The sequence below is a fragment of the Citrobacter sp. CRE-46 genome (genome assembly GCF_059615875.1).
Genome location: NZ_CM184341.1, coordinates 4,537,265 through 4,593,686, shown reverse-complemented (window position 1 = coordinate 4,593,686; position 56,422 = coordinate 4,537,265). Strand labels below are relative to the sequence as shown.

The window sequence follows — 56,422 nt, the reverse complement described above, 5'->3', positions numbered from 1 at the left end:
GATTTCGGCGGCTTGTTGCCCGCTTTTTCTTTCCTGGCGTTACGCACCAGAGAACGCAGTTGCTGACGGTCGGCGTCAGGCCACAGGTTCATCACTTCTTCGATGGCTTCATCGCTGCCGTCAACCATACGGTCACGCAGTTGCTCCAGCTTATGGAAGACAACAACCTGCTGGTTGTGACGGTTTTTCAGCTTGTCCAGCGCCTGACGGATAGGATCAACATCGCGCTGGCGCAACATTTTGCCAATCAGCTGCAGCTGGCGGCGGCGACCTTCCATCTTAATGCGCTGGGCCAGCTCAATGGCGGCACGTAAATCCGCGTCGAGCGGGATTTTATCCAGCGCGTTTTTCCCCAGTTCTACCAGTTCCACACCCAGGCGTTTTAACTCCTCGGCGTCACGTTTTATTTCACTTTTACTGACCCAGATAATTTCATCGTCTTCGTCTTCGATGTCATCACCGGGAACGTCGTCGAGCCAGTCTTCGGGCTGCTTAGTCATGTCAGGCTCCTTAAAAAAAGAGGCTAATGTTACCAGTTAAGATGCGCACTGAAAAACGGTTCTCTGTTAAACTTCAGAGAAACTCTCTCTACATTATGGCATTTGCGATGAAAGTAATCTCACAAGTTGAAGCGCAGCGTAAGATTCTGGAAGAAGCGGTCTCGACGGCTCTGGAATTAGCGTCAGGTAAGTCGGATGGCGCGGAAGTCGCTGTTAGCAAGACCACGGGTATTAGCGTCAGCACCCGTTATGGTGAAGTGGAGAACGTAGAATTCAATAGCGATGGCGCGCTGGGGATTACGGTTTATCACCAGAACCGTAAGGGCAGCGCATCCTCCACCGATTTAAGCCCGCAGGCGATTGCCCGTACCGTGCAGGCCGCGCTGGACATCGCTCGTTACACCTCGCCGGATCCGTGCGCGGGCGTGGCAGATAAAGAACTGCTGGCCTTTGATGCGCCCGATTTGGACCTGTTCCACCCCGCGGACGTTTCCCCTGACGAAGCCATCGAACTGGCTGCTCGTGCTGAACAGGCAGCGCTGCAGGCTGATAAGCGTATCACCAATACCGAAGGCGGCAGCTTTAACAGCCACTATGGCATCAAAGTGTTTGGTAACAGCCACGGCATGCTGCAGGGCTACTGCTCCACGCGTCATTCCCTTTCCAGCTGCGTGATCGCGGAAGAAAATGGCGATATGGAGCGTGATTACGCTTACACCATTGGCCGGGCGATGGGCGATTTACAAACGCCGGAATGGGTAGGGGCAGACTGTGCGCGCCGTACCTTATCGCGCCTGTCTCCGCGTAAGCTTTCCACCATGAAAGCGCCGGTTATTTTCGCCAATGAAGTGGCGACCGGACTGTTCGGACACCTGGTCGGCGCGATTGCTGGTGGCTCTGTATATCGCAAATCCACCTTCCTGCTGGACTCGCTGGGCAAACAAATTCTGCCGGAATGGTTGACCATTGAAGAGCATCCCCATCTGCTGAAAGGGCTGGCCTCCTCGCCATTTGACAGCGAAGGCGTACGCACAGAGCGCCGTGACATTATTAAAGACGGCATTTTGACCCAGTGGCTGCTGACCAACTACTCTGCCCGTAAGCTGGGGCTGAAGAGCACCGGTCATGCGGGCGGTATTCACAACTGGCGTATTCCTGGACAAGGTCTAAGCTTCGAGCAGATGCTCAAAGAGATGGGCACGGGCCTGGTGGTGACTGAGCTGATGGGGCAGGGCGTAAGCGGCATTACCGGCGATTACTCGCGCGGCGCGGCGGGCTTCTGGGTCGAAAACGGCGAAATTCAGTATCCGGTGAGTGAAATTACCATCGCCGGTAACTTAAAAGAGATGTGGCGTAATATCGTCACCGTTGGCAACGATATTGAAACGCGCAGTAATATTCAGTGTGGTTCAGTCCTGTTGCCGGAGATGAAGATCGCCGGGCAATAATACCCGTCATACTTCAAGCTGTGGCGTGAATTATTGAGGGTATCTGGCGTTTGTTTATTTTTGAATAATAAAAAAGGAAGTGAGCAATGCGTAAACACCTGTTAGCGATCGTCGCAGCTTCAACGCTGATTCTTGGTTCTTCTGCGTTTGCAGCCGATCTTGAAGACGATATGGGGATCCTCAACGACAACCTGAAAATCGTCGAAAAAACGGATAATGCGACTGAGCTGAAAGACGCGTTAACCAAAATGCGTGCAGCCGCGCTGGACGCGCAAAAGGGAACGCCGCCGAAGCTGGAAAACAAATCCCCGGACAGCCCGGAGATGAAGGATTTCCGCCACGGCTTTGACACGCTGATCGGTCAGATCGACGGCGCATTGAAGCTGGCGAACGAAGGTAAAGTCAAAGAGGCGAAAGCCGTTGCGGAAGACCTGAAAAAAACACGCAACGAAAACCACAAGAAGTTCCGTTAATCTGCTCTATCCGGCCTGCATAATCGTAGGCCGGATAAGACGCCAAAGGCTATCCCCGTCACATTTTTTCAACTTTAGAGTTAGAGAAGTCATTCGCCGAACTGGCTGTTTTCTGCTCATCTCTTGCGATACCCGTCACAGTTTCCCGCCACTAAAGCGCAAATATCGCCTTTTCTGCGGCATAGATCACTATCGCTGCGCCTCTTTCCACTTCGAAGTGGAAAACAACTCGCTACAAACTTTTAACCCCCGCCGCTAATTTACCCTCAGAGCCATTAGTGGGGTAAGACGAGTGAATAACGGAGCTGTAATGAATGACATGGGGGAATCGGTTGAACTGGCCGACCGCATGCTGGCGCAGGTGTATGCCTTGCTGCGTGAACGCCACATTATTCCTAACGCCGTACAGGAACAGATGCTGACGTCGCATGTTCGCGCCATGGCGCACCGCTCGGTAACGGGTGAACCCTTACCAGAAGTCGATGCCAGCTTGTTTGATGAAATATCTGCCGAATCAATGGCGCTTGCCCGCGACGTGGTCGCTGAGTTTGGCAATCTTCCTGAGGAAGAGGCCTGGCTGCTGTCGGTGCACTTCGAAGTCGCGAAAGACAACCTTTAAGGAGCAAAAGATGGATCAAATTACCGTAGTGATTGGCGATCGCCTGGGTAAAGGCCAGAAAGTGGCGGCAGGCGTTGAGAAAGCGGGTGGCCGCGCGGTCGTGGTGCCGGGTGTCGCGGCAGATATGAAGCTGGGCGATGTGATGAAAGCGGAAAACGCCACCTTTGGGATCTCGTTTTGCGGTAGCGGCGGGGCGGGCGCGATTACCGCGCAAACCAAATATGGCTACAAGGCGAAATATGGCATGCGCTCGGTCGATGAAGGGGTAACCGCCATCAATGAAGGCTGCAACGTACTGGGGTTCGGTTTTATGGACAAAGAAGAACTCGGCGAGCGCCTGGTACAGGCGTGGCAAAAGAAATACGGCGCTTAAGCATGAAAGAGCAATTCACCACCACGGTGAGAGTCACGGGTAAGGGGGAGGCTAAAGCGCGCGCCTTTGCCGACGCCCTGAACCACGTTCAGGCTGCGGTGATGAAAGCGTCCCCGCATATCTTACTGCGTATTGAGCCACAGGATGTGCAGGTTGTTCAAGCGCGTGAAACGGTGCGCAAAGAGGCGTTTTTGTTCCTCTTCCTGCGCCGGGAAAGACGCACCTTCAGCGTGGAGCTGGACGTGACCGTCAACGTGACTGCCATCAATCTCGACAAGGTGGATTTCGTTACGCAACGCTGATCTTTTATTAAAAGGCATAATTATGTTCCTGATAATATTAATAAAATCGCTCATCATCGGCGGCCTGGTTGGCGTCGGTGTCGGCGCTGGGGCTGCACGCATGTTTCATGCGCCGACCACTCAAGGGATGGGCGCGTTTCGTACTCTGGGAGAACTGAATTCCTGTGAAGGGGATCCGGCTTCTCACTTCTCATTCGGTCTGGGCTTTTTCTTTAACGCCTGGGCTTCTTCCGTTGCCGCAGGGGCGTTCACGCAGGACGTCGACCATCGCATCATCCCCAACTGGGGGGCCGCCGCGCTGATGATCAAAAATCGCAATGTTGGTGAAACGCTGCACGATCCTAAGCGCATGGCGATCGCCTGCGGTGTTATCGGCATGATTGTCGTGACCTTCCTGAACCTCACCGCGTCATCCGTACCGGAAGCGCTACAGGTTACTGCCGTTAAGGTGCTGGTGCCCGCGGCAAACCTGCTGGTCAACACCGTGATGCCAGTGATCTTCTGGCTGGCGGCGATTGATGCCGGCAAGAAATCCGGCTTCTGGGCTACCGTTTTTGGCGGCGCGGCGCAGTTAATTATGGGTAACGCCGTCCCGGGTCTGGTTCTGGGCATTTTGATCGGCAAAGGTGTTGAAGAGAGCGGCTGGAACCACGTGACGAAAGTGATGATGGTGGCTATCGTCGCGCTGTTCGTCCTGAGCGGCTTCTTCCGCGGCTTCGACATGAAGATGATCGAATCCTTCCATCTGACCGTGCCTGACTGGTTGGAACTTATCCATAACTCGCTCAGCGGTAAATAACGGAGGCCATCATGGAACAGAATAAAGGTTTTTGGTTCGCCGACTGGTCGTTCCCGATCTTCGTTGGCCTGCTCTCATCCGGCGTGTTTGCCGGAACGCACATGTACTACCTGTACGGTATCGGCGCATTCAACGAAGTGGCGTTCGTGGCGATGTTGAAAGCGGGAATGGACACCGGCTCCTACGGGGCGGTAGCGGCATTTGGCGCCAGCTTCCTGTTTGCCCGCATCATTGAAGGTTCGCTGGTAGGGATTCTGGATATCGGCGGGGCGATCCAGACCGGGGTCGGGTTAGGCGTTCCGGCGCTGCTGCTGGGCGCGGGCATTATCTTCCCGGTCGCCAACTTCGCTGCCTCGCTGGTCACCGGTCTGGTGATTGGTCTGGCGATTGGCTACATCATCATTCTGGCGCGTAAGTTCACCATCAATCAGAGCGACTCAACCTACGGAGCGGACGTGATGATGGGGGCCGGTAACGCTTCTGGCCGCTTCCTCGGTCCCTTGATTATCCTCAGTGCGATGACGGCTTCTATTCCGATTGGCGTGGGTTCGCTGCTGGGTGCGCTGCTGTTTTATATCTGGCAAAAACCGATCACCGGCGGGGCGATTCTCGGCGCGATGATCCTCGGTTCCATCTTCCCGATTGCGATTAGCTAACTGTTGATTTGTAGGCCGGATAAGGCGGTTACGCCGCCATCCGGCAAAGGAGAGAACGATGTTTGATTTACTCCTGCGCCATGCGCGTCTGGTCGATGACACGCTGACTAATATTGCCCTTCAGGATGGCAAAATCGCGGCGTTGGGTGACGTTGATGGTTCGGCGTTGAAAACCATTGACCTGCGCGGCGAATGTTACGTTAGCGCGGGTTGGATTGATTCTCACGTTCACTGCTACCCGAAATCGCCGATTTACCATGACGAACCGGACTGTGTGGGTATTGCCACTGGCGTTACCACCGTGGTGGATGCCGGGAGTACAGGCGCTGATGATATTGACGATTTTTACACGCTGACCCGTGACGCGGCCACTGAGGTTTATGCGCTGCTGAATGTTTCACGCGTTGGGCTTATTGCCCAAAACGAGCTGGCTGACATGGCCAACATTGACGCCGATGCGGTGCGGCAGGCGGTGAAACGTCACCCGGACTTTATCGTCGGCCTGAAGGCGCGCATGAGCAGCAGCGTGGTAGGGGTTAACGGCATCACGCCGCTGGATCGCGCCAAAGCGATGCAGGCGCAAAACGGCGACCTGCCGCTGATGGTGCACATCGGCAACAACCCGCCAGATCTGGATGAGATCGCCGAACGCCTCACCGCGGGCGACATTATTACCCACTGCTACAACGGTAAGCCGAACCGCATTCTGACGCCGCAAGGTGAGTTGCGGGCGTCAGTGACGCGGGCGATTTCACGCGGTGTGCGTCTGGATGTTGGGCATGGCACCGCCAGCCTGAGCTTTGCGGTGGCAAAACGCGCTATCGGCCTGGGTATTTTGCCGCACACCATCAGCTCCGATATTTACTGTCGCAACCGTATCAGCGGCCCGGTGCATTCCCTGGCGAATGTAATGTCGAAATTCCTCGCCATTGGCATGTCGCTTCCGCAGGTCATTGAATGCGTTACCGCCAATGCTGCCGATGGTCTGCGCCTGAAACAGAAGGGGCGACTGCAGGTCGGTCTGGATGCCGATTTAACCCTCTTTACGCTGAAACGCCAGCCAGCCGTGCTGGTAGATGCAGAAAACGACAGCCTACAGGCTGAACAACTGCTGGTGCCGCTTGCCGCAATACGTGCGGGCAAGGGCTATATGACCGAACAAGGGAGCGCGGAACATGCCTTCGATTTTTGAGAAATACAAATTAAAACAGGTGATTAACACATCAGGCCGCATGACGGCGCTCGGTGTCTCTACGCCGCGACCCGAAGTGGTTGAGGCCGCGATGGCGGGGATGAACCAATACTTTGAGATGAAAGACCTGGTGAATAAAACCGGTGACTACATCGCGAAATTGCTGGAAGTGGAAGGGGCAACCGTTGTTTCCTGCGCTTCGGCCGGGATCGCCCAGTCGGTCGCGGCTGTGCTGGTTAAAGACAGCGACTGGTTGCTGGAGAACCTGCACGTCACGCCCATCGACAACAACGAAATCGTGTTGCCCAGAGGCCACAACGTTAACTTTGGCGCGCCGGTGGGCACCATGGTAGCGCTTGGCGGCGGCAAGGTCGTAGAAGCCGGTTATGCCAATGAATGTTCCGCGGCGCAACTGGCAGCGGCCATCACACCGCGCACCGCGGCCATTCTGTATATCAAATCTCACCACTGCGTACAGAAAAGTATGCTCAGCGTGGAGCAGGCTGCGGTGGTGGCGCGCACGCATAATCTACCGCTGATTGTGGACGCGGCGGCGGAAGAAGATTTGCAGTGCTACTACCGCGTGGGCGCAGATCTCGTTATCTACAGCGGCGCGAAGGCGATTGAGGGGCCAACCAGCGGTCTGGTGATCGGTAAAACTCAATACGTTGAGTGGGTAAAACGTCAAACGGCGGGTATTGGTCGGGCAATGAAGGTGGGTAAAGAGGGAATACTTGGCCTGACCTGCGCTATTGAACTGTACCTCAACGCGCAGAAAGAGAGCGGTGCGGAAATGGTCGAGAAAATGACGCCGTTTATTAATAACTTGAATCAGCTTCACGGCGTGAGCGCCCGCGTGGTGTGGGACAGCGCAGGGCGCGACATCGCACGCACGGAAATTAAGTTTGACGAAGCGGTAACCGGGATCGCCACGGGCGAACTGGTCGACGCGCTGAAGCAAGGGGAGTACGCGATTTACTTCCGCGGTTACAAAGCCAACGAAGGCATTATCGAAGCCGATGTACGCAGCGTTGATCGCGCGCAACTGGAGATTGTGGCCCGTCGAATAGGTGAAGTGATTTCGCAGGAGAAAAAAGCATGAAACTGATCCCTAATTTTTATCGCGACCGCGTCTGCCTGAACGTACTGGCAGGCTCCAAAGAAAACGCCCGGGAGATTTACGCGGCGGCGGAAGGGCACGTGCTGGTTGGCGTACTGTCAAAAAATTACCCGGATGTCGCAAGCGCGGTAACGGATATGCGTGAATATGCGGCGCTTATCGACAATGCGCTCTCCGTGGGGCTGGGGGCGGGCGATCCTAACCAGTCGGCGATGGTCAGTGAAATTTCCCGTCAGGTGCAGCCACAGCATGTTAATCAGGTCTTTACCGGCGTGGCGACCAGTCGCGCGCTGCTGGGCCAGCAGGACACGGTGGTCAACGGTCTGGTTTCACCAACCGGTACGCCGGGACTGGTAAAGATATCCACCGGTCCGCTAAGCAGCAAAGCGCCGGACGGCATTGTGCCGGTAGAAACCGCCATTGCGCTGCTCAAAGATATGGGCGGTAGTTCAATTAAATACTTCCCAATGGGCGGCCTGCAATGCCGTGACGAGTACATCGCGGTCGCCCGGGCCTGCGCGCGTCATGACTTCTGGCTGGAGCCAACGGGCGGGATCGATCTGGATAATTTCAGTGAAATCCTGCAGATCGCCCTCGATGCCGGCGTGAGCAAAATCATTCCTCACATCTATAGTTCGATTATTGATAAGGTGAGTGGTAACACCCGTCCGGACGACGTACGCCAACTGATGGCGATGACCCGGGCCTGCGTAGGCTAATTGACAGATGAGGAAACTGACGTGCGATTCCCCAACCAACGTTTAGCGCAGCTATTTGGCATGTTGCAAAACGAAGCGCTTCCACAGGACGAGCTGGCGCAGCGGTTGTCGGTTTCCACACGCACCGTACGGGCGGACATCACCGCGCTAAACGCGCTGCTCTCCCAGTATGGCGCGCAGTTTGTCCTCAGCCGGGGTAACGGTTATCAGCTCAAAATTGACGATCCGGCAAGTTTTCATACCCTGCAGACGCAGCAGCCCGACTCGTTGCTGCGTATCCCACGGACCAGCCAGGAACGGGTTCACTGGCTGGTGGTTCGCTTTCTGACTTCGGCCTTTTCACTGAAGCTGGAAGATTTGGCTGATGAATGGTTTATCAGTCGCGCGACGCTGCAAAACGATATGGCAGAGGTGCGCGAGCATCTGCAACGTTATCATCTGACGCTGGAAACGCGCCCGCGACACGGCATGAAGCTGTTCGGCAGCGAGATGGCGATCCGCGCCTGTTTGACCGATCTGTTGTGGATGCTGGCACAGCAGGATCCGCAGCACCCATTGGTGACGGAAGAAGCATTGAATGCCGGGCTTCCTGAGCGGCTGCAACCCGTTTTGCAGGACATTTTCGCTCGTTTTCATATCCGCCTGACCGATGAGGGCGAGCTGTTTTTGCGCTTGTACTGCGCGGTGGCGGTACGGCGGATTAGCGAAGGGTATCCGCTACCGGAATTTGCCGCAGAAGAAGCCGAGCAATCTGTATGCCTGGCCACGCGGGAAATCGCGGCGGTATTGCATCGGTTGGCGGATAAACCGCTCTCCATTTCTGAAGAGAACTGGCTGCAGGTGCATATTGCTGCTCGCCAGGTTCAGGAGATCGCTCCCAGTGCCATCAATGCGGATGATGATGAAGCGCTGGTCAATTACATCCTGCGGTTTATCAACAGCCAGTACAACTACAACCTGTTGAATGACAAGCAGTTACATGCCGACCTGCTGACGCATATTAAAACGATGATCACCCGGGTGCGCTACCAGATAATGATCCCCAATCCGCTACTGGAAAATATTAAACAGCACTATCCGATGGCATGGGATATGACGCTGGCCGCCATCTCGGGATGGGGAAAATATACGCCGTACACCATCAGTGAAAATGAGATTGGTTTCCTTGTCCTGCATATCGGCGTTGGGCTGGAACGTAGTTACAACATTGGTTATCAAAGGCAACCGAAAGTTCTGCTGGTATGCGATGCCGGAAATGCGATGGCACGGATGATTGAAGCGGTGTTGGCACGTAAGTATCCGCAGATAGAAATCGTCGATACCGTGACGCTACGCGACTACGAACAGCGGGAAAGCATCAGCGAAGACTTCGTGATTTCAACCGCGCGGCTCGGAGAAAAAGATAAGCCTGTGGTGATGATTGCGCCGTTCCCTACCGATTATCAACTGGAGCAGATTGGCAAACTGGTGCTGGTCGACAGAACCCGTCCGTGGATGCTGAACAAATTTTTCGATGCCGCCCATTTCCGCGTTATCGATGGCCCAATGGATCAACAAACGTTGTTCAATACACTATGCCGTCAGCTGCAGGATGAAGGCTTTGTTGATGCGGAGTTTCTTGATTCGGTTGTCGAGCGTGAGGCCATCGTCAGCACTATGCTGGGTGACGGCATCGCCCTGCCGCACTCCCTCGGTCTGTTGGCAAAGAAAACGGTGGTCTACACCATTCTTGCCCCGCAGGGTATTGCCTGGGGCGATGAAACGGCGCACGTGATCTTCCTGCTCGCTATCAGTAAAAGCGAGTATGAAGAAGCAATGGCGATTTATGATATTTTCGTCACTTTCCTGCGCGAGCGGGCCATGACGCGACTCTGCGCGTGCCGGAATTTCACCGAGTTCAAAACGGTCGCCATGGAGTGCGTGAGTCGCTTTTAAAGACGCTGCGATTATCCTGCAGCGTCGTCTCCTGCAATCGTTCCCCCCTTAATTTCAAGGGCATCACATCACGGCACAACGGTCATTACCTGGCCGGGGAAGCTAATCTGGATCACGCCGCCCCACATGCAGATCAGCTTTGACTGGGCGGTGAGTGCGGGCATATTTCCCACTAATACCGTGGGTGAGCCCGGCGCCCAGGGGGCCGGTGTGGCGGGGATACACGGCATTGGCGTTAGCACGCCGAGCGCCGCCGCGGTTGCGGCTGCAACGGTCGGGTTAGCGATGCTGTTGCACATCCCGAACGGCAGAATGTTTACAAACGGTTTGTTATCCATAATATTCGCCATCGGCATGTTGTTGACGATGGTTCGGCTGGTGGGCAACACGTTCAGTGTAGCTGGCGCAATGCCAAACGAGCATTGCAGCATCGCGCCAGTACATACGGCAGGACAACTCATGGCAGTACCCCCAATTGTTTCCACAGTCGGCGAGCGGACTCATCGCCGCTAATCAGTTCATTGAGCAATTCAGGTAGCGGCGTATTCCCCCAGGCAAAGGCGCGATAGAGCAGATAAGGCACCGGGCTGTGTGGTTCAGTACGCGCCAGGTAATCCGCGACCTCTTTAATCATCCGATACGCTTCCCCGCGGTGGGCAAATGCAACGGGATTACCGGGCACTGGTGCCGCTTCTTGTACGACAGGCTGTGAGGGGGCTGGCAAGTTAGCCCCCAATGCTTGCAGGCAGGTTTTAATTTTTTGTTCCAGCGGATTGAAAGACGGTGCGGATGCTGCGGGCCAGCCCTGACAAACGGTATTAAGCCGCGTAAGCCATTCAAGACTTGCTGTTAGCGCCGTAACGATCGACTCTTCCGCCCCAGGTAGGGGAACGTCTGATAATTTTCCCTGCTGCCACTGTGATAAGGAGATATGCTCTCCATTCGCTATAAATAGCGGAGCTTCGGCGACCAGAACGGCGTAATGCTGCGCCATCCAGCAAAGTGGGGCGGCGCGATAATCATAGTCGCCCTCTTTGATTTTTGGGTGCAATTCCTCTGGATAACGCTCCAGCGCCAGCGTGGCCAATGCCAGCGCATCGGGCAAAGACGTTAAGCCTTGTGACCGAATCCATGCCTCACCCAGCCAGCTCATAATCACCAGATCCTTGCTGAGCGTTTTTGTCAGCGACGTGGCGATCTGTGCGACGGCGTCCCAGTCAGCGCGTCGCGGCGTGCTTTGCCAGACGCCCGTGGGCAGCGTTTCGTCATCCTGCTGGCGAGCGGCGACCAGTCGGTCGAACTCTGGTGAATAGCGGATCGCGTCTCCGCACGGTTTATCCGCCTGAATAGGCGTCAGTAATGCCTGAATATGTTCCATCATTTTCCTTGTGATAATCCCTGTTCGGTAAGCGGTACCCACGGTAGCGGCGCTTTGCCCTGTGCATCCAACAACGCGATTTGCCAAAAGACGGTGGTTTGTGACTGTTGCTGACCATCTCCCACAGGAAGCGAAAAGCGTAATGGTAGCGGTTGCGCCAGCGCGCCGCCGACGCGCTGTTGTTTGATCATCCTCAGCAGTGACCATGCCCCCTGCCAGCGCCAGCGACCAGTATCACCGCTTACCGTTACACCTGTCTGTGACAGACCTGGCATTGGTCGCCAGGCGGAGTTAGTTGCCCAGCGTAGGCTAAAGTTCAGGCTGTCTCCGCTACGCCAGTGCAGATTCGTCGTGCCGCCGGGGTAGCTTATTGCCTGTTGATTGCCGGTAAGCCGCCAGTCAGCAATTTGGTCAGCGCCGACCTCGCGGTGACGAGAGGTGCGCCAGATAACGCGTAACGTAACCCCTTCCGGACTGACCAGCGCGGAAAGTAATGGCTGCGCCGCCGCCAGTTGTTGAATCAATGGCGGCTGCGCAGAGAGCGTTTCTGGAGGGAGCTGCGCGAGTAAAGTCGTGAGTTCGCGAACCCGATCGACATCGGCATCCGGTGCCTGTGGCGCGGCGGTAAAGGGGAAATGCCCCGCCAGCCAGACGTTGTACAGTGTGAAGATTTGCCCCACCGCGCCAATGCTCGCCTGCTGGCGTAGCTGCTGGCATGTTTGCTGCGATGCGTTTACCAGCGCGTTCAGCGATTGGCTGTAAAAATCGTTACCGCCGGAAGTGGTGAACTGCGCCAGCTCGCTCTGACAATTCTGAGCGGAAAGCGTGGGCAGCGCGGCGGCAAGCGTGGTCATTTGCATCGGCGGGCTGCCAGGATCCTGTTGTTGCAGCCGCTGCATTGTGGCCAGTGAACTGCTCCAGCGGACGATAAGCTGGTTTTCCGTCGTGGTAAGCCATGGACGCTGTTTGTCGAGCCAGTCGATATCCTGCTGATAGCGGGTCAATGCGCCGGAGATTTGCGCGGCTTGCGCGTTGGCCCAACCGGCAATCTTCTGCCCGCTGACCTGCGCCTGCTCTGCCGTGGCGTAATTCACGGCGGGAGGGGCGATCGCCGGCAGTAACGCGCCGCCGTCCTGGCGCACGCGGGCAATCACCTGGGCTGCGGCTTGCTGACGTAATGCGATGGCAAACTGAGGACGATTAAGCTGGTTGAACGCGTCAATGAGTTGATCCGCGCTAGCCGTACTGAGATTGCTATGGTCAGGTGACTCGGCAGCCCCCGTGTACAGTGCCTGAAGCATGGCGTTTTCAACTGCTTGCCGGGCCAGCATAGTGAGTTTGGGACGCCAGATACTGTCCGGAAGTTGTTGTATAAAACGCTCATATCCGCCAAACAGCGCCAGTGCCTGCTGGAGTTGTAGATTCCCGGGATAACCTGCTGTTGTGTCGGTTGGTAGGCTCGCCCCACGCTGCCAAAACGGTTGATTGAGCAGATCGCGCAGGCTTTTTTGCAGCGCGACAACATCCGGTGACACGCTGAACTCGCCTTCCGGCGACTGCTCGGTTAGTGAGGAGAAATGCAGGCGGGAACCATCGACCTGTGCCAGAAAGCGTTGGCGCAATAAGGCTTCATGACGTAAAACTTCTTGAATCACATCATTGTCGATCAGTCGGAGCGTGCGTGCCTGGGTGAGGAGCTCATCCAACGGCAGCCGAATAGGTGAGTGAGTCGCATCGCGGCTAAGATTATTAATCGTAGTTAGCGTGGCCTGTAAACGGCTGACCTGACGGATTAAGGAACGCACAAATAGCGGAGTAACCCGTGAGTCATTGCTGAATAACGTCAGTAACTGTTCGAGCTGCTCTTCGTTGTTATCCAGACTGGTGTTGCCATAATTCTGCTCCAGCCAGCGCATCGTTTCGCGAGAAAAATACTCGCTGTTTCGCTGCGTTAATTCACTGGCGTCAGGCAACTTGAGGCGTGAAAGGTTGAGGGTGGCAATCATCCCATTCAGACGATCCTGCGACGGTAGCGATTCTGTATCTACGGTCACGCCCCAGATGCTGGCGCTGACGTTTGCCAGCGTCTGTATAGTGGGTTGCTTCACCTGCATTAATTGCAGTAATGGTAAATAACGCGACTCCATTTGCTTTGCCTGGCTAAGCAGGTGCTGAATCTGGCGGTAACGCTCCTCGGGCAGTAGCTCCTCCTGCTCTGACATCTTCTCACTTTGACTTTGCAGACAGATGCTGTTGGTCGCAGGTAATAGCAGGCTGGCTAACGTGGCGTTATTAAAGGTGTCCCGTAATTTTGTGTCGGTATGGCTGAACAAGGAACCGGGCCAGACAACAGATCGAAACTGCCACTGCGGAATACCGTTAAGCACTCGCCAGTACAGTGCGGTGGATCGTTCGCCTGCGTTATTGGCGCGCAGGGTTTGTGTGGCCAGCACTTGCAGACGATCGTGTAGTAAAACGGCGTTGGTATGTTGGTATTGCCAGCTCCAGATCATTGCCGCCAGCCAGATAACACAAAGGCAGCTATAACAGGCGAGGGTAATGAAATGGCGGCGCAGATTCAGGCGCAGCAGGCGGCGGACCGGGAGCGCCAGACCACGCTCGGCGGCAATTTTGCCGCTCAGTAGCGTCTGGCAAAACTGCATCCGTGGTTTATCATGGGTCAGCGTACGGGCGACAAACCAGATCCCACGCAATAGTGGAGGTTCATCGCGGGCGTTGCTGTTAAACAGAGAATCGAAATAATCATGCAGCGGGGCGGCTAGCGGCAGGAGGTTTTCCGGCAGACGAAACAGATCTTCCGGCGTAGTTCCCCGCAGCGCGCCGAGTTCCGTGATGAGCATGCGCAGTGAGCTTCGGGTATTGTCCAGCGCGCTGTCTATCCACTGTGGCTTCCAGATGGCCTCTCTGGCGACCGGGATGGCGCTGCCGATGGGGCTGTGACGAGCCTCCTCCGGCAACATGGCTAACAAAGACGAAGCCCCTTCCAGTGCTTCTACACCGCTTATCAGCAGGTAGACTGGTAAACTCAACCCACATACTTGCTGTAGCTGTTGGCAGTTGTTCAGTAGGCTGGCGCGAGCGGCCTCATCGCCCTGCAGCGCATCCAGCGACAGGGTGATAATCAGCGCGTCCAGTGGACGCTGCGGACGACTTTTCACCAATGCCGCGAGCATTTTTTGCCAGTCATTCTGGCGAATAAGCCGTTTTTTCCCGGCAGTTTGCAACGTTTGCGGCAGGCACAAAACACTACACTGAGGGTTAAACCACCATTGCCCGAACCAATACTCCTGGCCGTCGGTGAGTGACCAACTGCGACAAAGCAGACGGTTATCTTCTTCGTCGCCCAGCATCAGTATGCGCATACTGTCGTAAGGATCCTGACCGCCGCAGGCGCGCTGGATCTCTTTTTGCGCACGGATGAACGTATCGTTGCGGTATTCCCACTGCCACCAGACGCACCAGAGGGTCATCGCCAGCAGCACCTGCACAATAATCAGCAGAGTCAGCCAGTGTTGCATCACCTGGAATCTCCCTGGCAGGACTGGGTCACCGGGAAATCAGGCAACGTATTCACGCCGATAGCATCTTCAATACTTAGCCACAATCGTTGGCTTAACAGCAGCAGAGCGAGCAGTATGATGAGGGCAATCAGGTGCAGACGTGAGTTGTCAGGCAGGCGACGGTGCGCCGGAAGCTGTAATGGCGTTCCCAGTGCTGCGGATTCCATTCGCTGGGCAATATCGCTGAACCTGGCGTCATGCTGGAAAGCAAAATGCCATAGCAGTTGACAGGTTTCCTGGTGGGCCTGTGGATCAAAATCGTCACGCCGGGAACCGAACCCCAGCGTCAGGCAACGTAAATAAAGCGCGGCTAAATCGCGCTGTCCGGGGCTGCGCTCATTGAGTAACGCGGTGATCTTATGAGGGATCAGATCGCCGGCGCTATGGGTCTGCCACAAATGATACTCCAGCGGGCAACTCTGCCAGAGTGAGAGGGCTGGCCAGTCGCCATAGAGTACAGATTCATCAATCAGCGCGACCAGGGCGTAAACCGCGTCATCAATCTGCTGCTGAAAGGGGGTACCCAATTCACGGATTAGACGTCGGTTATACTCTGCCACCGCCTGACTGGCGTACTCAAAAGCCTCCGTGTGCAACTCATCAGGCGGCAGCGTGGTGCTTTTCCAGCGTTCAAACTGCGCCAGCCAGCGAGAGAAGACGTCATCAAACAGACGGCAGGCAGGCATATCAGGATTCGTAGGCGTCATGGCGATCCTCCTGACGGTAAAGCATGATCCGCTGCGGCATGTCATCGGTTTCATGCAGCGGAGCAATGACCAGCGGCGTCTCTTTTTCAAACCACTGGGTGGTAAGCGTTAACGTGAACAGGGCGATACTGCTGTCGACTTCCCAGTCGCCGTGCTGTTCGGCGGACAGTGGAGTGAGTGTCATCCCATGCATTCGCTGACGACGCAAAACGGCCAAAAACGGTTGGCTGGCGATAAGGCTCTTTTGTAACCAGCTTTCTGCTCTGGAGGTGCTGCCAGCAGGCATCAGCAGACCAATCACCACCTGTTCTCCGGCATGGATATTCGCGGGGAGCTGAAGCGAAAACATGTTATCCAGTTTGCTGAAGTTGATCCGTTGATAGCGGCGATGAATATGCGCCAATTGATTTTTCAACATGGTGAAAAGGGAGGCGAATGCCGGCTGCATGTTTTGATAATCGAAGGTCGGCAGCAAGGGCAGGGTTTTATCCTGGGTCAGAATTGCCGTCTGCCCGAGAAATAAACACAGCGCGCGGTAAAGATCCTCAGGGTGTGGACGCCCACCGTTAATCAGGCTTTCCAGCAGCGGTAAAGCCCCTTGAATACTTTGTAACGACAGCGTTAGCCACAGCCAGTCATTGGTGCGTTGGCTCTGTTGCGCCAACTGCATTTCCCGGCTTAAAAACAGAATTTTTTCTCTTGCCTGTAAGCAGAGTTGTCGCGTGTTGCGGGAAAGATAGCTCTCTTCACTGACGCTGGGCGAGGGCGGAAACCAGTCGCTCTGACGAAATCCTGCTTCGGTATACACTATCTGAAGTAGCGGCAGACAGATTAAATCGGCGCGTTCATGCTGACAAACCAGGCGTGGTGCGGGCTGCCACAGCGAAATACTTTCAGGAAATTCTCCGCTGCTCAGATCCGGCATTGGGGCGCTGTTCGTTGAGCGATAGCGGTCATTCATCAACTGCCACTGTCCGGCGCGGTTTAGCGGCGGCAGCGCCAGCCAGAGAATATGTTCACTGTCCGGCGCGGCGGGGAGCAGATGTTGGCAGTCGAACTCCAGCGGCGAGTCGCGGCTGATATCGTACTCAACCGGCGTGCCATCGGGCATGATTGCCTCAAGACGCAGGATACGCAGCATACCGGCACACAGTGCGGCTTCGTCGATATGTAGGTGGTTAACGCCCCAGAATCCGGGATTGGCGCACCGCGCCAGCATGGCGGGAAGCATTTCATTGCGCAGCGCCTGTAACTGGAAATGTTGCGGCAACATCGCCATCCCTTCGTACCAGCAGACCATTGCCGGAATCGTGCTCATAGTATCTTCCTTGTTCAGGGCGCCAGAATTGCCTCATCCGTCATCAGTAGCAGATGCAGTGAACTGACTTTATCCAGCCGGAGCCGGTGATCGCCTTCACTGCGATAACGTGCAAACAGTAGCGTTGCTTCTGTCGTAACGCCCTGCAGGGGATTTTCTTGCGCAACAAAACGTGAACCTGGCACCAGTTCCAGAGACCAGACGCGAAATCCGTCAGGGTTATCACGCAATAATTGTGATTTGGCATTAAACCACTGTGTCGCGGAGAGTGACTGGACGGTGGGTAACAGCGCGCTATCGGTAATAGCGACAATATCCACTGCTACCGGTGCGTTATCATTCGCATCCGGAACTGTTTCAATAATTACATCATTAAATGCCACACGGTTTTGCCACAATGAACAGCCGCTATTCAGTAACGTTAAGGTACTGAATAATATTAATATGGCCGAATGGCATATGCCGCTTTTCATATAAAGTCCTTTTATATTGTCATAAGAACGGTAATTAATGGTTGAAGTTTGTTTTTTGATTTAAATCATTATTCAGCGCGGATTATAAAATAAAAAACGTTTTGCTTGATTTATTCACGTGGTGAATTAGTTTTGTTGAAAATATCATTTTAGTGATTATTGTTTTGTATCTTATTGATTTTATTTGGTTATTTAATTGCTTTTGATTTTTATCAAAGCGGCGATCCTGGTGTAAAAACTGAAAAATTAAGTTGATATTTATTTTTTGTTGTGTTTTTTATATTGCATGTAGTTATTCAGAAAAATCTATTTTCGAATAATGGTGCGGCAAAAATAGCACCAGGGATACTATTGCAATAAAAAGGATTAAATATGGCAGAGAGCATTCAGCATAAACTCAACCGTATTAGGCCGCCGCGCGTGCAAATAACCTATGACGTGGAAACTGGTGGCGCGATTGAGAAAAAAGAACTTCCTTTGGTTGTTGGTATTTTAGCGGATCTATCCGGGCATCCGGCATCTCCACCGGCTAAATTACGTGAGCGCCGTTTTGTTGAAATCGATCGTGATAATTTCGACGATGTACTCTCTTCTGCCTCGCCTCGTCTGGCGATACAGGTTGAAAATCGTCTGGCTAATGATGGCAGTAAGCTGAACGTAGAACTCCACTTCAACGAATTCGACGACTTTTCTCCTCTCAATATCATTAATCAGGTTAAACCCCTCCAACGTCTTTTTCTTGCCCGTCAACGCTTACGCGACCTGCTGACCAAACTGGATGGTAACGACGATCTGGATACGTTGTTGCAGCAGGTAGTCAATGACAACGCTGAGCTTCAGGCGTTAAGACCCATTGCTGAAGAAAAACCGACTGACAACGCGTAACTAAAAAGGGGAAGAACAATGGACAATGTTCAGGAACAAGCTGAAACCGGTGGGCAAACCGTTACGTTGAGCGTGCTGGACCGCATTATTCAGGAAGGACGAATGGCGCGCGATGAGCTACAGCAGACCTACGCGCGTGACATGCTGGAAGAACTGGCTACGCAGATTCTTGATGAAGGGATGGTGATTGAAAGCGATACCGTAGCGATGATCAACCACCGCATCGCGCAGATTGACGCGCTCATCAGCGACCAGTTGAATGAAGTATTACATCACCCGGAGATGCAGAAACTGGAAGCCTCCTGGCGTGGCCTGCATCAATTTGTGATGAATACCGAAACCAGCACCCGGCTGAAATTGCGTCTGCTGAATGTGTCACGTAAGGAGTTGCAGGACGATCTGGAAAAAGCGGTCGAGTTTGACCAGAGCACGTTGTTCAAAAAACTGTATGAAGATGAATACGGGACTTTCGGCGGCAACCCTTACAGCGTGTTGGTGGGCGATTTTGAGTTTGGTCGACATCCGCAGGACGCGGCGCTGCTGGAGAAAATCTCCCAGGTGGCGGCAGCGGCCCATGCGCCATTTATTGCTGCCGCCAGTCCGCGCTTATTTGATATGGGATCGTTCGCTGAGCTGGGCGTCCCGCGCGATCTGGCGAAGATCTTCGAAAGCACCGAATTGATTAAATGGCGAGCCTTCCGCGATAGCGATGACTCCCGCTATGTCTCGCTGGTGTTACCGCATGTGTTGCAGCGTCTGCCGTACGGACCGGATACGGTGCCGGTAGAAGGGGTGAACTTCGTTGAAGATGTTAACGGCATGGACGCGAGTAAATACCTGTGGGGCAACGCCGCATGGGTGCTGGCTAACCGCATTACCGAGGCATTTGCCTTGTATGGCTGGTGCGCGGCGATTCGTGGCGCTGAAGGCGGTGGACTGGTGGAAGATCTTCCAGCGCATACCTTCTCTACGCCATCCGGCGATATCAGTCTGCGCTGTCCAACGGAGATAGCCATCACCGATCGCCGTGAGAAAGAGTTGAACGATCTCGGGTTTATCGCGCTGTGCCATAAAAAGAATACTAACACCGCCGCGTTCTTTGGTGGACAAACGACTAATCAGGCAAAAATCTACAACACGCCGGAAGCCAACGCCAACGCGCGCATTTCAGCGATGCTACCGTACATCCTGGCCGCCTCGCGCTTTGCGCACTACCTGAAGCGACAAGATTGGCAGCTTTATGAGCCGTGACGAGATCGAAAGCTACCTCAACAACTGGATTGCCGATTATGTCCTGCTCACCGACAGCGCCCCACAGGAGATCAAAGCGCGTTATCCACTGCGCGAAGCGCGGGTGGACGTAAGTGCTGTGCCTGGCAAGCCGGGAGTCTATCGCGCGGTTGTATTCCTGCGTCCGCACTTCCAGTTAGAAGAGTTAACCACTTCTATTCGTCTGGTCGCCGAACTGCCGCCACCGGCAGCCGCTTGATCATTAAGGAGATAAACCATGGATGCGATTTTTTTAAAGCTCGACGATATCAAAGGCGAAAGTCAGGTTGATGGATTTAAAGATCAGATAGAGATCATGTCCTACAGCCATAACGTCGCAATGCAGGTCACCAACGACGTCAGTAACACCGAACGCACCTCCGGACGGGCGCACGTGGGGGAAATGTCGCTGACCAAGTTTGTCGACCTTTCCACGCCGAAGCTTAACGAGTATTGCTGCAGCGGGAAGATGATTAAAGAAGCCGTGTTGACGTTATGTCGGAATGATGACGGCAAAATGCTGCCACTTATCGTGTATACCCTGGATAACGTGATTATCTCGCATCTGAGCGTGAGCGGCGGTTCCGGCGGTAAGCCGGTGGAAACGATGTCGCTAAATTTCACCAAAATTAAATGGGAAATTACCGCTCAGAAACTGGGAGGTCAGAAAGAGGGTAACGTCTCTTCCGTCTGGGATATGGCGATGAATAAGAAACCGTAACTTGAGGTAATGCCCATGTCACTACCCGTCGCGCTGCTCGACAGACTGATGGATGAGGACATTACGCCGCGTGAGTCGGTTTGCCGGGAGTTGAGAAGACTGTTCAACTCCCGTGCGGCAGAAGATGCTGACACATTGCCGGTGCTGCTTGCCTGGGGCGTCCCGGAATGGCACGGGCTGAACGCGGGCGATGAACGGGTGCTGCGTTGGTATTGCCGTCAGCTGCGCGCTGCTATTTTGCGCCATGAGCCTCGGATTCAGGCGCTGATCGTGAGCGTAAAAGATGCCCATCATCAGACGCTGGCGCTGCAACTTGACGCGATGCTGTGGAACGACGACGAACCACTAACGCTGGAGCTGGCGTACCAAAATGGCGGTTGGCGATAACCCGTATCAGGGGAGATCAATGGACGATCGATTGCTTGATGATTATCTGCAAGAGCTACGATGGCTGCGAACCGCCAGCGGTGCATTCGCTCGTCGGCATCCGCATGTTGCTTCCCGACTGCGGCTGAGTGAATTCGATTGCCCGGATCCCCATGTTGAACGACTTCTGGAAGGCTTTGCGTTGCAAAGCGCCAGGCTGCATCAGCGTCTTGATGACGGCTTTGGTGAGCTATGCGACTCGCTACTGGAACAGCTCTCTCCCCATTTGTTACGCCCTTTTCCTTCTTGCGCAACCGCTTGTTTTACCGCCGATCCGCTGGCGGGCGATCTGAGTCAGGGCTACACGCTTCCTGCTGGAACGCCGTTATACGCGCAAATGGAAAGTGGAGAAACAGTCTGGTGGCGCACGGCGTTGGCGCAAACGCTGTGGCCTATCGAGATTGAAAATGTTGTCTGGTGTGATGCCGCACAGGCCCGGCAGTTGAGCGGAATGGCGCAGGCGCGTGGCGCATTGCGTATTCAGCTACGTTGCCTGCCGCCGCATCAGTTCTCAACGTTGGCGGTAACACAGTTGCGCATTCATCTCAGCGGTTCGCCGCAAATCAATGCCACGCTGTTTGATTTGTTATATGCCCATGTCATTGGGCCGCTGCGCCCACATCCCATTGGCCTGCTGAATGCCGAAAAGATTTTGCCCAGCGAACCGGGCGTAGAGTCCAGCGTGCTGGCGCTCAGTGCCTGGATGAACTGTCCGCAGACGCTGATGTATTTTGATTTACCGCTGCCGTCGACGGGCGAGGGCGACAGTATCACGGTGTGTATCCCTTTCGACAATGCTCCACTGGCAGCACAGCATATTAAACCTGGCGATATTCGTCTGGGCTGCGTGCCGGTAATAAACCTTTTTACTCGCACCTCAGAGCCGCTGTTTGTCGAACATACCCAGAGCGAACATCGGCTGGTCGCCGATCATCATGACAAAAATGTGCACATCTACCGCGTACAGGCGCTGTGGATGAGTCGCCGTGAGAAAGCCTGGCGCGTTCCTGCGTACTACTCAGCCCAGGGACATAGCGAGGCCCGCTGGTTCTGGTATGCACGGCGTCACCGCCACCAGGGGAATGCGCTGTGGCTAACGCTGGTGGACAGCCGTTTTGACCCGTATGTGGCGGATGAAGAAACCAGTCTGACGGCAACGCTCTGGTGCAGCAACGGTGAGCAGGCCGCACAACTTACAGCGGGAACGCCATTGACCTTCGAAGTGCCGGGCCCGGTTGCGCAAGTACATTTACTGGGTACGCCGACTACGCCTTCTGAGCCAGCATTACAGCGGGACACGCGCTGGAAGTTGCTTTCCTCGCTGGCGCTCAATCACCTGTCGCTGGTGGAACGCGAGGTGGCGCTGGCGTCGCTGAAAGAGCTGCTGGCGCTGTACGCCCCTTCCGCCGCGTCACCCGCCGTCTGGCAACAGATTAATGGTATTCGCGAGATGCGTTGCCAACGGGTCAGTGAGCATCGGGGAGGTGATGCCTGGCGCGGTTGGCATAACGGCATCCGGGTGACGTTAGCCCTTGAACCACAATCATTTACTGGCAATAGCCGACTGCTATTTGCCGGCATCATCGCCCGTTTTCTGGCTCGCAATGCCACCGCGAACTGCTTTGTTCGTACGGTATTGCAGGAAGATGGAGAGGAACTGTCGCTATGGACAGAAGCCGAACAGACCGCGCTGATAGCGTAATCGCCCAATTGCGGCGCGAGCCGTGGCGCTTTTCGCTCGAGCAGTGTATCCGCATCTTACGGGCGAGCGGTGAAACGCCCGCGCTGCGGGGGGAACTGGGGCTGGCGTTCACGCCTGCGGAGGTGTCGCTGCGCGACGGTACCCTTCAGGTCCACAGCCTGGGGCCGGGCGGAGCCGATGGGGTGCTGCCCTACGGCTGGCTGGAATGGCTGCAACAGGCGGCGCAGGATAAAAACAGCGCGTCGCAGGACTTTATTCATCTGTTTCAACAGCGCTTGATTCAACATCACTGCCGTAGCCTGAGCCTGTATCGGCTGGCAACGCCTTACGCCAGGCGAGAAGATGCGCCGGGGTTTACGTTGATGCGGGTGCTGTGTGGTTTTGATCTGGATGCCGTAAAAAAGCCTCAGTCTGGGCAGCTACAGCGTCTGCTGTCGCAAAGCAGCGGGCTGGCGAATCGTCGGCGTTCAACGGCGGGATTTGTGGCGCTGGTGGCGGCAACGCTCGGTATCACCGTCCATATTGAGGAGTTTATCGGGCGCTGGCAATCCTTGCCGCTGGCGTCTCAAAGCCGGACCGGGTGTCGGCTGGGGCGCAATAGCGTCGCCGGTCGGCGAATATGGAATCAGCATGCGGCGCTACGGGTGCATCTGCGTGCGGAAAATGCCGCGCAGTGGCGAACATTTTTACCTGGCGGACGGGGATTTATTCAACTGAGCAAATTAGCGGAAATCTGGTTTGGTGCGGGAATAACGCTGGAATTGATGATGCGCGCAACCCTGACTCTGGATCATCGCTTAACCCGCGCTGCGCCGCCGCGTCTGGGTTATACCGCGCAACTGGCAGGGCGCAAGCCCGCCATGTTCCATTGCCAACAGCATCTTGAGGAGAACAGTAAATGGATTTGAAAGCGCTGGTAAAACGACTGAACCCAATTTGTTTTCGTGCGCTGGAACAGGCCGCCGAACGCAGCCGGGCGCAGGGACACTGGTTCGTTGAGCCGGAGCATATGCTGCTGGCTTTACTGGATGATGAACACTGTGATTTAGCGTATTGCCTGAGCAACGCGGCTATCTCCACCGATACGTTACGTGAAGAGATCCAGCGTGCTCAGGCGCAGTTCAAAACGGGCTGTACGCGGATGCCGGTGTTTTCCGTACACCTGATAGAGCTACTGGAAGGGGCGATTTTGCAGGCGACGTTCCAGCGTATTCCTCTGGTTCGTTCGGCCTTATTGCTCCTGACCTTACTCACCCGAGAACGGCTGCGTACCCAGTTGGCGCAGGGAATGCCACTGTTGTTACAGCTTCCGGCTGCGGAGCTGGAAAGCCAGTGGCAGAGCTGGTGTCGCAACTCCGTTGAGGAGGCTGCAGACCCTGACAAGGGCGAATCCCCGAAGCGTGAAGGCGGGGTTCTGGATCAATATACGCACGATCTGACGCGTGACGCGCGGGAAGGGCGGATCGATCCGATCATCGGGCGCGACGCGGAGATCCGCCAGTGCATCGACATCCTGCTGCGTCGCAGGCAGAACAACCCGATTCTGGTGGGTGCGCCAGGTGTGGGCAAAACCGCCGTCGCCGAAGGACTGGCGCTGCGCATCGCCGAAGCCAGCGTGCCGCCGTCGTTGCGTGATGTCGCTCTGCTGGCGCTCGATCTTGGCTTGTTGCAGGCGGGAGCGGGCGTGAAAGGTGAATTTGAGCAGCGACTAAAAGGCGTCATTGACGCCGTTAAAAAATCCCCGCAGCCGATCATTTTATTTATCGACGAAGCCCACACGCTGATTGGCGCGGGCGGCGCCGAGGGGGGTAATGATGCCGCCAACCTGCTGAAACCGGCGCTGGCGCGTGGTGAACTGCGTACCATCGCCGCCACCACCTGGCAGGAGTACAAAAAATATTTCGAGAAAGATCCGGCGCTGGACCGGCGTTTTCAGCGTATCCAGATCGAGGAACCGGACGAGAACAGCGCGGTGATCATGCTGCGGGCGGTGGCCGATAAACTGGAGGCGCATCACGGGGTACAAATTCTGGATACGGCGATCCGCGAGGCGGTGCGCCTCTCGCAGCGCTATATCTCTGGTCGCCAGTTGCCGGACAAAGCGATCAGCGTACTCGACACCGCCTGCGCGCGGGTGGCGCTGGCGCAGCATGACGTGCCGCCCCAGCTTGAGGAGATCCGTCAGCATCTGGCGGCCATTGAAGAAGAGAGCGAACGCCTGAACCGCGAACTGCTGGTGGGCGTCGATCATCACGACCGACTGTGTGAACTGGAGGCGCAGGCGGAAAAACTCCACCAGCAGGCGCGGGAGGTGGAGGAGCGCTGGCAGGACGAGCGCCAGCGGGTCGGCGAGCTACAGGCCGCCCGTCAGCGAATGCTGGATCTCAGCGTGCGGCTGGAAGAGGATGATGAACTGGAAGAGGAACTGGTGGAGTGCGCGGCGCTGATCGGCAAACTGGAAACCGCCGCCGCCCAGCTACGTGACGAAGTGCCGCTGGTGCCGGACTGCGTCGATCCCGCCACGGTGGCTTCGGTGATCAGCGGCTGGACCGGGATCCCAATCGGCCAGATGCAGACCGATGAAGCCCACGCCCTGCGCACGCTGGTTGCACGGATGAGCGAGCGGGTAATGGGTCAGCAGGCGGCGCTGGAGACCATTGCCCAACGCCTGCGTGCTTACCGCAGCGGTCTGACCGACCCGCAAAAACCGGTCGGCGTGTTTCTGCTGGTGGGACCAACCGGCGTGGGCAAAACCGAAACCGCCTATGCGCTGGCCGATGCTTTGTACGGCGGCGAACGCAATCTGATCACCATCAACCTGTCTGAATACCAGGAAGCGCACACCGTCAGCCAACTGAAGGGCGCGCCGCCGGGCTACGTTGGCTACGGCAGCGGCGGGGCGTTAACCGAAGCCGTGCGCCGTCGCCCCTATTCGGTGGTGCTGCTCGATGAAATCGAAAAGGCACACCCGGATGTGCTGGAGGCGTTTTATAACGTCTTCGATAAAGGGGTAATGGAAGATGGCACCGGGCTGATTGTTGATTTTAAAAACACGGTGATGCTGGCAACCAGCAATGTCGGCGCAGAGTTAATTCTTGATACGCCTGCAAATGAATTAAACAGCGAGCGGTTTAATGAGGCATTGCGCGAGGAGTTATTAAAGCATTTTCGCCCGGCGTTTTTGGCAAGGATGACCACGGTGGCTTATCGGGCGCTGGATGAGGAAATATTAAAAGGAATTGTGCTGGCTAAATTGGATAAGTTATCGCAGAGATATTTTGTGGCGACGGGAGAGAGGTTGAATATGGAGGATGGATTGGTGGAGAGGGTGATGGAGAAGTGTAAGGGAGTAGGGGCAAGGGATGTTGAGAATTTGGTGGTTGGGGAAGTGATGGAGAGAAAATTACAAGTTATTAATTGAGTTGTATCTATAAAAGGAGAATAATATGTGGCCATTTAAATGGGATGTTGATGATGGTGATACGAAACTTGCCTTGTTACGAACGAACCCTGAGTCGACACTCTTACAGTATGTTTTTCTTGTCGATATTGCTAAAGGTGTAATTTTAAATTCAGGGAATTGTAGTGTGAAGTGTGTTAAAGTAAAAGATAAAATATATAAGTTGATATTAACAAATAACTCCGGTAGTGATTGGTATTTCCCCTTTGTTACCAATGGATTGGGAGGGGTTGGAAGTTGTGAGGTTCCAATTCCTCAAAATAATGGAGCGTTGGCCATATCAACAGGAATGAATGGTTGTGCATTACAGGTAAATAAAAATGATAGAAAATTTATCTTTTTTCATGATTCAGATGGGACATCATTAGGTAAAATTACTGTGCAGGGAGAATGCGTCTGTAGAGTGGAATATAGGGATTATGCTGGCCCTTTTTATTCTGGTGAAAAATTTTTAAAAGAAAAGAAATTTGGTGATGGCTATTTTTCATATTATCCTATATGTGTACACCATGAAAATAAATGGAAGGTTTTTTATTCTGGGGTATATCACTCCCCAGTTAGTAATAAATATGAAAAATTATATGATGTTTTTCCATGTAAAACATCTTTTTATGACGAGTGAATGAATTTAATTATAACCACCTCCGCGCCGTTAACCGGGCAACAGACCATAATGCCATGGTTTTGGTGTAGTAAAAGCATTTTTAATGATGCTTTTAAAAGTACCTTTTGTGGCCTATACTAAAACCTCATTAACGAGGAAACAACCATGCCATTTCACATACTGACCAAAACCGCAGCCAGCATCACCGACCTGAAACGTAACCCGATGGGGACGGTTAACGCAGGGGAAGGTGAAGCGGTGGCGATTCTGAACCGCAATGAGCCAGCGTTTTACTGCGTGCCGCCTGCGGTCTATGCGTATTTGCTGGAGCTGGCAGAAGATGCGGAGCTGAACCGTATCGCCGACGAACGTGAAGGTGGAAAGCGAATACAGGTGTCTTTAAATGACCTATAGTCTGGAGTTTTTAGATATTGCGCTCAAGGAGTGGCGCAAACTTTCACCCACATTACGCGAGCAGTTCAAAAAGAAGCTAGCGGAACGGCTAGAGAACCCTCATGTCCCTGCCGCCCGCCTGTCTGGCAAATTACACCGTTATAAAATCAAGCTACGCAGTGCCGGGTATCGTCTGGTCTATCAGGTCGAGGACGAGCAGGTTGTCGTTCTTGTGATCGCCGTGGGCAGACGTGATGGCGATGAGGTTTATCATCAGGCTAACCGGCGCTAGCGCTATCGTTGAAAAAGGACTTCCCCATGCCCGATACCACTATCATCAAACTCACCGCCCCAACCCTGACCGGCCTAACCGCCACAACAGCGCAAACCGAATCCCAACTTAACGGCCTGACCACCGCCACCGTCGCGGGAACCACCTCCGCGCCGTTAACCTTAGACAGCGCGCTGGCCACCCATCTGACCGCCACCATCAACAACGCCAGCTACGACGGGCTGATTGCCGAGGCGTGCCAGCTTCCGGCGACCAGTAATGCCGATCGCTACCAGTTTGTGCTGCGCCCGTGGCTGTGGTGGCTGACGCTTGCCAGTAACAACCGCGTGTTTCAGAACCTCAGCGCGCAGGAGATCGTCGAGCAGGTGTTTAAAGACGCCGGGTTTAGCGACTACAAATTTCAACTGAAAAGCAAACCGGCGAAGCGGGAATACTGCCTGCAATATAACGAAAGCGATTTTAATTTTGTCTCGCGGCTGCTGGAGCAGGAGGGGATCTTCTGGTTCTTTACCCACGAGGCAGGCAAGCACACGCTAGTGCTGGCGGATGACAACAGCGCCTTCCCGCCGATTGCTGGCGATAAAAAGGTCAAGTATCAGGCCACAGCAAGCGGCGAGCGGGAAACCGGGATGATTCGCTCGGCAGAACTGCATTTACAGGCCACCGCCCAGGGCTTCCAGAGCAGCGATTTTAACTACGAACAACCAAAAGCTGCGCTGTTTTCGCAGACGGGCGAGAAGAAGGGCGGTATGCAGTATCAGCATCCGGGGCGTTTTAGCGTTAAAGCCGAAGGCGACGCGCTGACGGCGTGGAAGGTTAACGCCCTGAAAGCGCAGGCGAAACAGCTGGTCGGTGAAAGCGACTGCGCGGCGTTGATGGCCGGGCACTGGTTTACGCTAACCGATCATGACGACAAATCTCTGAACATCGACTGGCTAATCACCGCCGTTAGCCACGAGTACGACGGTGAACGCTATCGCAACCGCTTCACTGCTATTCCAAAGGCCACGCCGTATCGCCCCCTCGCCGTGACGCCACAGCCCTTTATGCATACGCAAACGGCGACGGTGGTGGGTAAAAGCGGCGAGGAGATCTGGACCGACAAACTTGGTCGGGTGAAGGTGCAGTTCCCATGGGACAGAGAGGGCAAAAGCGACGAAACCAGCTCCTGCTGGCTGCGGGTGGCGACGGCGTGGAGCGGCAACGGCTTCGGCGCGCAGTTTATCCCGCGCATCGGTCAGGAAGTGGTGGTGAGCTTTATCGACGGCGACCCGGATAAACCGCTGATTACCGGCTGCGTCTACAACGGCGCGAATGCGCTGCCGTACGCACTTCCGGCGAACCAGACCCAGTCGGGCATTAAAACCAAAAGTGAAAAAGGCTTCAACGAACTACGCTTCGACGACAAAAAAGATGCCGAGCTGCTGGCGATGCAGGCGCAAAAAGACTTCCAGCTTACCGTTCTTAACGACAGCAAAACGACTATCAGCCATGACGACATTCAGAACGTCAAAAACGACCGCACGCGTACCGTTGAAGAGGGCAACGAAACCGTCACCCTAAAAAAAGGCAATCGTGCGGTGAAAATCGAAAAAGGCAGCGACACACTGGAGGTAAAAGAGAAGCGCAGCGTGACGGTGAAAGGCGATCAGGAGCACGTCATCGACGGCAACGAGACGCATAAGGTAAAGGGCAACTACACGCTGAACGTCGATGGCAACCTGACGATTAAGGTCAGCGGTACGCTAACTCTCGAGAGCGGTAAAACGTTGGACATCAAGAGCGGGTCGGGTCTTAACGCCAGCGCGTCGGGCAGCATGAAGCTGGATGCCACCAGCATAGCCAGTGAAGCGAAAGCCTCGCTGACCCAGAAAGCCGCAACCATCAGCCACGAAGCAAAAGCCACGCTCACCAGCAAAGCCAGCGCGACCCAAACGGTGGATGGTGGCGGGATGCTGATGATTAAAGGTGGCCTGGTGAAGATTAACTGATGAGCGATATGCAGGAATATCACCTGGATAACACCCTGCTACGGGCAAATCTTGCGAACGACCAGCTAAACGGCGAGACGAGAATTGAAGAGAACGGACGCCTGCTGGCAGTTTTGCGATATCAACAGGGGGCGCTGCATGGGGTAATGGAGCGCTGGCATCCTAACGGTCAGCTAGCTATGCAGCAGGCGTATCGTGAGGGCAGGCCGGACGGTATTGCTCGTTACTTCTCGGAAAACGGCGAGCTACTGCGAGAAGAGCAGTGGCTTGACGGCCTGCTGCACGGCGAATGCCGCAGCTTTTATCCTTCCGGGCAGCTACAGCAGCGTGAGCAGTGGAGTCAGGGGTTGCGTCACCAACTCAGCGAACAGTTCTATCCGGACGGCTCGCTTGCCCAGCGTCTCTGTTATGAAAAGGGGATACTGAAAGGGGAAGCGGAGCGCTGGCTGCCGGATGGGCGTGCCATTGATGCCCGTGGTAAAGCGCAATCGCGAATGAGTAAATGGACGGAGAGGCTGTGAACACGCCTCTCCTGAGTGATTTTATCGCAAATGATGCACGACCTGGTTGCTGCTACCGCGCCAGATCAGCGCCGGGTCTTTGAGGTCCTGCACAAATTTGCCATCTACCAGCACATTGATGAGATTGACCACCTGCATCTGTGCGGCGTTGAGTTCATCTAGCGTGTAGCCGGTCCATACCCAGATATCTTTCCCCGGACACTCAGCGCGAATACGTTGTACCAGTTGCAGAATATCCGGCACGTTTTGCGGATGCAGCGGATCGCCGCCCGACAGCGAAATACCCTGACGGTGAATACGCGTGTCGTTCAGATCGGCAATGATCTTATCTTCCATCTCTTTGGTAAACGGTTCGCCGGAATTGAGCCGCCAGGTGCTTTTGTTATAGCAACCGGGGCATTCGTGCACGCACCCTGACACAAACAGGGTGCATCGGGTTCCTGGGCCGTTGACGATATCGACAGGATAGTATTGATGGTAGCGCATAGAGGATGTCCAGAAAGCATGTAGGCCGGATAAGGTGCTTGCACCGCATCCGGCAACATTGTGATGCCTGATGGCGACGCGATTGCGTCTTATCAGGCCTACGGCCTTTGCAAACGGATATTAACCGATCTGCCCATTGCCTAAATGCTTAACGCGGCGCTTCACTTCTTCCTGCTTACCGGCGTTAAACGGACGTGCGTCCGGGCTGCCTAAATAACCGCACACGCGGCGGGTGACCGACACGCGCGCGGCGTCGTGGTTACCACACTTCGGGCAGGTGAAGCCTTTACTGGTGCACTCGAACTCACCGGTAAAGCCGCACTCGTAGCATTCATCGATTGGCGTGTTGGTGCCGTAATACGGCACGTGCTGATAGCTGTAATCCCAAACGTCTTCCAGCGCTTTCAGGTTGTGCTGAATATTCGGGTACTCGCCGTAGCAAATGAAGCCCCCGCTCGCCAGCGGCGGGTACGGCGCTTCGAAATCGATCTTGTCGTACGGGTTCACCTTTTTCTCCACGTCGAGGTGGAAGCTGTTGGTGTAGTAACCTTTGTCGGTTACGCCCGGCACCACGCCAAACTCGGCGGTATCCAGACGGCAGAAGCGGTCACACAGGTTTTCACTCGGCGTGCTGTACAGGCTAAAGCCATAGCCGGTCTCGTCTTTCCACTGATCGACCGCCTGACGCAGACGTTCCACAATGGCGATACCTTTGGCGCGCAGCTGCTCGCTGTCATAGACATGTTTGTCGCCAAACAGCGCGTTGATGGTCTCATGAATGCCGATGTAGCCCAGAGAGATAGAGGCGCGACCATTTTTAAAGATCTCAGACACGTCATCGTCCGCTTTCAGACGCACGCCGCAGGCACCTTCCATGTACAGAATGGGCGCAACGCGGGCTTTTACGCCTTCCAGACGCGCGATACGGGTCATCAGCGCTTTACGCGCCAGCACCAGACGGTCGTCGAGCAGTTTCCAGAAGGTGGCTTCATCGCCATGGGCTTCCAGCGCGATACGCGGCAGGTTGAGGCTGATAACGCCGAGGTTGTTGCGACCATCGTGAACCTGTTCGCCGTTCTCGTTTTCCCAGACGCCGAGGAAGCTGCGGCAGCCCATTGGCGTTTTGAACGAACCGGTGACTTTGACCACCTGATCGTAGTTCAGGATGTCCGGGTACATACGCTTGCTCGCGCACTCCAGCGCCAGCTGCTTGATATCGTAGTTCGGATCGCCAAACTTGTGGTTCAGACCATCGCGAATCGCGAACACCAGTTTCGGGAACACCGCGGTTTTACGGTTTTTACCGAGGCCAGCAATGCGGTTACGCAGAATAGACTGCTGGATCAAACGCGATTCCCAACTGGTGCCCAGGCCAAAACCAAAGGTGACGAACGGCGTCTGACCGTTGGCGGTATGCAGGGTGTTCACTTCATACTCAAGGGACTGGAATGCGTCGTAGCACTCTTTTTCGGTACGGGAATGGGCATAACCGTCAGCGTCCGGGATCTGCCATTCTTCAGCGGTCTTGCGATGTTTATTAAAGCTCTCGGTCACGAACGGCGCGAGAACTTCATCAATACGGTTAATGGTAGTACCGCCATAAATATGGCTGGCAACCTGCGCGATAATTTGCGCGGTCACGGCGGTCGCGGTAGAGATGGATTTTGGCGGCTCAATCTCCGCGTTACCCATCTTAAAGCCCTGCGTCAGCATGCCTTTCAGGTCGATCAGCATGCAGTTAAACATCGGGAAGAACGGCGAGTAGTCGAGATCGTGATAGTGAATATCACCACGCTCGTGCGCCTGGACAACATCACGCGGCAGCAGGTGTTGGCGTGCATAGTGTTTGGCGACGATACCGGCCAGCAGGTCGCGCTGGGTCGGGATCACTTTGCTGTCTTTGTTGGCGTTTTCGTTCAGCAGAGCAGAGTTGGTTTGCTCAACCAGACCACGAATTTCCTGGTTCAGACGGCCACGTTTTTCACGCTGGATATCACGGTCGTGGCGATATTCGATGTACGCACGGGCGAGTTGTTTGTACGGGCCAGACATCAGCTGGTTTTCTACCGCTGTCTGGATCTCGTTGATATCGACCTGGCTGCGCTCATTCATCAGGCTACTAACGACTTCTGCGACGGTGGCACAGTAATCTGCGTCATCGACTCCCGCTGCTTTAGCTGCACGCAGAATGGCTTCTTTGATGCGCTCTGATTTAAACGGCACTTTACAGCCATCTCGTTTCATCACATGCGGTGTCATGATCACTCCATATTTATAAGAACAGGTTATCCACAGAGGTTGGGGAAGCGGCCATGGCTTTATTCATCTCTATTGCCAATGACTTCCCGCAATCCTGACCCACGTTATCCACAATTCCACCGTGAAGCGGTGCATTGTAGTTGTAGCAATTATAGGCGATTAATACAACATATTGGGTCGGCGTGCATTTTAAGTTCTATATGTAGTGATTTGCATCAAGGATGTTTACGATTTTTTTGATGTAGCGCAAAGTAAAAATCGGAGCGTACAGATGACGGGCGCTACAGCCGATTGTAAATTACCCCTGGAAAATTCTGATTAATTATTCAGCAAAAACAGGAAGGTAAGCTGAGCGTAGGCGACAACGCCCGGCCACGCTATGCGTACCGGGCCCGAACATCATTGCAAGCTATTTTTGCACCCACCAGACGGCTTCAAAAGGGCGCAGCGTCATGTCAACGGGTTGGCTGGCGACCTCGGCATAGTTGTGCATCAGCACCTGCCAGTTTCCGTCGGCATGCGTCGGTTGCCAGTTCTGGAAGGTATCGCTCAGGTTGGCTATGACCAGCAGCCGCCGTCCTTGCCATTCGCGCTGATAACACCATACGTGTGGGCTGTCTGGTAACAGATCCTGGTAATCGCCCCAGGTGATAACCGGCTCCGTTTTACGCAGGGCGATCAGCTTCTGATAGGTGTAAAACACAGAATCAGCATCATCAAGCGCCGCTGCAACGTTGATCTCGGCTGCGTTGTCACACAGATTGATCCACGGCTCGCCCGCGGTGAAGCCCGCGTGTTGGCTGGCATCCCACTGCATTGGCGTGCGGCTATTATCGCGGGATTTACTGGCGAGGATTGCCAGCAACTCTTCGGCATCGCGTCCCTGCCCGTTCAGTTCGGCGAACATGTTATGGCTTTCTACATCGCGGTAATCGGTAATCTGGCGGAAGTGCGGGTTGGTCATGCCAATCTCTTCCCCCTGGTAGATATAGGGCGTGCCCTGCATACCGTGCAGCACCATCGCCAGCATTTTGGCGGCGGGCACACGGTATTTCCCTTCATCGCCAAAACGCGACACGATGCGCGGCTGATCGTGGTTACACCAGAACAGCGCATTCCATGCGACGTTGTGCATGCCCTGCTGCCAGTGGCGGAACAGAGTTTTGAGCGCCACGTAGTCCGGTTTGGCTAACGTCCATTTTTCACCGTTGGGGTAATCCACCTTCAGGTGGTGGAAGTTAAAGGTCATCGACAGTTCGCTACCGTCCAGCGCGGCGTATTGCTGACAGTTTTCCAGCGTGGTGGAAGACATTTCGCCGACTGTCATCAGGCTACGTGGGGTGAAAACGTCGCGGTTCATCTCGCGTAAAAACGCATGCGCGCGCGGACCGTCGGTATAAAAACGGCGGCCATCGCCGTCGGGATCGTTCGGGAAGTCCTGATCTTTGGAGATAAGATTGACTACGTCGAGGCGCAGGCCGTCCACGCCGCGATCGGCCCAGAACTCGCACACTTTTTTCAGCTCGGCGCGTACCGCCGGGTTTTGCCAGTTCAGGTCGGCCTGCTCCGGGGCAAAGAGATGCAGATAATACTGCTCGCTTTCGGCGTGCCAGCCCCAGGCGCTGCCGCCAAATTTTGACTGCCAGTTGTTCGGCGGGGTGGTCGGTTCGCCGTCGCGCCAGAGATAAAACTGACGATACGGGCTGTCTTTATCCAGCGCCTCACGAAACCAGGCGTGCTGGGTTGAGGTGTGGTTAAACACCATATCCAGAATAATGCGTATGCCGCGCGCTTTCGCCGCTGCTACCAGTTCGTCAAAGTCTGCAAGCGTGCCGTAAGCCGGGTCAACTGACATGTAGTCGGCGACATCGTAGCCGTTATCAACCTGCGGCGAAATGTAGAACGGCGTCAGCCAGATAGCGTCCACGCCCAGCTTTTGCAGATAGCCGAGGCGCTGCGTTACGCCGCGCAAATCACCCGTGCCGCTGCCGGTGGTGTCCTGAAAACTCTTGGGATACACCTGATAGATAACGCCGTTTTGCCACCAGTGTGGAATATTCATTGCTGTTTCCTGGAGATACGATGGGGCGCAACTGCGCCCCGAAGAAAAGTTACACAATCTGTAATGTGCCCTGACGGTATTTACGCTGGTAGACGAATGAGGTCAGTACCATCGGGATAACGATCGCGATGACCATCGCCATGCCAAACACCTGCCAGTAAGTCGGCTGAATGGAGAGGATGCCCGGCAGGCCGCCGACGCCAATGCCGTTCGCCATCACGCCGTTCAGGCCGCACAGCAGACCAGCGAGACCGGAGCCGATCATCGCGCACAGCATCGGGAAGCGGTATTTCAGGTTGATCCCGTACATCGCCGGTTCCGTTACCCCGAGATAAGCCGAGATCGCCGCAGGTACTGATATTTCGCGTTCATTGTGTTTGCGGCTGGAGATAATGATGCCGACCACCGCAGAAGCCTGAGCGATGTTTGACAGCGCAATCAGCGGCCATACCGGCGTACCGCCCATGCTCTGGATCATCTGCATGTCGATAGCCAGCGTGGTCTGGTGTACGCCGGTGATCACCAGCGGCGCATACAGGAAGCCGAACAGTGCCGCGCCAATCGGCGCAAAGCTGCCGGTCATCAGATGACGAACCGCGAACGCCACGCCGTCGCCGATCATGCGGCCAAACGGACCGATAAACGCGTGCGCAAGGAATACCGCGAGGATCAGCGAGCACACCGGGACGATCACCAGATACAGATAATCCGGGACGATGCGTTTCATGCGCGTTTCAATAAATCCAAGCGCCAGACCGGCCAGCAGGGCCGGAATAACCTGCGCCTGGTAGCCCACTTTCTCTATGCTGAACAGGCCGAAGTTCCACACTTCCGGCACCTGTTGACCGAGCAGATAGGCGTTCATCAGCTGCGGCGAAACCAGGGTCACACCCAGCACAATACCGAGGATCGGCGTACCGCCCATTTTCTTCACCGCTGACCAGCAGATCCCGACAGGCAGATAGAAGAAGATCGCTTCGCCAATCAGCCACAGGAAGTCGTAGAGGGTTTTCAGCGACGGATGCATCTGCGCCAGCGTCTGCCCGTTACTCATTGGCAGATCGCCGATCACATTGCGAAAACCTAAGATCAAGCCGCCGCTAATCAGTGCTGGCAGCAGAGGGAAGAAGATCTCTGCAAAATGAGAAATAAGTTGTTCATGCCACTTCATGTTCTGCCGCGCGGCTTTTTTCGCCTGCTCTTTGTCGGCACTGGCCTGGCCGGTGGTCGCCAGCAGCGCTTTGTAGTAATCGCCCACCTCGGTGCCAATCACCACCTGAAACTGCCCGGCGTTGGTGAAGCACCCTTTGACCATCGGCAACTGCTCTATCTCTTTTGGCCTGGCATTCGCAGGCTGATTCAGCACAAAACGTAGGCGAGTGATGCAGTGGCTCACCGTAGCGATATTGTCGCGCCCGCCTACCAGCTCAATCAGCCGGTCGATGTCTGCTTGTTTTATTTTGCTCATGATGACGTGTATTCCCCGTAGGCCGGATGAGACGCGTTAGGTCGCCATCCGGCAACTCCCGCGTTGTTGGCGCAAGAGTATATCTTCGATGAATATTTAAAAACGGGAACGTTCCCGAAACGCAGCGAAGATCACAAATTAGCGCTCAGAAAGCGATCAGGCGAGGGTGGAGGGAATAACGATTTGTCGCGGTTCGCTACGGCCGTTGATCTGCTCGATCAGCTGCGAGGCCGCTTGTCGTCCGGCTTCGGCGTAACCGGGATCGACGGTGATAATTTCCGGATGGAGGAATTTCATTAGCGGTGTGTTGCCCACACTCGCCAACTGCAGATTATCAATCCGCTGCTCCTGCAGATATTTGCTGACCCCAAGGGCAAGGGTATCCGTCGCACAGACTAAGGCGGTGGTTTCCGGGGTGATGACATTGGCGGCCTGCTCATAGCCCTGCTTCATGGCCAGGCCCGGTAGTGCGGCAACCGGATGCAGTTTGTGTTTCTTACAGAATGCCAGGTAGGCTTCATGACGGCGCTTACCGGTGGTCACGTCGCTATGGGGGACGCCAAGAAAGCTAATATGGCGGTGGTCGCGATCGTATAAACGCTGCATCAGGGTATGAATAGCGCCCTCATCGTCATAGCAGACGGAGGCAAAGCCTTTGGCATCTCTGGCCAGCAGCACCAGAGAATCCTGCCAGGAGGTGAGCATCGTTTCGGTAATGCCGGTAAAACCAAACAGCACCACACCGTCAATATTACGGCGTCTGAGCATGCCCAGATGTTCTTCGACCAGTTCAGGCGAGAACTGGCTTTCCATCATGATCGGATCGTAACCCTGTTCATAAAAAGCGGGCAGCATGGTCTGCACGGCGAGATTTTCTGAAAGAGAATCCAGGCGCGTGACGATAATCGCCACCACCTTGTCGCTTTGCCCACGCATGGCGCGTGCGGAGCGGGAAGGGGAAAAACCGTGCTGATTCATCACCGCTTCGACGCGTTCACGGGTACGTTCGCTGACGCCGCTTTCGTTGTTGAGAACGCGGGAAACCGTGGATTTCCCCACGCCGCTTAAGCGGGCGATGTCTTTAATGGTCAGCCGATTTTGCATCATGTTTTCCCGTGTCGCGTGTGAAGTTATGCCAAAAGAGAATAACTTTACTCAAGCACAGTGCAATGGGCAAAGTCTGGTATACGTTTGGTTTAGTTTCTATGCTTTATCATACCGCCATAATTGCCACAAACCTTATGGTTTTCTGCGTATAATCCGCAGCGCTTATCATTCACTTACCGGAGGCTATATGGATCCCGATCCCACCCCTCTCCCGAGACGGAGAAACACAACTTTCCGGTAAGCCTGTCTTTCACTGTCTTACCGGATGCGTAAGACAGTGACGTTCTGACGTCCCTGTTGTGATTTTAAAATTGCCATCAGGCAAGGCTTTGCCACGCCTGAAAGATTTACTGCGCCTGTTAAGACTGGCGCAGGGGGACTGCCTATGTTCAAAAATATGACTCGCCAGCTGTTTGCCCGGCTTAACCGCCATTTACCACATCGTCTGGTGCATCGCGACCCGTTGCCCAATGCGCAGACCGTTGCCAGCACACCGATCCCGCCCTCGCTGAGCGAACATTGCCTGAAAATGGCGCTGATGGACGAAGCCGCGCTGTGGAAAACGTTTGGCGCACATCCGGAAGGATTAAACGCCGCAGAGGTCGAGAGCGCCCGCGAAATCCATGGCGAAAACCAGTTGCCGGCGCAGAAGCCGTCGCCGTGGTGGGTGCATCTGTGGGTCTGCTACCGCAATCCGTTTAATATTCTGCTGACCATTCTTGGCGCCATTTCCTATGCCACTGAGGATCTGTTTGCTGCTGGCGTAATCGCGCTGATGGTCGCCATCTCGACGCTGCTGAATTTTGTGCAGGAGGCGCGTTCCACCAAAGCGGCAGATGCGCTGAAAGCGATGGTCAGCAACACCGCCACGGTGCTGCGCGTTATCAACGAAAAAGGCGAGAACGGTTGGGTTGAACTGCCGATTGACCAGTTGGTACCCGGTGATGTCATCAAGCTGGCGGCAGGGGATATGATCCCGGCGGATTTACGTATCGTCCAGGCGCGCGATCTGTTTGTGGCGCAGGCTTCGCTGACCGGTGAATCGCTGCCCGTGGAGAAAGTCGCAACCAGCCGCGACCCGCAGCAAAGCAACCCGCTGGAGTGCGATACTCTGTGCTTTATGGGGACCAATGTGGTGAGCGGCACGGCGCAGGCTATCGTGATTTCGACCGGAGCCAATACCTGGTTCGGGCAACTGGCGGGGCGCGTCAGCGAGCAGGAAAGCGAGCAGAATGCCTTCCAGAAAGGGATCAGCCGCGTCAGCATGTTGCTGATCCGCTTTATGCTGGTGATGGCGCCCATTGTGCTCATCATTAACGGCTATACCAAAGGCGACTGGTGGGAGGCGGCGCTGTTTGCGCTGTCTGTTGCGGTGGGGCTGACCCCGGAAATGTTGCCGATGATCGTCACCTCGACGCTGGCGCGCGGGGCGGTGAAGCTGTCTAAACAGAAAGTCATCGTCAAGCACCTTGATGCCATCCAGAACTTTGGCGCGATGGATATCCTGTGCACCGATAAAACCGGGACCCTGACCCAGGATAAAATTGTGCTGGAGAATCATACAGATATTTCCGGCAAACCCAGCGAGCACGTTCTGCATTCCGCGTGGCTGAACAGCCATTACCAGACCGGGCTGAAGAATCTGCTGGATACGGCGGTACTGGAAGGCGTGGATGAGGAATCTGCCCGCCAGCTTTCTACCCGTTGGCAGAAAATCGATGAGATCCCGTTTGATTTTGAACGTCGCCGCATGTCGGTGGTGGTGGCGGAAGAAACGGATGTGCACCACCTGGTGTGCAAAGGCGCGCTGCAGGAGATCCTCAGCGTCTGCACCCAGGTGCGTCACAACGGCGAGATTGTCCCCCTGGATGAGGGCATGCTGCGTCGGGTGAAACGCGTTACCGATACGCTGAACCGTCAGGGGCTGCGCGTAGTGGCGGTGGCCACCAAGTACCTGCCCGCGCGTGAAGGTGATTACCAGCGTATTGATGAGTCGGATCTGATCCTCGAAGGCTATATCGCGTTCCTCGATCCGCCGAAAGAGACCACCGCGCCGGCGCTGAAGGCGCTGAAAGCCAGCGGTATTACGGTGAAAATTCTCACCGGCGATAGCGAGCTGGTGGCGGCAAAAGTGTGCCATGAAGTGGGGCTGGATGCGGGCGATGTGGTGATTGGCAGTAGCATTGAAGGATTAAGCGATGACGAACTGGCAACGCTTGCTCAGCGCACTACGTTGTTTGCCCGCCTGACGCCGATGCACAAAGAGCGCATTGTCACGCTGCTCAAGCGTGAAGGCCACGTGGTTGGCTTTATGGGCGATGGCATCAACGACGCCCCGGCGCTGCGCGCGGCGGACATCGGTATCTCTGTTGATGGCGCGGTCGATATTGCACGTGAAGCGGCGGATATTATCCTGCTGGAAAAGAGCCTGATGGTGCTGGAAGAAGGGGTGATCGAAGGACGCCGTACTTTTTCTAACATGTTGAAGTACATCAAAATGACGGCCAGTTCTAACTTCGGTAATGTGTTTAGCGTGCTGGTGGCGAGCGCCTTTTTACCGTTCCTGCCGATGTTGCCGCTGCACTTACTGATTCAGAACCTGCTGTATGATGTATCCCAGGTGGCGATTCCGTTTGATAACGTCGACGAAGAGCAGATCAAAAAGCCCCAGCGTTGGAATCCCGCCGAACTGGGCCGCTTTATGATCTTCTTTGGGCCGATCAGCTCGATCTTTGACATTCTGACCTTTTGCCTGATGTGGTTTGTCTTCCATGCCAATACGCCAGAGCATCAGACGTTGTTCCAGTCGGGCTGGTTCGTGGTGGGCCTGCTGTCGCAAACGCTGATTGTGCATATGATCCGTACCCGTCGCGTGCCGTTTATCCAAAGTCGCGCCGCATGGCCGCTGATGCTAATGACGCTGGTCGTGATGGTGGTGGGCATTGCATTGCCGTTCTCGCCGCTGGCCAGCTATCTGCAATTGCAGGCGCTGCCGCTGAGCTACTTCCCGTGGCTGATTGCGATTCTGGCGGGCTACATGACATTGACCCAATTAGTGAAAGGTTTTTATAGCCGTCGCTACGGTTGGCAGTAAACATCAAACTTCTCAGCAGGATGGTGTAAATACCATCCTGCATTTCTCTTTTTCATTCGAAAGATATTCTCGCGAAATAGTAGTGTTTTATTTTTATTGAAATGCTAACTGAGGGAATTAGTATCAAATCGCCTTCTTTGCGTTGTTTTTTTATCAATAAAACGATCTGCGTTGCAAAAATGAAACACTGTGCTAAAAATTATTAGCATCTGCGATTTTTTGTGAACGCAGTCATCGAAATAAATTGTTACACCAGCTAGTCTGCGCAGGTAACGTCGTTAAGAAAGTTTCTCGCTGCCCGTTTTAATTCCGGCAGTCATTTGCTCTGCAAGCTATTCCTGTTAATGGATATTATGAACTTCTGGAGAAGGACAAATGAAACTGACAAAAAACCTGTTAAGTCTGTGTATTGGCGCGTCCGTATTACTGGCGAGTCATGCAACGCTGGCACAAACTTTTCGCGCCGCGGATGTGCATCCGGCTGATTACCCGAACGTCGTCGCAGTGAAACATATGGGGGAGAAACTCAGCGCCGCGACCGATGGCCGTCTGGAGATTAAAACATTTCCAGGTGGCGTGTTAGGTGATGAAAAACAGATGATTGAGCAGGCGCAATTAGGCGCTATCGATATTATTCGCGTCTCAATGACGCCTGTTGCCGCTATTCTTCCTGAAATTAACGTATTTACCCTGCCGTATATCTTTCGCGATGAAGACCATATGCATAAGGTCCTTGACGGCATGATCGGTCAGGAGATTGGCGACCGCCTGACGGCCAATACGAAATCGCGGCTGGTATTCCTGGGTTGGATGGACGCCGGGACGCGCAACCTGATTACCAAAAATCCGGTGGTGAAACCGGAAGATTTACACGGTATGAAAATCCGTGTTCAAGGGAGTCCGATAGCGCTGGATACCTTAAAGGCGATGGGCGCTAACGCCATCGTGATGGGTGTCAGCGAAGTGTTTAGCGGTATGCAGACCGGCGTTATTGATGGTACGGAAAATAACCCGCCAACATTTGTTGCGCACAACTATTTACCGGTCGTTAAAAACTATACCTGGAGCAAACACTTTATTATTCCTGAGCTTTTTCTGTTTTCCAAAGCCAAATGGGATAAATTGAAAAAAGAAGACCAGGAACTCATTATTAAGCTCGCCAAAGAAGCGCAGGTTGAACAACGCAAACTTTGGCAAGAATATAATGCGAAATCTCAGGAAACTATGAAAGCCAATGGCGTTCAGTTCCACGATATTGATACGGACTATTTCTATAAAGCCACGCAGTCAGTGCGGGATAATTACGGTAAAGACCACCAGGATTTGATCAAACGTATTCAGGATGTGAAGTAATTCATCAGGCGGAGGGGAGCAATCCTCTGCCTGAGTATTTTGATTAATTCGAGGTGATAATTATGGGTGAATGCTATTCATCGGTAATGGATTTTCTTTATCGGGTCTCTATGTGGATTGCTGGTGTCGCATTATTGGTTATGGTCGCCATTATCCCTATTGGCATATTTGCACGCTATGTCCTGAACAATGCCCTGTCATGGCCTGAACCGGTCGCCATTCTTTGTATGGTGACGTTCACCTTTATTGGCGCGGCGGTGAGCTATCGCGCAGGTTCGCATATCGCGGTGAGCATGGTGATTGACCGTCTGGGGGAGTCCGCCCGTCGTTACTGCTCGATTGTCGCAGATATCATGTTGGTGGCGATCAGCCTGTTTATTCTCTGGTATGGAATCAATCTGTGTCTTGAGCTGTGGGACCAGCCTGTCGCGGAATTCCCGCTTTTAAGCGCCGGGCAAAACTATCTGCCGTTGCCGATTGGCTCCGCCATCACGCTGCTGTTTATCGCAGAAAAGATTTTCCGCGGCCCGCAATATCAACGTCCCGTTGTCATGCTGGGTTCAACCAGCTAGTTACCGCCCCCATTTCATTAAGGAAAGCAGATGGATGCATTTATTCTCGTCTTTACGCTTGGCATTATGCTGGCGATTGGGGTACCGGTAGCGTACGCGGTTGGCATTAGCGCCATCATTGGAGCCTGGTATATTGATATTCCGCTGGAAGCCGTGATGATCCAACTGACCAGCGGAGTAAACAAGTTTTCGCTGCTGGCGATCCCATTCTTTATTCTGGCCGGGGCAATCATGGCGGAAGGGGGAATCGCGCGCCGCCTGGTGAATTTTGCCTATATTTTCGTTGGCTTTATCCGCGGCGGGCTGTCGCTGGTAAATATCGTCGCCTCGACCTTTTTTGGCGCAATTTCAGGATCGTCGGTGGCCGATACCGCTTCTATCGGTTCAGTGATGATCCCGGAGATGGACAAAAAAGGCTACCCGCGCGACTTTGCCGCGGCGGTAACCGCCAGCGGCTCGGTGCAGGCGATCCTCACGCCGCCCAGCCATAACTCGGTTATCTACTCGCTGGCAACGGGCGGGACGGTGTCGATTGCCGCGCTGTTCATCGCCGGGATCCTGCCGGGCCTGTTGCTGAGCTTTAGCCTGATGGTGATGTGCGTGGCTTTTGCCCATAAACGCGGTTATCCAAAAGGGGAGCGCGTACCGTTTCGCCAGGCGCTGAAGATTTTCGTCGATACGCTGTGGGGATTAATGACGGTGGTGATCATCATGGGCGGGATCCTGTCAGGTATCTTTACCGCAACGGAATCCGCGGCGATTGCCTGTCTGTGGGCCTTCTTTGTCACCATGTTTATCTATCGTGACTATAAATGGTCTGAGCTGCCGAAGCTGATGTTCCGCACGGTGAAGACGGTCACTATCGTGATGATCCTGATAGGCTTTGCCGCCGCGTTTGGGGCCGTCATGACCTATATGCAGTTGCCGATGCGGATTACCGAAGCCTTCACCAGCATCTCGGATAACAAATATGTCATCCTGATGTGCATTAACATCATGCTGCTGCTGATCGGTACGCTGATGGACATGGCGCCGCTGATCCTGATCCTGACGCCAGTGCTACTACCGGTGACCAACGCGCTCGGTATTGATCCGGTCCATTTTGGCATGATCATGCTGGTGAACTTAGGGATCGGCCTGATTACGCCGCCGGTGGGGTCGGTGCTGTTTGTGGCCAGTGCGGTGAGTAAGCAGAAAATCGAGCAGGTGGTGAAGGCGATGCTGCCATTCTACCTCGTGCTGTTCCTGGTGCTGATGCTGGTGACATACATTCCGGCGATTTCGCTGTTTCTGCCGAAACTGTTTGGCGTGATGTGATAAATGCCCGGTGGCGCTCGCGCTTACCGGGCCTACAAACTACGCTTGCATAGGCCGGATTACGCGAAGCCGCCATCCGGCACAAGGTGGTTTAGCGACGAACGGCGATCGCTTCAATCTCGATTTTCACGTCTTTCGGCAGACGAGCAACTTCCACGCAAGAACGCGCCGGGAAGGTCGCGTTGTGCTCGGTGAAGAACGCTTCGTAGGTGGCGTTGACGGTAGCGAAATCGTTCAGGTCTTTCACGAAGACGGTCGTTTTAACGATGTCGCCCACTTTCAGACCTGCTGCTTCAACGATAGCTTTTACGTTTTCCAGCGACTGACGCGCCTGAGCGGACACGTCTTCCGCTACGGCGCCGGTTTTCGGATCGACCGGGATCTGACCGGAAGTGATTACCATGCTACCCAGGTCAACACCCTGTACGTATGGGCCGATTGCTGCTGGTGCATTTTCCGTCGCGATAGTCTTGCTCATGATTTCTCCTGAATTACAGCGGTAATAGAATGTTCCCGCTCATTATAGGGAGCAGGGATCTCATAACCAACCCCAATTAGTTGGCCAGCACCACATAATGCGAAAACTCTTTTTCACAGTATTTGCATTTGAGTGCGATGTCATCAGCACGCTTTTTCACTGCAAAACTGGAAGAAACCGGCTCAGCATGACTGATGCAGTTGCTGTTCGGACACACCAGCACGTTGTCGATGCGCTCTGGCAGACTCGGACGTGATTTACCCACAACATCGTAATCGTCAATGCGGTTCACCGTTGCCTGCGGCGCGTACAGAGAGAGTTGGTTAACCTGCTCGTCGGTCAGGAAGGTATTTTCAATTTTGATCAGGTCTTTACGACCCATCTCACCGGACGGCAGGTTCAGACCGATGGTGATTCGCTGGTCGGTTTCTGTCAGCTTGAACAGCGTCAGCAATTTAAAACCAACCTGTGCGGGAATATGGTCAATCACGGTGCCACGTTTGATGGCTTCAACCTGCAGTTTGTTATCGTGTGTCATCTCTTTTTCTCCCTTACAGTGCCAGTTCGCTATTCAGTACCAGTGCCAGTAACGCCTGGCGGGCGAAGATGCCGTTGCCAGCCTGCTGGAAATACCAGGCGTGCGGCGTCTTATCGACGTCGGTGGTGATTTCATCAATACGCGGCAGCGGATGTAGTACCTTCATATTGGCTCTGGCGCCGTTCAGGTCGCTGGCGCGCAGGACAAACTGTGCTTTCACGTTGGCGTATTCGGATGGGTCCAGACGCTCTTTTTGTACGCGGGTCATGTAGAGGATATCGACTTCCGCCATCACCTCTTCGATAGTGCCATGCAGGCTCCAGGCGATGCCCTTTTCAGTCAGCATATCCAGAATGTACTGCGGCATGGCCAGCGCATCCGGGGCGATGAAGTAGAAGCGGTTGCCTTCAAACTTCGCCAGCGCCTGGGTTAAGGAGTGGACGGTGCGGCCATATTTCAGATCACCCACCATAGCGATTTGCAGATTGTCCAGGCGGCCCTGTGTCTCCTGAATGGTAAACAGATCCAGCAGCGTTTGGGTTGGATGCTGGTTAGAGCCGTCGCCCGCGTTAAGAACCGGGACGTTACCAGAGAATTCTGTTGCCAGACGCGCGGCGCCTTCCTGCGGATGACGCATGACGATGGCGTCGACATAGGTGCTGATGACGGAAATGGTGTCAGCCAGCGTTTCGCCTTTTTTGCCCAGAGACGTGTTGCTGCTGTCAGAGAAACCTACCACGCTGGCGCCCAGACGGTGCATAGAAGTTTCAAAGGATAGACGGGTGCGGGTGGACGCCTCAAAGAAGCAACTGGCGATGACCTTATGCTTTAACAGTTCCGGTTGTGGGTTCGCTTTTAATTTCGCCGCCGTTGCGAGGACCAGATTGAGGTCATCGCGGCTGAGGTCGTTTATGGAAATGATGTGTTTTTGATAGAGCGGGTTAGCCATGTTTATCTCCTGACGCCTGGGCAAAAAAAAAGCCCCTCAATTGAGGGGCTCGGAATGGGTGATCAACGGAAAGAAAAACGGCAGGCCAGCGTCCTTTTTCAGACGCGGTAAGACAAAATGTCGTACACACTGAACCATACATCCTCCCGGCAAATTGTCCGCGATTATACTCAGCTACGTTATGGGATCAAGCGAAAAATGCACGATTTATTCATCGCAAACGGTTCTTCTGAATTTTAATTCATTTTAAAGAGATAATTAATCTGCTTGTGAACCAGGCCCGTTCGCTGCACGACGCGCGGCGCGACCCAGACGATACTGCTGCCGGCAATGACGCCCAGAATTTCCGGCAAGGCGTGATAATCGAGGATTCTGGCAACCGCGCGACCATATCCTGCAGCGGTGTGAATGAGGATAAACTCGCTATTGTGTTCTATGCTGACCACCATTTCAGCGATCGATCGCGCCGCATCAGGAGCGGGTCGTGACTGAGGATTGACAGAATAAATTTTTTGCCCTTTTGTATTTCTTATTTTTATGGCCCCAAGCAACTTCAGCAAACGAGACACCGTCGACTGACTAATACTGGTAAAGCCATGGCTTTGCAGATCGCGGCGCAGCGCTTCCTGGGACAGGTAGCTTTTTTCGCTAATCAGGCGCTGACACATCGCCAGCTGTTTTTGCTCTTTGGCAGAGTAATCATCGAATTCCTTCATAAAATCACCTTATATTTCTTATCTGTATCAATGCGATGGCGAAATTCACCACATTTGCAGTATCAATAACGGCTCAAACGGGCGGTTGTGCAGAAAAACGAGAGAACGATCAAAAAAGCCGTCGGATACCGACGGCTAAAAGAGCTACAGCATCGCGCCGATACTCAGGACGACCATGTTCAGTAACGTCAAAATAAGCAGTAACGGAGCGACCCATTTCAGGTAACGCACATAGGGAACGCGCGCGATGGCCAGTCCACCCATCACAACCGCAGAGGTGGGCGTAATCAGATTCACAATGCCGGAAGCGGATTGATACGCGGTGACGACCAGATCCCTCTGTACATGCGCGAAGTCGGCCAGCGGGGCCATAATGGGCATGGTGAGGACCGCCAGCCCAGAGGACGATGGGACCAGGAAGGAGAGCAACACTTCCAGCCAATAGGTCACATTGATGAAAATGGTGGTGGAAAGGCCGGAGACTATATTTTCGGCGCTGTGCAGAATGGTGTGAGTGATCATGCCGTTATCCATCACCACGACGATGCCGCGCGCAATACCGATAATCAGCGCCACGCCAAGCAGATCCCGCGCACCGTCAATGAACGTACTGGTAAATGCCTCTTCACTCATGCGGGCGATTACGCCGACGATAATCGCAGCAGCCAGAAAGACTGCGGATATTTCTGCCATCCACCATCCGAGTACCGCCACCCCATAGATCATTACCGCAAAGGCGGCGGCGAAAATCAGCAAGATCCATTTCCGCGTTGCCGTGAATTCCAGATTGGTATTGGCGCGACTACCGAGAAAATGGGCGCGGTTTTCCTCCATTTTATCCGCCACGATAGACAGCTCAGGATGGCTGCGAACTTTCCGGGCATAGCGCATGACCCACACCACGCAGATCACATAGCCGACGACCAGCAGCAGAATGCGCATCAGCATTCCCTGGGTGAAGGGGATCCCGGCCGCGTTGGCTGCGATAACCGTTGCGAACGGGTTAATGGTCGAACCGAGTGTGCCGATACCTGCGCCGAGCAAAACGGTCGCAGCAGCGACCAGTGGATCAAAGCGGGCCGCCATCATTACCGGGACGAGCAGCGTGTAAAAAGGTAGCGACTCTTCCGCCATCCCGTAAATCGTACCGCCGGCGGCGAAAAGTCCCATCAGGATGGGGATCATCCACTCTTCTTTTCCATTAAGCCTGACCGTCACGCGTTCGATACCGGCGTCGATGGCCCCCGTTTTATTTACCACGCCGAGAAAACCGCCGATGATCAGGACAAACAGCGCCACATCAATGGCGCCGGCGGTGTAGGTCTCGTGATTATAAAGACCGTCAATTGGCGCCAGCAGTACAGCGGTAATACCTTGTGGATGCGCCTCTGTGGGGGCATAAGTCCCGGCAACCGGCACTTCTTTACCCAGGGTCGCATTCATCGCCATTTGGTATTTCCCTGCCGGGACAATCCAGGTCATAACAGCGACGAGTGCAATAAGAATAAACAGGATGGTATACGCGCTGGGAAATTTGAATTTGCCCATGATGTTCTCCGGATAGCTTGGGCATATGCCGTCAGGCGACATATGCCCGCAGGGGTTAGTCGCCGAGTGTCGCTACCATGACCGCTTTGATGGTATGCATCCGGTTTTCTGCTTCGTCGAAGACGATGGAGTGTGCTGACTCGAACACCTCTTCCGTGACCTCAAGCCCTTTCAGGCCGTAAGCCGCTTCGATTTCACGCCCAACTTTGGTGTGTTCGTTATGGAAGGCGGGCAGACAGTGCATAAATTTCACATTGGGGTTGCCGGTTGCGTTGATGACTCGCTGGTTAATCTGGTAAGGCGTCATCAGGCTTACGCGTTCTGCCCATGCCTCTTTGGGTTCGCCCATGGAGACCCAGACATCGGTATAGAGGAAATCCACGTCGTAAACGCCTTCCTCAACGTCCTCCGTGAGCGTAATGCGCGCGCCTGTCACGCTGGCGATTTCACGGCATTCGGCAACCAGCGTCTCATCCGGCCAGAAGGATTTAGGGGCGACGAGGCGGATGTCCATCCCCATTTTCGCCGCGCCAACCATCAGCGAATTACCCATGTTATTGCGGGCGTCACCGAGGTAGGCGAAGCTCAGTTCAGGTAAGGTTTTGCCCGGCGCGTGTTCCAGCATGGTCATCAGATCCGCAAGGATCTGCGTAGGGTGAAATTCGTTGGTCAGTCCGTTCCATACCGGAACACCGGCGAACTGCCCCAGTTCTTCGACGATCTCCTGGCCATATCCGCGATATTCGATACCGTCGTACATACGGCCTAACACGCGGGCGGTATCTTTCATCGATTCTTTGTGACCAATCTGTGAGCCGCTTGGGCCGAGATAGGTCACCTGCGCGCCCTGATCAAAAGCGCCAACTTCAAAGGCGCAACGGGTGCGGGTTGAGGTTTTTTCGAAGATGAGCGCGATATTTTTACCGACCAGCGTCTGTCTTTCGCGTCCGGCCTTTTTCGCCGTTTTTAATTCGATAGCCAGATCGATCAGGTACTGGATCTCTGCCGGGGTGTAGTCGAGCAATTTAAGAAAATTGCGATTTTTTAAGTTAACAGTCATCAGAATGTCCTTATGTAGGCCGGATAAGGCGCAGTCGCCTATCCGGCAAAAATGGGTCACGCGTCGTAAGCAATGGTTTCGGGCCGAATCAATGTGCCTTTCTCTCCCGAGAGAATGGCCGGGCCGTCGGCCAAGGAGCCGATGCCTGCTATCCCCTGGCATTGAGAGACAAAATTCGCGCAGGCGGTAACTTTCGGCCCCATAGAACCGGCGTCGAACTGCATCTCGCCGAGTATTTCGGGGGTGACCTGAGCCAGAGGGCGCTGGGTGGGGTTGCCCCAGTCGAGGTACACCGCGTCGGCATCGGTCAGGATGAGCAACGCATCAGCATGAAGCTGGCTGGCGAGTAGGGCGGCGGAGAGATCTTTGTCGATCACGGCTTCAATGCCGTGGTAGCCATCGGCTTTTTCCACGACCGGCACACCGCCGCCGCCATTGCAGATGACCAGATGATCGCGGGCGATCAACGCCTGGATCGCGTCACTTTCAACAATGCGTTTGGGCTGCGGAGAGGGCACAACGCGACGGAACGCTTTACCATCGGCTTTGAAAACCCAGCCTTTTTCCACCTGTAATGCACTGGCCTGGGTTTGGTCGTAAATGGGGCCGATATATTTGGTGGGATTGCTGAAGGCTGGATCGTGGGCATCGACTTCAACCTGCGTCAGCAGGACGCTAATTTCTCGCTGTGGAAGCTGGTTTTTCAGCGCCTGTTGCAACATATAGCCAATCATTCCCTGACTTTCCGCGCCGAGAATGTCGAGCGGATAGGGGGTGACGCTGGCGTAAGCGCTGTTTTGTAACGCCAGCAGTCCAACCTGTGGGCCATTGCCGTGTACCAGAATCACACGCCACTGTTGCGTAAGCCGGGCGATGGTTTTTGCCGCCAGCTCAATATTCTTACGTTGGATGTCTGCTTCCAGCGGCTCGCCGCGTTTGAGCAGCGCGTTGCCGCCCAGAGCCACAACCAGGGTCGGTTTATTTTCCATGACGTCTCCTTAAATACCGTCGCGTTCCAGTGGGCAGCTCATGCAGCGCGCGCCGCCGCGTCCGCGTCCAAGTTCGTCGCCAGGAATGGGTAAAACGGTGATGCCGGCTTTGTCGTATTTCTCGTTGGTCCAGATATTGCGCTCGTAACCCACAACCACGCCGGGACGTAGCGTCAGGACGTTGTTGGCGTCATTCCACTGTTCACGTTCGGCTTCGAAGGCGTCACCGCCGGTGGTAATCAGGCGAATTTGATCGAGCCCCAGCGCTTTTTCCAGCGCATGAACCAGCGTACTTTCCTGCGTCCGTTTCAGGCCGCCGCGCCCGTCTGGCGTCAGAGTCCAGCACTGCACGTCCGGGCGCACCACTTCCGGGTAGACAGAGAAGGTATCGATATCGATGTGGGTCATCACCGTGTCGAGATGCATACAGGAACGATGCTTAGGCAGTTCGACCGCGATGACGCGCTCTGCCTGGCGATGCTTGAAGAGTGATTGGGCAAGGAACTCGATTCCTTGTGGCGTGGTGCGCTCAGACATGCCAATAAGTACCGCACCGCGACCAATGACCAGCACATCTCCACCTTCTAATGTGGCGTGGTCGTAATTAATATTTTCATCACCGAAATATTTAATAAATTCACCATCGGCAAATTGCGGGTGCCAGCGGTAAATCGCCCGCAGATTATTAGTTTCTCGTTGCCGGGCGGTTTTAGCCATCGGATTAATCGACACGCCGTTATATATCCAGCAGGAGGTGTCGCGGGTAAATAAATGATTGGGCAATGGCTTCATAATAAAATCATTAATATCATGAGTATCCACCACCATATTTTTTATAGAGGCAGGGATTTCGCCATAGGTCAGCCCGCCGCTTAAATGCCGTGCCAGTTCCCGGTGCTGCATGTCCGCAAGCCAGGCGCGGACATCGGCGGCGAAAGTGGGTCCAAGGCGATAATCAGAAATTTGCGTATCCAGCAGCCAGCTTTTAGCGTCGGGAATATCCAGGGTTTGTGTTAATAAATCAGTGAGTAACAGAACCTCAATTCCCTCCTGGCGCAGCGTGTTGGCGAAAATGTCGTGCTCTTCACCTGCACGTTCTACCGAAAGCACATCATCAAAAAGCAGCTCCTGACAGTTGGATGGCGTCAGCCTTTTTAAGCTGAGATTAGGGCGATGCAGCATCACGCTACGTAATTGACCGATTTCAGAACCGACATAATGCTTTTCCATCATTATTCCTTTAATACGATTTTAAAAAATAAAGAGGAGATGGCTGCAAATGCAATTTATTGCAGTCATGATTTTTCAGCTGATTTCAGAATCTATATTTAGATGTTATTTGATACGGAAACGTGATTTGTTTCACAGTCGGTTCGATATTTGAATTTGCTTTCCTAATATATGAGATGGCTCTGAGATTTTAAAAAATAATAAATTCAATAACTGAATTGCTACGCATGAATATGTCTTGTTATTTATCTATGTTAATTTTATGTACATTTTTAAAAATATATACACTTAATAATCATTTGATTTTTATGTATTTTTTATTATGAGATGAATGTTTATGCGGTTCTGTGATTCTATTATTTGTACGGGACAGTTTATTGCCAAATAAATATGGTGGTGAACAAAGCGAGCGGGGGAGGTGTGAATTGTGATCGACGGCTGGGTTTTATCATAACACGTTCAAAACCAGCAAGTTACCAGCAAAGAGAAAAATGAGGGGGTAAGAGTTATGCAGTGTTTATGCATAACCTGATGCGTTAGGTTAACAACTATCTAACATCATCAGCGATAAACATGCGTTGCCACAAAATATCGGTAATTAGGAGTGGTATGGCAGGCCGTTTTTTCGTATAACAATAAAAATGAAACGATGTTTTAATAAAGGGGTTTGAGATGATTGTCGGCAATATTCACAACCTGGGTGCCTGGCTGCCGGAAGAGCTGCGTCAGGCGATTGAGCACATTAAAACGCATGTTACGGATGCGACGGAAAAGGGTAAGCATGACATTGATGGCGATCGCCTGTTTTATCTGATTGCCGAAGATATGACGGAGCCGTTTGCACAGCGCCGTGCCGAGTACCATGCCCGCTATCTGGATATTCAGATCCTGCTCAAAGGGCAGGAAGGCATGACCTTCAGTACGCAGCCTGCGGGCGCGCCGGAAACTGACTGGCTGGCGGATAAAGACATTGCCTTCCTGCCGGAAGGGGCACAGGAGAAAACGGTGGTGCTGAACGAAGGTGACTTTGTGGTGTTCTATCCGGGGGAAGTGCATAAACCGCTGTGCGCAGTCGGCGCTCCGGCGCTGGTACGCAAAGCGGTGGTGAAATTGCGGGTGGAATAAGCGTATTTGCCGGGGGGCGGCTTCGCCTTGCCCGGCCTACGGTAGCGCGGTTGTAGGCCGGATAAGATGCTGAGCATCGCCATCCGGCAAATCAATCACGCAATGCTATCATTTGGAAAGCGTCGCCACCATTACTGCTTTAATGGTGTGCATCCGGTTTTCCGCCTGATCAAATACGATGCTGGCGGGTGACTCAAAGACGTCGTCGGTCACTTCCATCCCGCCGTGCAAACCGTACTGTTGCGCCATTTGTTTGCCAAGCGTGGTTTGATCGTCATGGAACGCGGGCAGGCAGTGCAGAAATTTCACCTGCGGATTGCCGGTGAGCGCCATCATCGCGCTGTTTACCTGATATTTGCGCAGCAGCGCAATACGCTCGGCCCACTTCTCTTTCGCTTCGCCCATTGACACCCATACGTCGGTGTAGATGAAGTCCGCACCTTTTACGCCCGTGGCGACATCTTCCGTCAGCGTAATATTGCCACCGTTTTTCTGTGCCAGCGCTTTGCATTCTGCCACCAGACTCTCATCCGGCCAGCAGGCCTGCGGCGCAACCAGACGCAGATCTAACCCGGTTAACGCGGCGGCTTCCAGCATTGAATTGCCCATATTGTTACGGGCATCGCCGGTGTAGACTAACGTCATCTCATTAAATGCTTTACCCGGCAGGTGTTCCTGCATAGTTAACAAATCCGCCAGTAACTGGGTGGGATGAAACTCGTTAGTTAATCCATTCCACACCGGCACCCCGGCATATTCCGCCAGCGTTTCCACCACTTCCTGACCGTGACCCCGATACTGAATACCGTCGTACATACGCCCGAGTACGCGGGCGGTATCTTTAATCGACTCTTTATGCCCAATCTGGCTGCCGCTTGGCCCGAGATACGTTACGCGAGCGCCCTGATCGTATGCGGCAACTTCGAAAGAGCAACGAGTACGAGTCGAGTCTTTTTCGAAGATGAGCGCGATATTTTTACCGGTGAGTTGAGCGACCTCGGTGCCGTTTTTCTTATCTGCCTTGAGCTGCGCGGCGAGCTTGAGCAGTGACGTGAGTTCAGCAGAGGTGAAATCAAGCAGTTTCAAAAAGTGCTTCTGATAAAACGTAGACATGGTTTCCTCACATGGCTTAAGCCATTTATTGAATTAAAATTCAATTTATATGGATGTTTATTCATTTGCAACCTTGTTTAACAAATCTTTCCTGGAAAGGTGGAGGCAATGACAGCGGTATGTGACAATAAGAGTATCGGCAGGACATTATGAGGAACGAGCCATGGCAAACCCGGAACTACTGGAAGAGCAGCGTGAAGAAACACGCTTGATTATTGAAGAGTTACTCGAAGATGGCAGCGATCCAGACGCGCTGTACACTATCGAGCATCACCTTTCCGCGGACGACTTTGAAACCCTGGAAAAAGCGGCAGTAGAAGCCTTCAAGCTGGGTTATGAAGTGACCGAGCCGGAAGAGCTTGAAGTCGAAGAAGGCGACACGGTTATTTGTTGTGACATCCTCAGCGAATGCGCCCTGAATGCCGAGCTGATTGACGCTCAGGTTGAGCAACTGATGAACCTGGCTGAAAAATTTGAAGTGGAATACGACGGTTGGGGAACCTATTTTGAAGACCCGAACGGCGAAGAAGGTGAAGATGGCGACGATGAAGACTTCGTCGACGAAGATGATGACGGCGTGCGTCACTAAGTCATCTGCTGACCTGCGGTAGCCCAGGCTGCCGCAGGCCAAGGACAACGTATGGATTACCCGCAAATACTCTCCCCGATCCACAACTTCCTGCAATGTAAAACGCCTCAGGCCTGGCTTGATAAAGCGCGAGACCCGGCGAATCTGCCGCTGTTACTGACCGATCACCTCGTCTGCGAACTGAAAGCGGCGCAAACGGCAATGCTGCTGGTGCGTAAGTATGCCGCGGATAAACAGGGATCGCAGGCGCTGCTGGACTGGCTAAAACCCTATGAAGCCTTTGCTTTCAGGGAAGGGGATGAGCCGGATTTTATCGCACTGAATAAACAGATAAGCAAAAGCGTTATGCCGCAAACCGACGACCCGTGGGGACGAAAGCTTATCGACAGCATGGTGTTGCTGATCAAAGAAGAGCTGCATCACTTCTCGCAGGTACGCGAGGCGATGACGATCCGCAATATCCCTTACATCAAAATTACCGCCAGTCGTTACGCCAAAGGTATGCTCAAAGAGGTTCGCACCCACGAGCCGCTGACGCTGATCGACAAGCTGATTTGCGGAGCGTATATCGAAGCCCGTTCCTGTGAACGGTTTGCCGCGCTGGCGCCGTATCTGGAGGCGGATTTGCAGGCGTTTTACCTGTCGCTGCTGCGATCCGAGGCTCGGCACTATCAGGATTATCTGGCGCTGGCGCAGCAGGTTTCTGCTGACGATATCAGCGACCGGGTGCAGTTTTTTGGCGAAGTCGAAGCCGCGCTGATTACCTCTCCTGACGACGAGTTCCGCTTTCACAGCGGCATACCGGCTTGATTCCTTCTGTGACGCGCGCTGTTCAATCATCGCGCGTTTTACCTCTTCTCCCTTTCCGCTAGCAAAATCTGGTGGCTGGAAATCGCCCGCCGCTGCCGTAATAATCAAAACACACGAAGGGGGAAATATATCTCCTTACTCGAGATTGTTTTGCATAAGGATGGTTAATGAACTGGGCTCACGTATTGTTAGCAGGCTATATCGGGGTGGTGATTGCCATCGTCGTTGGCATGTTCCGTAAAAAAGGGTGGCTGGGCAAGATCTCTGGCGCGGTGGTCTTTGTGGTGGCGATTATTGCGTGGAATCTGTTTGATGTGCACTACCTGATCCCACGTGAAAACCCGGATTATGGTCTGACCGAAGAGCAGCAGTTTGAAAAGGCGATGCTCTCTAATCCGGCGTTTCAGGTGATTAAGGAACAGGAGCCTGCGCTGACGCAAAAAATAATCAGCCAGGCAGCGCAGATGAAAAAAGCAGGGAGCAGTGAACAGCAGGTTATCGACGCGATACAGCCGCAGATTCTTCAGTTGCAAATGGCACGATTGCAGCAAGCTCCTGATGCCAATGTCATTGAATATATGAAAATTAATCTTGAGCAGATTGCCGCCGTGGCCAAAATAGGTGATGACGAATGCTTCCGCTTCCTGTTTCCGGCGGTAAAAGGTGGGATTAACCCGGCACGTCTTGTTCCGCGTGAGATCATGGATCGTCGTATGGCGAGTGACATGAGCATGATGTACGCCTCTCACGGACCGAAAAAACATACGGTTACGGCAGAGGAAAAGCAACTGGCGCTTCAGGACCTGCAAAGCATCAGCCCTGGCCTGGTACAGCGCTATGGACCGGATATTCAAATCATGGCCGATCCGACTAAAGCTGTCGGCAAAGAGAATATTGCCTGTGAGATAGTGCAGGATCTCTGGTCACAGGTGTTGAAGCTGCCGACCGCGCGTTCGGCCGGCGTGATTCGTCTGATGCTTTCAGCTGAGATGCAGTAAGGTTAATATGGCCCCTCTGCGTAAGGTCAGAGGGGCTTTAACATCCGCACTTCACAATCCACGTGCCCGGTACAGCCCAGCGCTTCGCTGATGTGCTCAAAGCCTAAATGTTCATACAGGCGAATAGCCTCAGTCAGAAACGCGGTCGTTTCCAGATAGCACTGCTTAAAACCCTGCTCACGGGCGTGATCCAGCGCCATCAGCGCCAGCTTTTTCGCCAGCCCCTGGCCGCGTACGCTCGACAGGAAATACATCTTCTGCAGCTCGCAAATGTCCGGCTCGCTACAGCCTAACGGCGCGACGCCGCCGCCGCCCACCACCTGACCATTCTGCTCAACGACCCAATAGGCTGCGCCCGGCTGGCTGTAAACCTGGAACAGTTCATCCAGATTTGGGTCGGCCACGGTATAGCCTTTATCAGCGGTAAGCCCGTATTCGGCGGAAACCTGGCGGATAACGCGGGCGATGGCGGCGTTATCGTCGGCGGTAAGACGACGCAGCGTCGCAAAGACAGGGGTAGTAACACTCATAGCGAACTCATGACAGAAACGTGGAACATATGCAGTTAATAACACTGCGGGGAGGGGAAGTGCAAGCGATGATAATTCAATAAAAAGCCTCTGATGCACACGCTCAGAGGCTTTTTATTCGTCAGTGGTGTCGGATGCGCTACGCTTATCCGACCTACGTTGACGCTGCCCGTT

General features: G+C 54.1%; 56 protein-coding genes and 1 pseudogene (1 of these 57 only partly in view). 33 read left to right on the top strand and 24 right to left on the bottom strand.

Going from position 1 to position 56,422, the window contains the following annotated elements; genetic code table 11:
• Positions 1-500: the 5' portion of a ribosome biogenesis factor YjgA gene (yjgA, locus tag AC534G_RS22310; protein ID WP_038636638.1), read on the bottom strand. 52 nt of this gene lie to the left of the window's left edge; only the first 500 of its 552 coding nucleotides appear in the window; the start codon lies at positions 498-500; its stop codon lies beyond the left edge, outside the window.
• Positions 501-595: 95 nt separating this feature from the next.
• Between yjgA and pmbA the strand changes: the two genes are divergently transcribed.
• The 11 genes from pmbA to AC534G_RS22255 all read left to right on the top strand — a co-directional run bounded on the left by pmbA (position 596) and on the right by AC534G_RS22255 (position 10,136).
• Positions 596-1,948: a metalloprotease PmbA gene (gene pmbA / locus AC534G_RS22305; protein ID WP_038636641.1), complete on the top strand. Its 1,353-nt coding sequence runs from the start codon at positions 596-598 to the stop codon at positions 1,946-1,948.
• Between the two features lie 86 nt (positions 1,949-2,034).
• The gene (gene cybC / locus AC534G_RS22300; RefSeq protein WP_038636643.1) at positions 2,035-2,421 is read left to right on the top strand and encodes a cytochrome b562; all 387 of its coding nucleotides are present in this window, start codon (positions 2,035-2,037) and stop codon (positions 2,419-2,421) included.
• Positions 2,422-2,731: 310 nt separating this feature from the next.
• Complete coding sequence (locus AC534G_RS22295) at positions 2,732-3,040, top strand: PRD domain-containing protein (protein WP_016151467.1); 309 nt, start codon at positions 2,732-2,734, stop codon at positions 3,038-3,040.
• A 10-nt stretch (positions 3,041-3,050) separates the two neighbouring features.
• Positions 3,051-3,413: an SFCGS family glycine-rich protein gene (locus tag AC534G_RS22290; RefSeq protein ID WP_038636646.1), complete on the top strand. Its 363-nt coding sequence runs from the start codon at positions 3,051-3,053 to the stop codon at positions 3,411-3,413.
• A gap of 2 nt (positions 3,414-3,415) precedes the next feature.
• Positions 3,416-3,715 carry a DUF4312 family protein gene (locus AC534G_RS22285; RefSeq protein WP_038636649.1) on the top strand — a complete coding sequence of 100 codons (300 nt, stop codon included), beginning with the start codon at positions 3,416-3,418 and terminating at the stop codon, positions 3,713-3,715.
• A gap of 22 nt (positions 3,716-3,737) precedes the next feature.
• Positions 3,738-4,514 (top strand): DUF4311 domain-containing protein, encoded by a 777-nt coding sequence (locus AC534G_RS22280; protein WP_006686375.1) that lies wholly within the window; start codon positions 3,738-3,740, stop codon positions 4,512-4,514.
• Positions 4,515-4,525: 11 nt separating this feature from the next.
• Complete coding sequence (locus AC534G_RS22275; RefSeq protein ID WP_038636652.1) at positions 4,526-5,170, top strand: DUF4310 family protein; 645 nt, start codon at positions 4,526-4,528, stop codon at positions 5,168-5,170.
• Between the two features lie 58 nt (positions 5,171-5,228).
• Entirely contained in the window at positions 5,229-6,362 is a 1,134-nt protein-coding gene (locus AC534G_RS22270) for an amidohydrolase/deacetylase family metallohydrolase (protein ID WP_110496150.1), read from the top strand.
• The gene (locus AC534G_RS22265; RefSeq protein WP_061382749.1) at positions 6,346-7,464 is read left to right on the top strand and encodes a DgaE family pyridoxal phosphate-dependent ammonia lyase; all 1,119 of its coding nucleotides are present in this window, start codon (positions 6,346-6,348) and stop codon (positions 7,462-7,464) included. Before AC534G_RS22270 ends, AC534G_RS22265 begins: the two co-directional genes overlap by 17 nt.
• On the top strand, positions 7,461-8,201 hold the full coding sequence (gene dagF / locus AC534G_RS22260; RefSeq protein ID WP_069324756.1) for a 2-dehydro-3-deoxy-phosphogluconate aldolase: 741 nt from the start codon (positions 7,461-7,463) through the stop codon (positions 8,199-8,201). The genes AC534G_RS22265 and dagF overlap by 4 nt, the downstream gene beginning before the upstream one ends.
• A 21-nt stretch (positions 8,202-8,222) precedes the next feature.
• Positions 8,223-10,136: a BglG family transcription antiterminator gene (locus AC534G_RS22255; RefSeq protein WP_110496149.1), complete on the top strand. Its 1,914-nt coding sequence runs from the start codon at positions 8,223-8,225 to the stop codon at positions 10,134-10,136.
• Positions 10,137-10,204: 68 nt separating this feature from the next.
• Here AC534G_RS22255 and AC534G_RS22250 read toward each other — a convergent pair whose 3' ends face one another.
• Genes AC534G_RS22250 through AC534G_RS22225 form a run of 6 tightly spaced genes read right to left on the bottom strand, consistent with a single transcriptional unit; the run spans position 10,205 to position 17,593 of the window.
• A complete protein-coding gene (locus tag AC534G_RS22250) occupies positions 10,205-10,597 on the bottom strand; it encodes a DUF4280 domain-containing protein (protein WP_069324757.1) in 393 nt (130 codons plus the stop codon).
• Positions 10,594-11,517, bottom strand: a complete 924-nt coding sequence (locus tag AC534G_RS22245; protein WP_233593810.1) for a type VI secretion system protein TssA — start codon at positions 11,515-11,517, stop codon at positions 10,594-10,596. Before AC534G_RS22245 ends, AC534G_RS22250 begins: the two co-directional genes overlap by 4 nt.
• Positions 11,514-15,053 (bottom strand): type VI secretion system protein, encoded by a 3,540-nt coding sequence (locus AC534G_RS22240; RefSeq protein WP_233593809.1) that lies wholly within the window; start codon positions 15,051-15,053, stop codon positions 11,514-11,516. The genes AC534G_RS22245 and AC534G_RS22240 overlap by 4 nt, the downstream gene beginning before the upstream one ends.
• On the bottom strand, positions 15,053-15,802 hold the full coding sequence (locus AC534G_RS22235) for a DotU family type IV/VI secretion system protein (protein WP_038636678.1): 750 nt from the start codon (positions 15,800-15,802) through the stop codon (positions 15,053-15,055). The genes AC534G_RS22240 and AC534G_RS22235 overlap by 1 nt, the downstream gene beginning before the upstream one ends.
• On the bottom strand, positions 15,783-17,120 hold the full coding sequence (gene tssK / locus AC534G_RS22230; protein ID WP_038636681.1) for a type VI secretion system baseplate subunit TssK: 1,338 nt from the start codon (positions 17,118-17,120) through the stop codon (positions 15,783-15,785). Before tssK ends, AC534G_RS22235 begins: the two co-directional genes overlap by 20 nt.
• Before the next feature lie 14 nt (positions 17,121-17,134).
• Positions 17,135-17,593, bottom strand: a complete 459-nt coding sequence (locus AC534G_RS22225) for a hypothetical protein (RefSeq protein ID WP_038636684.1) — start codon at positions 17,591-17,593, stop codon at positions 17,135-17,137.
• Positions 17,594-17,965: 372 nt separating this feature from the next.
• Between AC534G_RS22225 and tssB the strand changes: the two genes are divergently transcribed.
• The 12 genes and pseudogenes from tssB to AC534G_RS22165 all read left to right on the top strand — a co-directional run bounded on the left by tssB (position 17,966) and on the right by AC534G_RS22165 (position 29,857).
• Positions 17,966-18,478, top strand: a complete 513-nt coding sequence (gene tssB / locus AC534G_RS22220; RefSeq protein ID WP_038636686.1) for a type VI secretion system contractile sheath small subunit — start codon at positions 17,966-17,968, stop codon at positions 18,476-18,478.
• An 18-nt stretch (positions 18,479-18,496) separates the two neighbouring features.
• Positions 18,497-19,967 (top strand): annotated as a pseudogene (gene tssC / locus AC534G_RS22215) (type VI secretion system contractile sheath large subunit).
• Between the two features lie 18 nt (positions 19,968-19,985).
• The gene (locus AC534G_RS22210) at positions 19,986-20,468 is read left to right on the top strand and encodes an Hcp family type VI secretion system effector (RefSeq protein WP_038636693.1); all 483 of its coding nucleotides are present in this window, start codon (positions 19,986-19,988) and stop codon (positions 20,466-20,468) included.
• A gap of 9 nt (positions 20,469-20,477) precedes the next feature.
• On the top strand, positions 20,478-20,855 hold the full coding sequence (tssE, locus tag AC534G_RS22205) for a type VI secretion system baseplate subunit TssE (protein WP_038636696.1): 378 nt from the start codon (positions 20,478-20,480) through the stop codon (positions 20,853-20,855).
• Positions 20,856-20,874: 19 nt separating this feature from the next.
• Positions 20,875-22,596, top strand: a complete 1,722-nt coding sequence (tssF, locus tag AC534G_RS22200; RefSeq protein ID WP_110496145.1) for a type VI secretion system baseplate subunit TssF — start codon at positions 20,875-20,877, stop codon at positions 22,594-22,596.
• Positions 22,560-23,504 (top strand): type VI secretion system baseplate subunit TssG, encoded by a 945-nt coding sequence (locus tag AC534G_RS22195; protein ID WP_110496144.1) that lies wholly within the window; start codon positions 22,560-22,562, stop codon positions 23,502-23,504. The genes tssF and AC534G_RS22195 overlap by 37 nt, the downstream gene beginning before the upstream one ends.
• Entirely contained in the window at positions 23,495-26,017 is a 2,523-nt protein-coding gene (tssH, locus tag AC534G_RS22190) for a type VI secretion system ATPase TssH (protein WP_110496143.1), read from the top strand. Before AC534G_RS22195 ends, tssH begins: the two co-directional genes overlap by 10 nt.
• A gap of 25 nt (positions 26,018-26,042) precedes the next feature.
• On the top strand, positions 26,043-26,678 hold the full coding sequence (locus AC534G_RS22185) for a hypothetical protein (protein WP_110496142.1): 636 nt from the start codon (positions 26,043-26,045) through the stop codon (positions 26,676-26,678).
• Positions 26,679-26,825: 147 nt separating this feature from the next.
• Positions 26,826-27,074 carry a type II toxin-antitoxin system Phd/YefM family antitoxin gene (locus AC534G_RS22180; protein WP_038636704.1) on the top strand — a complete coding sequence of 83 codons (249 nt, stop codon included), beginning with the start codon at positions 26,826-26,828 and terminating at the stop codon, positions 27,072-27,074.
• The gene (locus AC534G_RS22175) at positions 27,064-27,345 is read left to right on the top strand and encodes a type II toxin-antitoxin system RelE family toxin (protein WP_038636706.1); all 282 of its coding nucleotides are present in this window, start codon (positions 27,064-27,066) and stop codon (positions 27,343-27,345) included. Before AC534G_RS22180 ends, AC534G_RS22175 begins: the two co-directional genes overlap by 11 nt.
• Positions 27,346-27,371: 26 nt before the next feature.
• Positions 27,372-29,336: a type VI secretion system Vgr family protein gene (locus AC534G_RS22170; protein ID WP_110496141.1), complete on the top strand. Its 1,965-nt coding sequence runs from the start codon at positions 27,372-27,374 to the stop codon at positions 29,334-29,336.
• The gene (locus tag AC534G_RS22165; protein ID WP_110496140.1) at positions 29,336-29,857 is read left to right on the top strand and encodes a toxin-antitoxin system YwqK family antitoxin; all 522 of its coding nucleotides are present in this window, start codon (positions 29,336-29,338) and stop codon (positions 29,855-29,857) included. Before AC534G_RS22170 ends, AC534G_RS22165 begins: the two co-directional genes overlap by 1 nt.
• Positions 29,858-29,878: 21 nt before the next feature.
• Here the strand turns inward: AC534G_RS22165 and nrdG are convergent, their stop codons facing one another.
• The 5 genes from nrdG to treR all read right to left on the bottom strand — a co-directional run bounded on the left by nrdG (position 29,879) and on the right by treR (position 37,236).
• Positions 29,879-30,343 (bottom strand): anaerobic ribonucleoside-triphosphate reductase-activating protein, encoded by a 465-nt coding sequence (gene nrdG / locus AC534G_RS22160; RefSeq protein WP_110496139.1) that lies wholly within the window; start codon positions 30,341-30,343, stop codon positions 29,879-29,881.
• Positions 30,344-30,463: 120 nt separating this feature from the next.
• Positions 30,464-32,602, bottom strand: coding sequence for an anaerobic ribonucleoside-triphosphate reductase (gene nrdD, locus AC534G_RS22155; protein ID WP_038636715.1), 2,139 nt, complete (start codon positions 32,600-32,602; stop codon positions 30,464-30,466).
• Between the two features lie 409 nt (positions 32,603-33,011).
• Positions 33,012-34,664: an alpha,alpha-phosphotrehalase gene (treC, locus tag AC534G_RS22150; protein ID WP_110496138.1), complete on the bottom strand. Its 1,653-nt coding sequence runs from the start codon at positions 34,662-34,664 to the stop codon at positions 33,012-33,014.
• 49 nt (positions 34,665-34,713) lie between these two features.
• On the bottom strand, positions 34,714-36,132 hold the full coding sequence (gene treB, locus AC534G_RS22145; protein WP_038636721.1) for a PTS trehalose transporter subunit IIBC: 1,419 nt from the start codon (positions 36,130-36,132) through the stop codon (positions 34,714-34,716).
• Positions 36,133-36,288: 156 nt separating this feature from the next.
• Positions 36,289-37,236, bottom strand: coding sequence for a trehalose operon repressor TreR (gene treR, locus AC534G_RS22140; protein ID WP_038636723.1), 948 nt, complete (start codon positions 37,234-37,236; stop codon positions 36,289-36,291).
• Between treR and mgtL the strand changes: the two genes are divergently transcribed.
• The 5 genes from mgtL to AC534G_RS22115 all read left to right on the top strand — a co-directional run bounded on the left by mgtL (position 37,208) and on the right by AC534G_RS22115 (position 43,575).
• Positions 37,208-37,480, top strand: a complete 273-nt coding sequence (mgtL, locus tag AC534G_RS22135; protein ID WP_353655520.1) for a mgtA regulatory leader peptide MgtL — start codon at positions 37,208-37,210, stop codon at positions 37,478-37,480. The genes treR and mgtL overlap by 29 nt on opposite strands.
• 144 nt (positions 37,481-37,624) lie before the next feature.
• The gene (gene mgtA / locus AC534G_RS22130; RefSeq protein WP_069324770.1) at positions 37,625-40,333 is read left to right on the top strand and encodes a magnesium-translocating P-type ATPase; all 2,709 of its coding nucleotides are present in this window, start codon (positions 37,625-37,627) and stop codon (positions 40,331-40,333) included.
• Positions 40,334-40,708: 375 nt separating this feature from the next.
• Complete coding sequence (locus tag AC534G_RS22125; protein ID WP_110496137.1) at positions 40,709-41,686, top strand: TRAP transporter substrate-binding protein; 978 nt, start codon at positions 40,709-40,711, stop codon at positions 41,684-41,686.
• 62 nt (positions 41,687-41,748) lie between these two features.
• Entirely contained in the window at positions 41,749-42,258 is a 510-nt protein-coding gene (locus tag AC534G_RS22120; protein ID WP_038636733.1) for a TRAP transporter small permease, read from the top strand.
• 30 nt (positions 42,259-42,288) lie between these two features.
• Positions 42,289-43,575: a TRAP transporter large permease gene (locus AC534G_RS22115; RefSeq protein ID WP_003839607.1), complete on the top strand. Its 1,287-nt coding sequence runs from the start codon at positions 42,289-42,291 to the stop codon at positions 43,573-43,575.
• Positions 43,576-43,666: 91 nt separating this feature from the next.
• On the opposite strand, the gene ridA is transcribed toward AC534G_RS22115, so the two are convergent.
• From ridA to pyrL, 4 genes are all read right to left on the bottom strand, one after another.
• Entirely contained in the window at positions 43,667-44,053 is a 387-nt protein-coding gene (gene ridA / locus AC534G_RS22110; protein WP_000047544.1) for a 2-iminobutanoate/2-iminopropanoate deaminase, read from the bottom strand.
• A gap of 76 nt (positions 44,054-44,129) precedes the next feature.
• On the bottom strand, positions 44,130-44,591 hold the full coding sequence (gene pyrI, locus AC534G_RS22105) for an aspartate carbamoyltransferase regulatory subunit (RefSeq protein WP_003025816.1): 462 nt from the start codon (positions 44,589-44,591) through the stop codon (positions 44,130-44,132).
• Between the two features lie 13 nt (positions 44,592-44,604).
• Positions 44,605-45,540 carry an aspartate carbamoyltransferase gene (pyrB, locus tag AC534G_RS22100; RefSeq protein ID WP_038636743.1) on the bottom strand — a complete coding sequence of 312 codons (936 nt, stop codon included), beginning with the start codon at positions 45,538-45,540 and terminating at the stop codon, positions 44,605-44,607.
• A 36-nt stretch (positions 45,541-45,576) separates the two neighbouring features.
• Positions 45,577-45,678: a pyr operon leader peptide gene (pyrL, locus tag AC534G_RS22095; protein ID WP_003025819.1), complete on the bottom strand. Its 102-nt coding sequence runs from the start codon at positions 45,676-45,678 to the stop codon at positions 45,577-45,579.
• On the opposite strand from pyrL, the gene AC534G_RS22090 reads away from it, so the two are divergent.
• Positions 45,658-45,780, top strand: coding sequence for a hypothetical protein (locus tag AC534G_RS22090; protein WP_087857458.1), 123 nt, complete (start codon positions 45,658-45,660; stop codon positions 45,778-45,780). The genes pyrL and AC534G_RS22090 overlap by 21 nt on opposite strands.
• On the opposite strand, the gene AC534G_RS22085 is transcribed toward AC534G_RS22090, so the two are convergent.
• From AC534G_RS22085 to arcA, 5 genes are all read right to left on the bottom strand, one after another.
• On the bottom strand, positions 45,777-46,256 hold the full coding sequence (locus AC534G_RS22085) for an arginine repressor (RefSeq protein ID WP_038636746.1): 480 nt from the start codon (positions 46,254-46,256) through the stop codon (positions 45,777-45,779). The genes AC534G_RS22090 and AC534G_RS22085 overlap by 4 nt on opposite strands.
• A gap of 144 nt (positions 46,257-46,400) precedes the next feature.
• The gene (locus tag AC534G_RS22080) at positions 46,401-47,804 is read right to left on the bottom strand and encodes a YfcC family protein (RefSeq protein ID WP_038636748.1); all 1,404 of its coding nucleotides are present in this window, start codon (positions 47,802-47,804) and stop codon (positions 46,401-46,403) included.
• A 55-nt stretch (positions 47,805-47,859) separates the two neighbouring features.
• Positions 47,860-48,864, bottom strand: a complete 1,005-nt coding sequence (gene argF, locus AC534G_RS22075; RefSeq protein WP_085048409.1) for an ornithine carbamoyltransferase — start codon at positions 48,862-48,864, stop codon at positions 47,860-47,862.
• A 56-nt stretch (positions 48,865-48,920) separates the two neighbouring features.
• Entirely contained in the window at positions 48,921-49,853 is a 933-nt protein-coding gene (gene arcC, locus AC534G_RS22070) for a carbamate kinase (protein WP_110496136.1), read from the bottom strand.
• 9 nt (positions 49,854-49,862) lie between these two features.
• Positions 49,863-51,083 carry an arginine deiminase gene (gene arcA, locus AC534G_RS22065; protein WP_038636756.1) on the bottom strand — a complete coding sequence of 407 codons (1,221 nt, stop codon included), beginning with the start codon at positions 51,081-51,083 and terminating at the stop codon, positions 49,863-49,865.
• A gap of 672 nt (positions 51,084-51,755) precedes the next feature.
• On the opposite strand from arcA, the gene AC534G_RS22060 reads away from it, so the two are divergent.
• On the top strand, positions 51,756-52,208 hold the full coding sequence (locus AC534G_RS22060) for a YhcH/YjgK/YiaL family protein (protein WP_038636759.1): 453 nt from the start codon (positions 51,756-51,758) through the stop codon (positions 52,206-52,208).
• Between the two features lie 108 nt (positions 52,209-52,316).
• Here the strand turns inward: AC534G_RS22060 and argF (AC534G_RS22055) are convergent, their stop codons facing one another.
• Both argF (AC534G_RS22055) and argL read right to left on the bottom strand, forming a co-directional pair.
• Positions 52,317-53,321, bottom strand: coding sequence for an ornithine carbamoyltransferase (gene argF, locus AC534G_RS22055; protein WP_038636762.1), 1,005 nt, complete (start codon positions 53,319-53,321; stop codon positions 52,317-52,319).
• Positions 53,291-53,386: a putative translational regulatory protein ArgL gene (argL, locus tag AC534G_RS22050; protein WP_371414783.1), complete on the bottom strand. Its 96-nt coding sequence runs from the start codon at positions 53,384-53,386 to the stop codon at positions 53,291-53,293. The genes argF (AC534G_RS22055) and argL overlap by 31 nt, the downstream gene beginning before the upstream one ends.
• A gap of 98 nt (positions 53,387-53,484) precedes the next feature.
• Between argL and rraB the strand changes: the two genes are divergently transcribed.
• The 3 genes from rraB to AC534G_RS22035 all read left to right on the top strand — a co-directional run bounded on the left by rraB (position 53,485) and on the right by AC534G_RS22035 (position 55,718).
• On the top strand, positions 53,485-53,910 hold the full coding sequence (gene rraB, locus AC534G_RS22045; protein ID WP_005134179.1) for a ribonuclease E inhibitor RraB: 426 nt from the start codon (positions 53,485-53,487) through the stop codon (positions 53,908-53,910).
• Between the two features lie 51 nt (positions 53,911-53,961).
• On the top strand, positions 53,962-54,720 hold the full coding sequence (gene miaE / locus AC534G_RS22040) for a tRNA isopentenyl-2-thiomethyl-A-37 hydroxylase MiaE (protein WP_038636766.1): 759 nt from the start codon (positions 53,962-53,964) through the stop codon (positions 54,718-54,720).
• Between the two features lie 167 nt (positions 54,721-54,887).
• The gene (locus AC534G_RS22035) at positions 54,888-55,718 is read left to right on the top strand and encodes a topoisomerase II (protein ID WP_110496135.1); all 831 of its coding nucleotides are present in this window, start codon (positions 54,888-54,890) and stop codon (positions 55,716-55,718) included.
• Positions 55,719-55,744: 26 nt separating this feature from the next.
• On the opposite strand, the gene AC534G_RS22030 is transcribed toward AC534G_RS22035, so the two are convergent.
• Positions 55,745-56,248 carry a GNAT family N-acetyltransferase gene (locus AC534G_RS22030; protein ID WP_038636772.1) on the bottom strand — a complete coding sequence of 168 codons (504 nt, stop codon included), beginning with the start codon at positions 56,246-56,248 and terminating at the stop codon, positions 55,745-55,747.
• Positions 56,249-56,422 lie beyond the last annotated feature (174 nt).

Excerpts from the sequence above, each read along its gene's own strand:
- pmbA (WP_038636641.1), top strand. The coding sequence starts at position 596 with ATGGCATTTGCGATGAAAGTAATCTCACAAGTTGAAGCGCAGCGTAAG.
- cybC (WP_038636643.1), top strand. The coding sequence starts at position 2,035 with ATGCGTAAACACCTGTTAGCGATCGTCGCAGCTTCAACGCTGATTCTT.
- AC534G_RS22295 (WP_016151467.1), top strand. The coding sequence starts at position 2,732 with ATGAATGACATGGGGGAATCGGTTGAACTGGCCGACCGCATGCTGGCG.
- AC534G_RS22290 (WP_038636646.1), top strand. The coding sequence starts at position 3,051 with ATGGATCAAATTACCGTAGTGATTGGCGATCGCCTGGGTAAAGGCCAG.
- AC534G_RS22285 (WP_038636649.1), top strand. The coding sequence starts at position 3,416 with ATGAAAGAGCAATTCACCACCACGGTGAGAGTCACGGGTAAGGGGGAG.
- AC534G_RS22280 (WP_006686375.1), top strand. The coding sequence starts at position 3,738 with ATGTTCCTGATAATATTAATAAAATCGCTCATCATCGGCGGCCTGGTT.
- AC534G_RS22275 (WP_038636652.1), top strand. The coding sequence starts at position 4,526 with ATGGAACAGAATAAAGGTTTTTGGTTCGCCGACTGGTCGTTCCCGATC.
- AC534G_RS22270 (WP_110496150.1), top strand. The coding sequence starts at position 5,229 with ATGTTTGATTTACTCCTGCGCCATGCGCGTCTGGTCGATGACACGCTG.
- AC534G_RS22265 (WP_061382749.1), top strand. The coding sequence starts at position 6,346 with ATGCCTTCGATTTTTGAGAAATACAAATTAAAACAGGTGATTAACACA.
- dagF (WP_069324756.1), top strand. The coding sequence starts at position 7,461 with ATGAAACTGATCCCTAATTTTTATCGCGACCGCGTCTGCCTGAACGTA.
- AC534G_RS22250 (WP_069324757.1), bottom strand. The coding sequence starts at position 10,597 with ATGAGTTGTCCTGCCGTATGTACTGGCGCGATGCTGCAATGCTCGTTT.
- AC534G_RS22245 (WP_233593810.1), bottom strand. The coding sequence starts at position 11,517 with ATGATGGAACATATTCAGGCATTACTGACGCCTATTCAGGCGGATAAA.
- AC534G_RS22240 (WP_233593809.1), bottom strand. The coding sequence starts at position 15,053 with ATGCAACACTGGCTGACTCTGCTGATTATTGTGCAGGTGCTGCTGGCG.
- AC534G_RS22235 (WP_038636678.1), bottom strand. The coding sequence starts at position 15,802 with ATGACGCCTACGAATCCTGATATGCCTGCCTGCCGTCTGTTTGATGAC.
- tssK (WP_038636681.1), bottom strand. The coding sequence starts at position 17,120 with ATGAGCACGATTCCGGCAATGGTCTGCTGGTACGAAGGGATGGCGATG.
- AC534G_RS22225 (WP_038636684.1), bottom strand. The coding sequence starts at position 17,593 with ATGAAAAGCGGCATATGCCATTCGGCCATATTAATATTATTCAGTACC.
- tssB (WP_038636686.1), top strand. The coding sequence starts at position 17,966 with ATGGCAGAGAGCATTCAGCATAAACTCAACCGTATTAGGCCGCCGCGC.
- AC534G_RS22210 (WP_038636693.1), top strand. The coding sequence starts at position 19,986 with ATGGATGCGATTTTTTTAAAGCTCGACGATATCAAAGGCGAAAGTCAG.
- tssE (WP_038636696.1), top strand. The coding sequence starts at position 20,478 with ATGCCCATGTCACTACCCGTCGCGCTGCTCGACAGACTGATGGATGAG.
- tssF (WP_110496145.1), top strand. The coding sequence starts at position 20,875 with ATGGACGATCGATTGCTTGATGATTATCTGCAAGAGCTACGATGGCTG.
- AC534G_RS22195 (WP_110496144.1), top strand. The coding sequence starts at position 22,560 with ATGGACAGAAGCCGAACAGACCGCGCTGATAGCGTAATCGCCCAATTG.
- tssH (WP_110496143.1), top strand. The coding sequence starts at position 23,495 with ATGGATTTGAAAGCGCTGGTAAAACGACTGAACCCAATTTGTTTTCGT.
- AC534G_RS22185 (WP_110496142.1), top strand. The coding sequence starts at position 26,043 with ATGTGGCCATTTAAATGGGATGTTGATGATGGTGATACGAAACTTGCC.
- AC534G_RS22180 (WP_038636704.1), top strand. The coding sequence starts at position 26,826 with ATGCCATTTCACATACTGACCAAAACCGCAGCCAGCATCACCGACCTG.
- AC534G_RS22175 (WP_038636706.1), top strand. The coding sequence starts at position 27,064 with ATGACCTATAGTCTGGAGTTTTTAGATATTGCGCTCAAGGAGTGGCGC.
- AC534G_RS22170 (WP_110496141.1), top strand. The coding sequence starts at position 27,372 with ATGCCCGATACCACTATCATCAAACTCACCGCCCCAACCCTGACCGGC.
- AC534G_RS22165 (WP_110496140.1), top strand. The coding sequence starts at position 29,336 with ATGAGCGATATGCAGGAATATCACCTGGATAACACCCTGCTACGGGCA.
- nrdG (WP_110496139.1), bottom strand. The coding sequence starts at position 30,343 with ATGCGCTACCATCAATACTATCCTGTCGATATCGTCAACGGCCCAGGA.
- nrdD (WP_038636715.1), bottom strand. The coding sequence starts at position 32,602 with ATGACACCGCATGTGATGAAACGAGATGGCTGTAAAGTGCCGTTTAAA.
- treC (WP_110496138.1), bottom strand. The coding sequence starts at position 34,664 with ATGAATATTCCACACTGGTGGCAAAACGGCGTTATCTATCAGGTGTAT.
- treB (WP_038636721.1), bottom strand. The coding sequence starts at position 36,132 with ATGAGCAAAATAAAACAAGCAGACATCGACCGGCTGATTGAGCTGGTA.
- mgtL (WP_353655520.1), top strand. The coding sequence starts at position 37,208 with ATGTCTTTAATGGTCAGCCGATTTTGCATCATGTTTTCCCGTGTCGCG.
- treR (WP_038636723.1), bottom strand. The coding sequence starts at position 37,236 with ATGCAAAATCGGCTGACCATTAAAGACATCGCCCGCTTAAGCGGCGTG.
- mgtA (WP_069324770.1), top strand. The coding sequence starts at position 37,625 with ATGTTCAAAAATATGACTCGCCAGCTGTTTGCCCGGCTTAACCGCCAT.
- AC534G_RS22125 (WP_110496137.1), top strand. The coding sequence starts at position 40,709 with ATGAAACTGACAAAAAACCTGTTAAGTCTGTGTATTGGCGCGTCCGTA.
- AC534G_RS22120 (WP_038636733.1), top strand. The coding sequence starts at position 41,749 with ATGGGTGAATGCTATTCATCGGTAATGGATTTTCTTTATCGGGTCTCT.
- AC534G_RS22115 (WP_003839607.1), top strand. The coding sequence starts at position 42,289 with ATGGATGCATTTATTCTCGTCTTTACGCTTGGCATTATGCTGGCGATT.
- ridA (WP_000047544.1), bottom strand. The coding sequence starts at position 44,053 with ATGAGCAAGACTATCGCGACGGAAAATGCACCAGCAGCAATCGGCCCA.
- pyrI (WP_003025816.1), bottom strand. The coding sequence starts at position 44,591 with ATGACACACGATAACAAACTGCAGGTTGAAGCCATCAAACGTGGCACC.
- pyrB (WP_038636743.1), bottom strand. The coding sequence starts at position 45,540 with ATGGCTAACCCGCTCTATCAAAAACACATCATTTCCATAAACGACCTC.
- AC534G_RS22090 (WP_087857458.1), top strand. The coding sequence starts at position 45,658 with ATGTCGTACACACTGAACCATACATCCTCCCGGCAAATTGTCCGCGAT.
- pyrL (WP_003025819.1), bottom strand. The coding sequence starts at position 45,678 with ATGGTTCAGTGTGTACGACATTTTGTCTTACCGCGTCTGAAAAAGGAC.
- AC534G_RS22085 (WP_038636746.1), bottom strand. The coding sequence starts at position 46,256 with ATGAAGGAATTCGATGATTACTCTGCCAAAGAGCAAAAACAGCTGGCG.
- AC534G_RS22080 (WP_038636748.1), bottom strand. The coding sequence starts at position 47,804 with ATGGGCAAATTCAAATTTCCCAGCGCGTATACCATCCTGTTTATTCTT.
- argF (WP_085048409.1), bottom strand. The coding sequence starts at position 48,864 with ATGACTGTTAACTTAAAAAATCGCAATTTTCTTAAATTGCTCGACTAC.
- arcC (WP_110496136.1), bottom strand. The coding sequence starts at position 49,853 with ATGGAAAATAAACCGACCCTGGTTGTGGCTCTGGGCGGCAACGCGCTG.
- arcA (WP_038636756.1), bottom strand. The coding sequence starts at position 51,083 with ATGGAAAAGCATTATGTCGGTTCTGAAATCGGTCAATTACGTAGCGTG.
- AC534G_RS22060 (WP_038636759.1), top strand. The coding sequence starts at position 51,756 with ATGATTGTCGGCAATATTCACAACCTGGGTGCCTGGCTGCCGGAAGAG.
- argF (WP_038636762.1), bottom strand. The coding sequence starts at position 53,321 with ATGTCTACGTTTTATCAGAAGCACTTTTTGAAACTGCTTGATTTCACC.
- argL (WP_371414783.1), bottom strand. The coding sequence starts at position 53,386 with ATGAATAAACATCCATATAAATTGAATTTTAATTCAATAAATGGCTTA.
- rraB (WP_005134179.1), top strand. The coding sequence starts at position 53,485 with ATGGCAAACCCGGAACTACTGGAAGAGCAGCGTGAAGAAACACGCTTG.
- miaE (WP_038636766.1), top strand. The coding sequence starts at position 53,962 with ATGGATTACCCGCAAATACTCTCCCCGATCCACAACTTCCTGCAATGT.
- AC534G_RS22035 (WP_110496135.1), top strand. The coding sequence starts at position 54,888 with ATGAACTGGGCTCACGTATTGTTAGCAGGCTATATCGGGGTGGTGATT.
- AC534G_RS22030 (WP_038636772.1), bottom strand. The coding sequence starts at position 56,248 with ATGAGTGTTACTACCCCTGTCTTTGCGACGCTGCGTCGTCTTACCGCC.